Origin of the sequence: Microbacterium salsuginis (genome assembly GCF_012524205.1) — a bacterium.
Lineage (GTDB): Bacteria > Actinomycetota > Actinomycetes > Actinomycetales > Microbacteriaceae > Microbacterium > Microbacterium salsuginis.
Genome location: NZ_JABACI010000002.1, coordinates 1 through 56,915, shown reverse-complemented (window position 1 = coordinate 56,915; position 56,915 = coordinate 1). Strand labels below are relative to the sequence as shown.

The window sequence follows — 56,915 nt, the reverse complement described above, 5'->3', positions numbered from 1 at the left end:
GAGCGCATCACCGCGCTGACGAACAACATCGCCTACGCCGTCGCGTCGAACGAGGTGCGCATCCTCGCGCCGATTCCCGGCAAGAGCGCGATCGGTGTCGAGATCCCCAATGCCGATCGCGAGATCGTGACCCTCGGCGACGTGCTGCGTTCCGCGAATGCGACGAACTCCACTCACCCGATGACGATCGGCGTCGGAAAGGACGTCGGCGGCGGATACGTCGTGGCCAACCTCGCGAAGATGCCGCACCTTCTCGTGGCCGGCTCGACCGGTTCCGGAAAGTCCAGCTTCGTCAACTCGATGATCACGAGCCTGCTGATGAAGGCGAAGCCGGCCGACGTGCGCATGGTGCTCATCGACCCCAAGCGCGTCGAGCTGACGTCGTACGCGGGTGTGCCGCATCTGATCACTCCCATCATCACGAACCCCAAGAAGGCCGCCGAGGCGCTGCAGTGGGTCGTGAAGGAGATGGACATGAGGTACGACGACCTCGCGTCCTTCGGCTTCCGCCACATCGACGACTTCAACAAGGCGGTCGTCGCCGGCGAGATCACTCTTCCGCCCGGCAGCGAGCGCGTGCTCAAGCCGTATCCGTACCTCCTGGTCGTCGTCGACGAGCTCGCCGACCTCATGATGGTCGCCCCGCGCGACGTCGAGGACTCGATCGTCCGCATCACGCAGCTCGCCCGGGCCAGTGGCATCCATCTGGTCCTGGCGACGCAGCGTCCGTCTGTCGACGTCGTGACAGGCCTCATCAAGGCGAATGTGCCGTCGCGGCTCGCGTTCGCCGTGACCAGCGTCACGGACTCTCGCGTCATCCTGGATCAGCCCGGCGCCGACCGCCTGATCGGGCAGGGTGACGGACTGTTCCTGCCGATGGGCGCGTCCAAGGCGATCCGCGTCCAGGGCGCCTGGGTGAGCGAGCAGGAGATCGAGACCGTCGTCAAGCATGTCACCGCACAGGCGCGACCGGAGTACCGCTCCGACGTGCAGGCGGCCGTGGAGAAGAAGGAGGTCGACGCCGACATCGGAGACGACCTCGAACTGCTCCTGGCCGCGGCGGAGCAGATCGTCTCGACGCAGTTCGGCTCGACCTCGATGCTCCAGCGCAAGCTGCGTGTCGGCTTCGCCAAGGCCGGGCGCCTGATGGACCTGCTCGAGTCGCGCGAGATCGTCGGGCCGTCCGAGGGCTCCAAGGCCCGTGACGTGCTGGTGCGCCCCGATCAGCTCCCGGAGGTTCTGGCCCGGCTGCGCGGCGAGGACCCGCCTGCGGCTGCTCCCGCGGCTGCCGGCGCCGACGAGGATCGGTACGGGGCGGATGCTGTCGCGTCGCAGTTCGACGGCATCCCGACGGTCGAGGGCGACGAGGGTTCGGAGGACGCCTGGGGCCTGACCGGCCGGGACTGACTCCGGTGCGCCGATAGGGTCGACGCATGGCGATTCCGCGGCAGCTCCCGAACGCGATCACGATCGTGCGCATCCTGTGCGCTCCGGTCTTCCTCTGGATGCTGCTGGCCGACGGTGGTGCGGACGGCGCGCTGCGGTGGTGGGCGGCGGTGCTGTTCATCGTCGCGATTGCGACGGACGGGCTGGACGGCTATCTGGCCCGCCGCCACGACATCGTCACGGATCTGGGCAAGCTCCTCGATCCGATCGCCGACAAGGTGCTGACGGGATTCGCGTTCGTGGGGCTGTCGATCCTCGCCGAGCTGCCGTGGTGGGTCACCATCATCGTGCTCGTGCGCGAGATCGGGATCACCGTCTACCGCTTCGCCGTCGTCAGCGACCACGTTCTCGCGGCGGCGTGGATGGGCAAGCTCAAGACGGTGGCGCAGGCCGTCGCGCTCTCGCTCGCGCTCCTGCCGCTGTGGATGATCGTCGGCGAGTGGATCTGGTGGCTCAACGGCGTGACGATGACGATCGCGGTCCTGCTGACGGTGGCGAGCGGCATCGACTACATCGTCAGCGAGGTGCGCGGCGCCCGGAGGAAGGCCTCGGAGTGACGGCCGACGCGGGGGAGCTGCACGCGTCCCCGACGTACGAGGCGGCCGCCCAGGTCCTCGCGGCGCTCGTTCGCCGCGGCTGGACGATCGCCGTGGCGGAGTCGCTCACCGGCGGACTCGCGACGTCTGCGCTCGTGGATGTGCCCGGAGCCTCCGCGGCGGTGCGCGGGGGAGTCGTGGCCTACTCGACCGAGGTCAAGCGCGACGCGCTCGGCGTGGATGCCGGCTTGCTCGATGCGGTGGGCGCCGTCGACGTGACGGTGGCATGGCAGATGGCCGACGGCGTGCGCCGCATGCTCGGAGCCGATGTCGGCGTGTCGACGACCGGCGTCGCGGGCCCTGAGCCGCAGGACGGGCAGCCGGTGGGCACGGTCTGGATCGCGGTCGTGACGCCCTCGGGCGAGTCGACGACGCTGCACGTCTTTGCGGGGGATCGCCCGGCGATCCGTCGGCAGGCCGTGGCTGCCGCTCTCGCCGAGACGATCCGGCAGTTGTGACCGGCGAATCCGGTCGGGCGGAATACGTCGTGTTGCGTGTCGGTTACATTCGGCGATTCCCACCCATCGCACAGCCGGCAGGGTTAGATTGGCTTCATCCGGTGCGGTACTGTTATCCACCCGGATAGCGGCGGAATCAGAAGTGAGGAGGGGGCCCCGATGATCCTGGTACGTCAAGAGATCGGCGAAGTTCTTCGTGATTTCCGCCAGCAGAAGGGTCGTACCCTCCGCCAGGTGGCAAGCCGCGCGAGTGTCGCGCTGGGCTACCTGAGCGAGGTGGAACGCGGTCAGAAGGAAGCCTCGAGCGAGATCCTCGCGTCGGTGGCCGAGGCACTGGATGTGCCCATCTCGACCATCATGCGAGAGGTCGGCGACCGCATCTCCGTCATGGAGGGTCTGCAGCCGTTCCCCGACGTCGTCCCCGACGATCTGGTCGCGTCGGTCGACGCCGAGCTGTCGCTGCGCTGAGCGCAAGAGCACCCTTCGGCAGAAGTCAGGAGACGGGCACCGCTTTGCGTCGCAGTGAGTTCGACCGAGCCGTCGCAGATGAGTTCCAGGGCCGCGCGACCGCGGTCGTGACGGACCTCGTGCTCACGCAGGTCGGCGGCCGCACCGCGGCCGAGGCGATCGAGGCGGGCGTCCCCCCGCGCGAGGTCTGGCTTGCACTGTGCGACGAGCTCGATGTGCCGGCGGAACGCCGATACGGCGTCGGTCGCATCGAACCGCGCCGTCGCTGACACACGACCACGACGCGCCTCGTGAGGGCATGACCGAACGTATTCGCGCTCACGAGGCCTCCTCTTGCCGTTGCGACGGGTGAAGTCATCGCTGCCGGACCGTGTCGCACGCGCGGCAGATGTCGTGACGAACGGCACTCGCCGATGGCTGGACCGCTGATCAGACTGGCCCCTGTACGAACTGCATCCGCCATGCGGATCGGGGCCGATCACGACCAACGGAGGACACGTGCTACTCAGCGTCAACACATTCGTAAGTCTGGACAGCGTCATGCAAGGGCCCGGAGCGCCCGACGAAGACATCAGCGATGGATTCGATCGAGGAGGGTGGCTCGTCCCCCTGGTCACCGAGGAATCCGACGAGATCGTCAATTCCTGGTTTCGCAAAGCTGAAGCGATTCTGATCGGCCGACGCACGTTCCAGATGATGCGGGCGTATTGGTCACAGGTGACCAATCCCGACGACCTCGTCGCAACCGCGCTCAACACCTGGCCGAAGTACGTCGTCAGCCAGACACTGTCCGATGACGACGCGGCGTGGGGCCCGACGACGGTTGTGCGCGGAGACGTCGTAGACAATGTGCGTCGGCTGAAGGAGGGGAGCCGCAGCGCCGGTGAGCTTCAAGTGCACGGCAGCTGGCGACTTGCCCGGACTCTGCACGACGCAGGACTGGTGGACATCGTACGGATTCTGCAGTTCCCGCTGGTGGTCGGCTCGGGAAAGCGGCTGTTTCCCGAGGATGCGGCGCCCGCCGGATATACGGTCGATTCTTCGGAGTCGCGTGTTCTGCCGAACGGCACCGTGGCGCTCACCTTGCGCACATCGAACGTTGGACAGGTCGATGCCGGGTCCTATCTCGTCCACGACGGGCAACGTATCGAGGGGGCCGAGAACTAGCACGGGTGCCAACCTCCCCGTCGGTGAACGACCAGGCCGCAATGCGGGCGGCGTGTCGAGTCGTCATTCGAGACGGCTCGTTCGCCGCCCGTCAGGAACCGGCACCTGCCTCTTCGCGGCGTGTCGAGTCGAACGGGTGTTCGAGTTCCGCGTAGGCTCCTCCACAGCAGGAGTCGAGGACGTTTCTGTCCACGGACGGGGAGGAACAGCGCCGGATGTCGGAGCCCTTCCCTAACGTGAACAGCGTCGAACGACACCTCACGCCTTGTCGCAGCATCCGTCCCGTCCGGGGTGGAGCGCGACAGCCTACAGGCGACGGAACACGAGTAGAAGGAGCACGTCATGCCCTCAGCAGTTGACCGCGAGAAGGCCCTCGAGTCGGCCCTCGCCCAGATCGACCGGCAGTTCGGAAAGGGCTCGGTCATGCGGCTGGGCAGCGACGACCGCGCTCCGGTCGAAGTCGTCCCCACCGGGTCCATCGCCCTCGACGTCGCCCTCGGCATCGGCGGGCTGCCCCGCGGACGCATCATCGAGATCTACGGCCCGGAATCGTCGGGTAAGACGACGCTCACCCTGCACGCGATCGCGAACGCGCAGCGCGCCGGCGGCATCGCCGCCTTCATCGATGCCGAGCACGCTCTCGACCCCGACTACGCGCAGAAGCTCGGCGTCGACATCGACGCTCTGCTGGTCTCACAGCCCGACACCGGTGAGCAGGCGCTCGAGATCGCCGACATGCTCGTGCGATCCGGGGCGATCGACCTCGTCGTGATCGACTCCGTCGCCGCCCTCGTGCCGAAGGCCGAGATCGAGGGAGAGATGGGCGACTCGCACGTGGGTCTGCAGGCGCGCCTGATGTCGCAGGCTCTGCGCAAGCTCACGGGTGGGCTCAACCAGACCAACACCACCATGATCTTCATCAACCAGCTGCGCGAGAAGATCGGCGTGTTCTTCGGATCGCCCGAGACCACCGCGGGTGGCAAGGCGCTCAAGTTCTACGCGTCGGTGCGTCTCGACATCCGTCGTATCGAGACGCTCAAGGACGGCACCGACGCCGTCGGCAACCGGACCCGCGTCAAGGTCGTCAAGAACAAGATGGCCCCGCCGTTCAAGCAGGCCGAGTTCGACATCCTCTACGGCGTCGGCATCTCCCGCGAGGGCAGCCTCATCGACTTCGGCGTCGAGCACGGCATCGTGAAGAAGTCGGGTGCGTGGTACACGTACGACGGTGAGCAGCTCGGTCAGGGCAAGGAGAACGCGCGCAACTTCCTGATCAAGAACACGGATGTCGCAGCCGACATCGAGTCGAAGATCAAGGTGAAGCTGGGCATCGGCGTGCCGAAGGGTGAGGCCGCCGTCCCCGTCGACGACGAGCTCGCAGCGCGCCGCCCGGCGTGACGACGCGACTGATCCGGACATCGTGGACAGCATGAACGGGGGCGGGTCTGACGACGGACTCGCCCCCGTCATCCCGCTCTTCGGCGACCGCACCGCGACGGCCGCTGCCGCGGCGGCACGACGCGCCGCGAACACCGGACCCGAGGAGAATCGTGGGGTCGTGCCCGCGTTCCCCGGATCCGAAGCATCGCCGGTCTGGCATTCCAGCTGGATCGACGGCGACGACGAGGCGGGCGCGGCGGAAGAGGAAGACGCGTACGACGCGTGCGGTGCGATCGAACGCGACATCGCCGAGAAGAACCTGCTGAAGAAGCTCCGCACCCGATCGCTGTCGGTGCGCGAAGCGCGCGCGGTCGTCGCCGAGCGCGACCTCGATGACGAAGCGATCGAGGCGGTGCTCGACGGCTTCCTCCGCCGCGGCTATCTCGACGATGCGGCGCTGGCCGAGCAGCTCATCCACGCGGGCGTCGACCGTAAGGGGCAAGGGCGGCAGGTGATCGCGCAGACGCTCGCCAAGCGCGGCATCCCGCGAGACGTCGCGGATGCCGCCCTCGCGGCTCTTCCCGATGACGATCTCGACAGGGCGCTCGAGTTCGCACGCACCAAGGCCCGCTCGCTGCGCGACGTCGACCGCGACACCGCGCTGCGCCGGCTCACCGGTCAGCTCGCCCGCCGCGGGTATCCGGGTTCGCTGGCGATGACGGCGGCGCGCCAGGCGCTGGACGAGCAGGGCGGCTCGGGTCGCAGCGGCGTGCGATTCCGCTGACCGTCGGCCGCCGGCACAGCGCCGGCCCGGGTCAGGCGGCTCGTACAATGGCTGACATCATGACTTCGCCCTCCGCCACCCCGACTCTCATCGCACCGTCCGCGGCTGCACTCGGAGTCGACGGCCGAGCGCGCACCTACGAAGTGCGTACGTTCGGCTGCCAAATGAACGTGCACGATTCCGAGCGGCTGTCCGGGTCACTCGAGAGTGCCGGCTACCTGCGTGCCGAGGCCGGCGAAGTAGCCGACGTGGTCGTGATCAACACGTGCGCCGTGCGCGACAACGCCGCAGGCAAGCTCTACGGCACGCTCGGGCACCTCAAGTCGCGCAAGGACAAGCGCGAAGGCATGCAGATCGCCGTCGGCGGCTGTCTCGCACAGATGGACAAGCAGGCCGTGCTCGACAAGGCACCGTGGGTGGACGTCGTGTTCGGCACGCACAACATGGGGTCGCTCCCGAGCCTGCTCGAGCGGGCACGACACAACGGCGAGGCCGAGCTCGAGATCCTCGAGTCGCTCGAGATCTTCCCCTCGACGCTGCCGACCAAGCGTGACAGCGTCTACAGCGGCTGGGTGTCGATCTCGGTCGGCTGCAACAACACGTGCACCTTCTGCATCGTGCCGAGCCTGCGCGGCAAGGAGAAGGACCGCCGTCCCGGCGACATCCTGAACGAGATCCGCCTGCTCGTGGACGACGGCGCGATGGAGGTCACGCTGCTCGGTCAGAACGTGAACTCGTACGGCGTCGAGTTCGGCGACCGGCAGGCTTTCGGCAAGCTTCTGCGGGCGGCAGGCGAGATCCCCGGACTCGAGCGGATCCGCTTCACCAGCCCTCACCCCGCGGCCTTCACCGACGATGTGATCGACGCGATGGCCGAGACGCCCGCCGTCATGCCGCAGCTCCACATGCCGTTGCAGTCGGGAAGCGACCGCATCCTCAAGGCGATGCGGCGTTCGTACCGCAGCGAGAAGTTCCTCGGCATCCTGGATCGCGTCCGCGCGAAGATGCCGCACGCCGCGATCTCGACCGACATCATCGTCGGTTTCCCGGGCGAGACCGACGAGGACTTCGAAGACACCATGCGCGTGGTGGAGCAGGCTCGCTTCGCGACGGCGTTCACGTTCCAGTACTCGATCCGCGAAGGCACGCCGGCAGCCACGATGCCCGACCAGGTGCCGAAAGAGGTCGTGCAGGAGCGCTACGAGCGGCTGATCGCCCTGCAGGAGCGCATCTCACTCGAAGAGAACCAGAAGCAGGTAGGTCGCGAACTGCAGGTGCTCGTCTCGACGGGCGAGGGCAAGAAGGATGCCGCGACGCATCGCCTCACCGGACGCGCCGAAGACAACCGGCTCGTGCATTTCGAGGTCCCGGAGGGTTCGCCCATCCCGCGCCCGGGTGATGTCGTGTCGGTCGTCGTCACCCACGCCGCTCCGTTCCACCTCCTCGCCGATGCTCCAGATGGGGCGCCCCTGCGCATCCGTCGAACCCGCTCCGGTGACGCCTGGGATCGCTCGCAGGCGGAATCGTGCGCGGTGCCGGCGCCGTCCGAGCCGGGTGCGACTCGCGCCGTCTCGCTGGGACTTCCCACGCTGCGCGTCGGCGTGTGAAGGCAATCGGTCGTTGAGCGAGGAGCGCGGCGACGAGGCGAAACGCCTCGAACCGCGGGAAGAGGCCCTCGTCTCACCTCACCCGGGCAGACCGGCAGGCTCCGGCACGCAGCCGCGCCTCTGGGCCGTCGTCGGTGCCACCGGCACGGGCAAGACCGGACTGTCGCTCGATCTCGCCGAAGCCCTCGCCCGGCGCGGTCGCGCAGCCGAGATCGTCAACGCCGATGCGATGCAGCTGTACCGCGGCATGGATATCGGCACGGCCAAGCTGCCCGAAGCCGAGCGCCGCGGCATCCGTCATCATCTTCTCGACGTGCTCGAGGTCACCGAAGAAGCGGCGGTCGCGTGGTACCAGGAAGCCGCGCGCATCGCGATCGCACAGATCCACGCTCGCGGCGCCGACGCCATCCTGGTGGGCGGCTCGGGCCTGTACATCTCGAGCGTGCTGTTCGATTTCCGCTTCCCGCCGCGCGACGAAGAGGTGCGTGCGCGCCTGGAGGCCGAGCTCGAGGCTGACGGACCGGGTGCTCTGTTCGCCCGGCTGCGGGAGCTCGACCCCGCGACGGCGGGCAGGATCGATCCCCGCAACGGGCGGCGGATCGTGCGTGCGCTCGAAGTGCTGGAACTGGGGGAGCGCACCCACGGGGCGGCTCTGCCGGCGCAGCCGACCCTGTGGCGAGAGCCGACGACGATCGTCGGCGTCGGCGTTCCGCGTGACCAGCTCGTCGTCCGGCTGGACCAGCGTGTCGAGAAGATGTGGCGCGACGGGCTTGTCGACGAGGTACGCGCGCTGCGGGAGCGAGGTCTCGAACGCGGCGTGACGGCGCGCCGGGCGATCGGCTACGCGCAGGCGCTGGCTCAGCTGGACGGCGATATGGCCGAGGCCGATGCGATCGCCGAGACGCAGGCCCTGACCCGCCGCTATGCCCGGCGGCAGGTGTCGTGGTTCAAGCGATATGACGATGTTCACTGGACCGAGCCGGGGGTGGATGCGGCGACACTGGCAGACTCGAGGGCATGACCGTCGACATCCGCTCCTTCGCCGTGTCCGATACGGACGCCGTCGTCTCGCTCTGGCAGGAGACCGGCCTGACCCGTCCGTGGAACAACCCGTACCAGGACATCAACCGCAAGCTGTCCGTGCAGCCCGAGCTGTTCCTCGTCGCCGTCGCCGGCGAGACCGTCGTCGGCTCGGTGATGGCGGGCTACGACGGTCACCGGGGGTGGCTCTACTACCTCGCGAGCGACCCGGCCCGCCGCGGCGAGGGGATCGGGCGCCGGCTCGTCGAGGCCGCGGAAGAGCGATTGCTGGCGATGGGATGCCCCAAGGTCCAGCTCATGGTGCGACCGGAGAACAACGTCGCACAGGGGTTCTACGACGCGCTGGGCTATGACACGTTCGAGACCTGGGCCACGGGCAAGCGCCTGATCGCCGATTGACCCACCTGCTTTCCCCGCCGGGCGGCACCCTCAGTCGGCGTCTCCCTGGGGATCGCGAACCGTCCGTGCCTCGACCTGGGCCGTAAGGCCGAGCTCCAGGAGGAGCGCACGCAGCACCAGGCTGGTCTCGCCCACGGCCTCCTGACCCGCGCGGCCGATCAGCGCGCTGAGAAGCTGACCGCGGGCGTTCCGCGCGGCGTCGACAGCCGCCCGCGCGCGACGGGTGAGCGTGAGCGTGCGACGACGCCCGTCCTGGGCGTCGGCGGTGACGTCGAGGTAGCCGTTGCCTGCCAATTCGGCGACTGTCTTCGACATCGCCTGCTGGCTCACGCCGAGAGCCTGTGCCAGTTCCGTCACGCTCTGCGGGGAGGTCAGGAGGCGCTGGAACACATACCCGTGGCGGACGGTCAATCCCTCGAAGCCGGACGCGCGCAGCGACGCGAGCACGTGCCGATCGACGGCGCCGCCGGCGATCGAGAGGAGGTCGATGACGGTCGGCGCGGGGAGGGCTTCATTCACACAACTATGGTTGTGTATTATTTCACGCATGGCAACCACCACCCATGACGACACGGAACAGCTCGTCCGTCGCTACTTCGGCATCGTGGCCGACTTGGGCTCGTCCGTCGCGGATCTCGATTCCGTGGCCGCGCCGGACGCCGTGTTCCGGGAGCTTCCCAACCCGATCTCGCCGGGCGGGGCCACTCGCGACCTCGAGGCGACCCGCGCCGGGTTCGCGGCCGGAAAGGCGCGGCTGACCGCACAGCGGATCGACATCGAAGAGATCCTCGTGATGGCCGATCGCGCCGTGGTGCGATCGCGATGGGAGGGCGAGATCGGAACCACTCGCATCGTGGCCCACATGGCCGGCTTCGTGCGCGTGCGCGACGGCCTCATCGTCGAGCACATCACGTACGACTGCTACGAGCCCTTCTCGCTCTGAGGGCCGCGTGCCGTCGTCGGGCCCGTGACCGCGCGGGCCGCGCCCCCCGTCACCCCCGCACGCGTCCGCGCGATCCCGCGAGCGCGGCGGGGAGTGCGTTCGGGCAATGCCAGACGGGCCCGCTGCGTCTCGTCGAGCGGCTGGTGCACCTCGACGTACTCGCCGCCGGGCAGGCGGACGATGCGGCCGGTCTCGAAGCCGTGCTCGAGCAGATCGCGGTCCTTGCGCTGAAGGCCCAGGCATACTCGCTGGGCGACCGTGCATCCGATCAGCGGACCGACGACGAGCGCCGCCTGCAGCGTCCCGATGACGCCCTCGATGCTGAGTGAGAACGCGGTGGCGATGATGTCGGCCCCGCCCGCGGCCCACAGCACGCCGGCGAAGATCAGGCCGGCCACGCCGATGCCGGTGCGCGTCGCCGACGCCCGCGGTCGGTCGAGGAGGTGGTGCTCCCGGCGGTCGCCGGTCACCCACTCCTCGAGGAACGGGTAGGTCGCCACGACGGCGAAGAAGAGGCCGATCACCGCCAGGGGAGCCAGGACCGCGAGCGTCCACGTGCGATCGAGCCACACGATCTCCCATCCGGGCGGCACCAGGCGCAGCGCGCCGTCGAGGAAGCCGGTGTACCAGTCCGGCTGGCTGCCCGCGCCGGCGTTGCCGGGGTCGCCGGGTCCATACAGCCACACCGGGCTGACCACGACGGTCGCCGAGATGAGCACGAGCAGGGCGCTGACGAGGAGGAACAGCCCGCCACCGCGGACCGCCGCGGTCGGCAGGAGCGGAATCCCCACGATGTTCTGCTCCGTGCGTCCCCGACCCGGGAACTGGGGCGGACCCTGGCGCCACGCCATGACGGCCCGCACGACGACGAGGACGAGCAGCGCGCCCGTGAAGACCACGATGTGCAGGGGATAGAGGTTCTCGATGATCCGTCCGGGGAACGAGCCTCCGAAGAGGAGCGAGGCCATCCAGGTGCCGACGAAGGGGATGCCGAGCACGATGCCCTCGACGATGCGCAGCCCCGTTCCCGAGAGCATGTCGTCGGGGAGCGCATAGCCACTCCATCCGCCGGCGAGGGCCGCGAAGAACACCAGGACCAGGATCACCCACATCGCGCGCCGCGGACGGCGGAATGCTCCCGTGAAGAACGTCGTCACCAGTTGCAGGACGATCGCAGCGGGAAGGAGCAATGCCGCCCAGTGGTGCGCCTGACGGATGAGTCGGCCGCCGGGGACGTCGAACGTGATCAGCATCGTCGAGGCGTACGCCTTCGAGACCGTGGCGCCGTGGAGCGGCGCATATGATCCGGTGTAGGTCGTGGGCTCGCTCGACGGGACGTAGAAGACCATGAGCCAGATCCCGGTTACCACGATCACCGCGATGCAGGCGGCGGTGACGATGCCGAACAGGTTGGTCCAGTGACTCGGTACCCGCCGCTGCCGCAGTCGGTCCCAGACGTCGGCGACGCGGTGCCCGAAGACCTGCGCGTTGCCGATCCGCTCGGCAAGGCGATCCGTGACCGAGCGGTGACGTTCGTCAGCCGTCGGCCTGGCGGGGTGTGCGATGCTGCGCATGACAGCCTCCTCGTGAGGGTTCACACATACGACACCGTTGCCGGGGCGAATGTGACAGGCATCGCATCGCGGGCCTGCTTCGCGGCCCGCCTCTAGACTGGAGGCATGCCGCAGACCGTCTCGTTCACGAAAGGTCACGGCACGGGCAACGACTTCGTGATCGTGCCCGACCCCGACGGCTCGCTCGAGCTCTCCGACGATCAGGTCGCCGTGCTGTGCGACCGTCGATTCGGCATCGGGGCCGACGGCATCCTGCGCGTGGTGCGAACGAACGCGATCGACGAAGGTGTCGAGTTGACGGCATCCGAGTCGTCATCCGGCCCCGTGGAATGGTTCATGGACTACCGCAACGCCGACGGTTCGGCGGCCGAGATGTGCGGCAACGGGATCCGCGTCTTCGCGCGCTATCTCGCCGAGGTCGGCTGGGCTTCGCTCGACGACGGGCCGCTCGCCATCGGCACGCGCGCCGGAGTGAAGACGGTCACCCGCAGTGAGCTCGGACTCGAGGTCGACCTCGGGCCGTGGCGCGTGGACGACGCCGACGTGCTGGTGCGGGCGCGGGGGATCGGCGCACCTCGCCCGGGTCTGGGGATCGACGTCGGCAATCCGCACGTCGTCGTCGCGCTGCCCGACACGCGAGAGCTCGACGGGCTCGACCTGACGGCGCAGCCGCAACTGCACCCCGAGCCGGCGCAGGGCGCCAACGTCGAGTTCGTCGTTCCCGCCGATCCGCTCGTGCGAGACGGCGTCGGCGCGATCCGCATGCGGGTCTTCGAACGAGGCGTCGGTGAGACTCTCAGCTGTGGCACCGGCGTCGCCGCCGCGGCGCTGGCGGTGCGGCACTGGGCGGGCCCGGCGGCTCCCGATCACTGGGCGGTCGACGTTCCCGGCGGGACGCTGGGCGTGCGGATGCCGGAGGTCGACGGCGAGCGTCACGTGCTGCTGTCAGGCCCTGCGACGCTGGTGTACTCGGGCGAGGTCACGCTCGCCTGAGCGCACCGGTGAAAGGCGGCGCCGTGGGAAGGCAGCGCGGCGTCAGACCTCGGGCAGCGCGATCGGCTCGCTCGGCGGAGACCCGTGACGTCGCACTCGCAGCACCCGGAACCCCCGGCCCGTCGCGGCGCGATGCACGCTGTACCCGCGGTCGAACGTTGCCGCCAGCCAGCGCTGCAGCGAGTCGGAGCCGAGATTGCGCTGCACCACGAGCCACGCGTCCGAGCGCTCGTCGAGGCGGGGGATCCAGCGCTCGAGCAGGCCGTGCAGTTCGTGCTTGCCGACGCGGATCGGCGGGTTCGAGCGGATCGTGCGGAACCGCACCTCCTCGGGAACATCGTCGGGCAGAGACGCGTTGACATTGTCGAGGCCGAGCGCCTCCGCGTTGCGACGAACGAGGTCGAGGGCGCGCTCGTTGACGTCGACCGCCCAGACCGTGGTGTGGGGGGCATCGAGCGCGAGGCTGAGGGCGATCGGGCCCCAGCCGCAGCCCAGGTCGAGCAGATCGCCACCCGGCGGAGGCGGGGGTGTGTTCGACAGCAGCACCTGGGTGCCCGTGTCGAGGTGGTCTGGGCTGAAGACCCCGCCGGCAGTCGTCAGTTCGAGTTCGCGGCCGGCGAGCCTGACCCGGATGCGCCGCAGATTCTCGGGACTGGCGGGGGAAGCACTGAAGTAGTGTTCGCTCCCCATGGCTGACGAGCCTAGCGGAGGACGTTGCCGAGGGGGAGCGTGTCTCGCCGCTCTGGGACCGGCTCCACCCAGCAGGACTAGAATTCACGGATGCTCCACCGGCCGATCGGGCGGACGGAGCTTCCCGAAAGGAACACATGACGGATACGACAACCCCCCGAAGCACGGAAGAGACGCTGGAGGACCCGGTGGATCGTGTGCTGGCGCGCGCTGAGGCGCGCTCGGGGGTGCATGTCTTCGGCGCCGCGCAGGCGCTGCAGGACGAGGCGACCATCGGTCGCACCGACACGGACGGCGAGCAGTGGGACCGCGAAGAGCGGGCCGCGCTGCGCCGGGTGCCTGGACTGTCGACCGAGCTCGAGGACGTCACCGAGGTCGAGTACCGGCAGCTGCGGCTCGAGAACGTCGTGCTCGTGGGCGTGCACGCCCAGGGCGACACCGAGGACGCCGAGAACTCGCTTCGTGAGCTCGCGGCACTCGCCGAGACAGCAGGCGCCGTCGTGCTGGACGGCGTGCTGCAGCGGCGTCCGCACCCGGACCCGGCGACGTACGTCGGACGCGGCAAGGCCGAAGAGCTGCGCGACATCGTCGCCGCCGTCGGCGCCGACACCGTGATCGCCGACACCGAGCTGGCGCCCAGTCAGCGACGCGCGCTCGAAGACGTCGTGAAGGTGAAGGTCATCGACCGCACCACCGTCATCCTCGACATCTTCAGCCAGCACGCCAAGAGCCGCGAAGGCAAGGCCCAGGTCGAGCTGGCGCAGCTCGAGTACCTCCTGCCTCGCCTGCGTGGCTGGGGCGAGTCGATGAGCCGGCAGGCGGGTGGACAGGTCGGCGCGGGCGGCGCCGGTATGGGCTCGCGTGGCCCCGGTGAGACCAAGATCGAACTCGATCGTCGCCGGATCCGCACGAAGATGGCGCAGCTGCGCCGTCAGATCCGTGACTACGCACCCGCGCGCGAGGCCAAGCGGGCCGAGCGCAAGCGCAACACGATCCCCTCGGTCGCGATCGCCGGATACACCAACGCGGGCAAGTCCAGTCTGCTCAACCGGCTCACCAGCGCCGGCGTGCTCGTCGAGAACGCGCTGTTCGCGACGCTGGATGCCACGGTGCGACGCTCAGAAACGACCGACGGTCGCGTGTACACGCTGACCGACACGGTGGGATTCGTGCGCAACCTTCCTCACCAGCTCGTCGAGGCCTTCCGCTCGACACTCGAGGAGGTCGCCGACTCGGACGTCATCCTGCACGTGGTGGACGCTTCGCACCCTGATCCGGCCGCCCAGCTGGCGACGGTGCGCGATGTGATCGGCGACGTGGGCGCGCGCGACATCCCCGAGCTCGTGGTCTTCAACAAGGCCGATCTCGTCGACGACGACACGCGGCTGGTGCTGCGGGGACTCGAGCCCAAGGCCGTCTTCGCCTCGTCGCGCTCCGGTGAGGGCATCGACGAGCTCCGTGGGGCCATCGAGGCGGCGCTGCCGCTCCCGGCTGTCGAGATCGAAGCGCTCGTGCCCTACGACCGCGGCGACCTCGTGTCGGCGATCCATGAGCAGGGCATCATCCTGTCTCAGCAGCACGAGGAGGGCGGAACCGCGGTGCATGCGCGTGTGGGGGAGCATCTCGCGTCGCGTCTGGCCCCGTTCGTCCGCTGACCCGGGCTATTCGAGTTCGAGCGCCGGGACCCCCGGCGTCTCGAACCCGAAGATCTCGCCGAGGAACGCCAGTTCGGCCTCGAGCGTACGGATGACGGTCTCCGCGCGGCGGAACCCGTGCCCCTCGCCTTCGAACGCGAGGTAGGCGTGGGGCACGCCGTTGGCGGCGAGAGCGTCGCGCACGGCTTCGGACTGCGAAGGCGGGACGACGAGGTCATCGAGCCCCTGCTCGATGAGCAGCGGCGTGCGCAGCCGATCCAGGTGTGACAGCGGGGACCGCTCGATGTACACCGCCTCGGCCTCGGGCAGCGGGCCGACCAGCCCGTCGAGGTAGTTCGCCTCGAAGTCGTGGGTGTCCGCCGCCAGACGCCGCAGGTCGGCGACGCCGTAGCGGCTGATGCCCGCCGCGAAGGCTCCCGGCCGGGTGACGGCGCACAGCACGGTCCAGCCGCCCGCGGACCCGCCGGCGATCGCGAGCCGTGAGCCGTCGGCGAGCCCCGCGTCGGCCAGCCCGTCGGCTGCGGCGATCACGTCATCGACGTCGACGATGCCCCACTGCCCGAGCAGGCGCTCGCGGTAGGCACGGCCGTACCCGCTGGATCCACCGTAGTTGACGTCGAGCACACCGATCCCTCGGCTGGTGAAGTAGGCGATGCGCCCGGATGCGGCGCCCCCGACGTGGTCGGTGGGCCCGCCGTGCACGAACACCGCATACGGAGGCCGTTCGCCCTCCGGCGCCTGCGTGAGCGGGTTGGTCGGAGGGTAGTCGAATGCGTGCACCGGTCCGTGCGGCCCCGTCACCGTGATCGGCCGGGCACGCGGCATCCATTCCGCGCCCCATGGCGATGAGCCGCCCACGTGTACTCGCGCGTCCTCGGGGGAGTCGACGTCGACCTCCCATAGACCGGCGCCGGTGCGTCCGGCCCCCGAGAGCAGGATCCGCGATCCCCGGACATCCTCGACCGACATCCGCGTCACCGGATCCACCGCGACGGTGCGCTCGGCGCCGTCTGGATCGATCACGACGAGCTCGTCGGCGCCGTCGGTGCGGACGGCGACGATGCGCCCGTCGTCCAGAACGCCGAACCAGCGTGTGCCGAGCACCCACAGCGGGCCTCCCGTGTCGGCGTCCGCCGGCGCCGCGAGGTCGGCGTGCCCGCTCGAAGCCCGGCGCCACAGGTTCCATCTGCCGGTCGGGTCGTCGCTGTAGAGGATTTCGTCGTCATGGAGCCACTCCGGCTGCAGGGGAGAGCTCGCGCCGCCTGCCACAGCCGACCACTCGCTGACGATTCCGTCGGCAAGTCGCCCGACCCGCAGTTCGGCACGGTCCCACGCCATATCGGGGTGATCCCACGCGATCCACGCGAGTCGGGTGCCGTCCGGTGAGAGCGCGGGATGGGCGACGAAGTCGCTGCCGGATACGACCGAACGCAGGGCAGCGGCATCCGTCGACCCTCGTCCGTCCAGCGGGATCTCGACGATGTCCCGCCTCGGTGTACCGGCGAGCCGGTGGGCTTCACGCACGGCGAGCAGGCGCCCCCGCTGCCACGTCAGCCCTCCGAACCGCACGTCGCCGTCCGCAGCCGTCAGCGGCTGCGGACGGCCGGATGGATCGAGCCGCCAGACCCGCTGGTCGGTCTTCTCGACGAAGAACAGCACCCCGGCCGCCGTGGCGGTCCACGAGCCGCCGCCGTACTCGTGGACGCGTGAGCGCGCGCTCCACGGTTCACCGATGACGTCTTCGACGATTCCGGATGCCGTCCTCCGCCGGACCGCGGTGCGCCCTGCCTCTTGGGGCACCGTCTCGCCCCACCACACCTCGTCGCCCACGAAGCGCGCGCCCTCGAGTCGCGGCGAGGCGGCGGCGACATCGGCGGCGGTGATCGGAGACGGCCAGGAGCCGTACGGGAGCGGATGGCCGGAAGGCGTCGTCATGCCTCCACGCTACGGCCGAACGTCGGCGTCATCGAGCAGTCGAGCCGCCCCCTTCGCGCACGGCGTCGCGAAACAGTACGACACAGGAGCGGAGTCGGCCCTGGCGCGCCGCTACCGTGGACCAATCGTCGCCCGGCCGTCCGCAAGGATGCCCCGTTCATCGGGAACCGGGCAGGAGCGACAGCCGAGCCCGGCACCCGCCCGTGTGACACCGATCCGCCGATCCGGCGGATGTCCGGTGCCACGGCCGCCCGGCCGCCGTCCGCCCCTGATCCCGAGAAGCTCGAAATGCCGATCGATCTGCGCACTCCACCCGTGCCGGTCTCGTTCGAGGTGTACCCGCCTCGATCCGAGGCAGGCTTCCCCGCACTGCACGAGACCATCCGCCATCTGGCTGCCGTGGATCCCCGCTTCATCTCGGTGACGTACGGCGCCGGCGGTTCAACGGGCGGACGATCGCTCGCCCTGCTCACGCACATCCTTCGCGAGACCCACGTCGAGCCGCTCGCCCACCTGACCTGCGTCGGCAACACCTACGCCGGCGCCGGAGCGCTGATCCGGGAGTTCCTGGATGCCGGCATCACGAGCTTCCTCGCGCTCCGGGGCGATCCGCCGGCAGGTCTCTCCGAGGACGACGCGTTCCTCGGCGACCTGGAGAGCGCGGCGCAGCTCGTGCAGCTCATCGACCGCGTGCAGGCCGAGCGGGCGCCATACACCGAGGCGCCGATCCCCGGCGTTCCCGGCGCGGCGCGCGTGGAGCGGCGTCGCCGGGTCGACATCGCCGTCGCCGCGTTCCCCAACGGGCATCCGCGATCCCGCCACGCGTCCGAGCACCTCGACGCCCTCCTCGCGAAGGAGGCCGCCGGCGCGACGCTGGCCGTCTCGCAACTGTTCTTCCACGCAGACGACTACCTGTCATTCGTGCAGCGTGCGCGCGAGGCGGGCGTGACCATCCCGATCCTGCCCGGCATCATGCCGGTCACGGCGCCGGGTCGGCTGCGCCGGGTGCTCGAGCTCACCGGCGAGCCGTTCCCCGCGCAGCTCGCGATCGGGCTCGAGGTCGAGCCGACGCCCGAGGGTCAGCGCGAGGTCGGCATCGCCTATGCCGCACAGCTCGCCCGCGAGGTCGTCGCCGGCGGCGCGCCTGGCGTGCACCTCTACGCCTTCAACAACCACGACACGGTGCTCGCGGTGCTTCGCGACGCCGGGATCCTCGCCCACCCCCGCCAGAAGGAGGCCGCACGATGACCGACACGACCCCGAACCCCGAGCCCCGACCCACGTTCCCGAGGGGCACGATCCTCGGCTATCCGCGCATCGGCCGGCGACGCGAACTCAAGCGTGCCCTCGAGGCGCACTGGTCGGGAGCCCTCGACACGGACTCCCTCGAGCGGGCCGCGACGGCACTGCGCCGGGCCACGCGGGCTCGCCTGGTCGAGCGGGGGCTCGGTCGACTCGACTCGTCGATCCCCGAGTCGTTCTCGTTCTACGATCAGGTGCTCGACGCCGCCGTGACGGTCGGAGCTCTCCCGGAACGCTTCGCCGGATTGCGCGCGGCGGACGGCACCATCGGGCTGGAGGCGTACTTCGCGGCCGCACGCGGCACCGGCGCGCACGCTCCGCTCGAGATGACGAAGTGGTTCGACACGAACTACCACTACCTCGTCCCCGAGATCGGACCCGAGACGCGGTTCGACCTGGCGAGCGACCGTCTCGTGCGTCAGGTCGCAGAGGCACGTGCCGACGGTTACACCGTCCGTCCCGTCGTGGTCGGTCCGGTCACGCTGCTCGCACTCGCGAAGCCGACGGATGCTGCCGGTGAGGGCTTCGATCCGCTCTCCCGCCTCGACGATGTACTGCCGGTGTACGCCGAGCTGCTGGCGTCCCTGAGGGCCGCGGGAGCCGAATGGGTCCAGCTCGACGAGCCCGCACTGGTCAGTGAGAGCCTGCCCGCGACGCCGAGCGCGTTGGCTGCAGCCGCGGAGCGCGCGTACGCCGTGCTCGGTGCGGCGGTGGACCGCCCGGCCATCCTCGTCGCCGCGCCCTACGCTCAGCTGTCGGAGCGGGCTTGGTCGGTGCTTGCCTCGGCACCCGTCGAGGCGCTCGCCCTGGACCTCGTACGCGGGGCGGTTCCCGTGGCCGCGGCCGGCCTGCAGTCCAAGACACTCGTCGGTGGCGTGATCGACGGACGCAACGTGTGGCGCGGCGACCTGGCGTCCGCGTGGGACGCTCTCGCCTCGTTGCAGACGCTCGGCTCGGCGGCGGTCGCGGCGGGCACGTCGGCGTCGCTCCAGCACGTGCCGCACGACGTCGACGACGAGCCCGACCTGGATCCGAGGCTGGCGTCGTGGCTCGCGTTCGCCGACCAGAAGACGGCGCAGGTCGCAACGCTCGCCACGGGCCTGACCGAGGGTCGCCGGGCCATCGAGCAGCCGCTGGCGGACGCATCCGCCGCCCTCGCCGACCGGCGGAGCGCGCCCGGGGTGCGGGACGGGCTCGTTCGCGGGCGGATCGAGCGCCTGACGCCGGCCGACGCCGAACGGGGCGACTACGACGCGCGCGTCGCCGCGCAGGAGGCCGCACTCGGGCTGCCGATCCTGCCGACGACCACGATCGGGTCGTTCCCGCAGACCGACGAGATCCGCCGTGCGCGGGCCCGTCACGTCGCGGGTCAGTCCTCGACCGAGGACTACGAGCAGTTCCTGAGGGACGAGATCGCTCGCGTCGTGGCGCTGCAGGAGGACATCGGGCTCGACGTGCTCGTGCACGGCGAACCGGAGCGCAACGACATGGTGCAGTACTTCGCAGAGCATCTCGAGGGATTCGCCGTGACGCGACACGGCTGGGTGCAGTCGTACGGCTCACGCGCGACACGTCCCTCGATCCTGTGGGGCGATGTCTCCCGGCCGGCGCCGATCACCGTCGAGTGGTCGACGTTCGCGCAGTCCCTCACCGAAAAGCCGATGAAGGGGATGCTCACCGGACCCGTCACGATCCTTGCGTGGTCGTACGTGCGCGACGACCAGCCCTTGGGTGAGACGGCCGACCAGGTCGCACTGGCCCTGCGTTTTGAGATCTCGGATCTGGAGCGCGCCGGCATCCGCGTGATCCAGGTCGACGAGCCCGCGCTGCGGGAGCTGCTGCCGCTCAAGCGCGGCGATCAGCCCGGATACCTGGAGTGGTCGGTGCGTTCCTTCCGGCTCGCGACAGCCGGCGCGGCGACGGCGACACAGGTGCACACGCACCTGTGCTACTCCGAGTTCGACGTCGTCATCGACGCGATCGCCGCGCTCGACGCCGACGTCACCTCGATCGAGGCCGCCCGCAGTCGTGGCGAGGTCATCGACGATATCGCGGCGTCCGGCTTCGCACTGGCCGTCGGTCCGGGCGTGTGGGACATCCACTCGCCGCGGGTGCCGTCCGTCGAAGAGGTGACGGAGCTGCTCGAACGCGCTGTCGACGAACTGCCTGTGCGCCGCGTGTGGGTCAATCCGGACTGCGGTCTGAAGACCCGGGGCTACCCGGAGACGGTCGCGTCGCTGCGGCACCTCGTCGAGGCCACGCGGACTGCACGCGCTGCGGTCGCGGCTCGCGCCTAGGCCTGCGCTCCGGGCGATGGAGCGGGGGAGGATGCCGCGGCCACATCAGCCGCGGCATCCTCCCGCTGCGACTCCACGGTCTCGGCGGCGACCTGCTCATCGTCGCGGCGCTGGAGCAGCTCGAGGATCCAGGCCACCACGAATGCCACGACGAACACCAGGACGATGTCGCCGCCGGACAGCGGCCGGAGGGCGAAGAGCCAAAGCACCGCCAGTACGGCGACGAGAGTGCGCACGAGGATCTTCTGGCGGGCGAGCCAGCCGCCGAAACCGCCGGTGTCGAGGCCGCGAGAGGCGAGCTGTCGGCGCGCCGAGGAGTTGAGCCCGCTGACGGCGCGGCGCAGGCCGCGGGCGGCACCCGAGCCCCCCATCACCCAGCCCAGCACGGCGACGAAGACCCCCAGCAGCGCCAGGACCAGCGCGGTCTGCGTCATCCCGTCCACGAGGCGCCCGTAGATCACATCGAGAGCGGACGGCGACAGCCCGAGGTCTCCGGCGACGATGCCCATCGCCGCGGAGCCGACGGTCCGGCTCACCGCCAGCGCACCGCCGCCGATCGCGAGGGCCAGACCGGTGCCGAGGATCGCGGTGCTCCGCCGCCGGGCGATGAGGATGCCCAGTGCGAACAGTCCGAGGGTGACGAAGGGGAGCCACCAGCCGAGGGTCGCCGTCAGCGCGTAGCCGGCGCGGACCATCGCGAGGTTGTTCCCTTCGCCGATGATGACGACGCGGTCGATGTCGGGGATCAGCTGAGCCACGCCGAGCCCGCGGTCAACGAGGTTCTGCTTGACGCGCTCGACGATGGCGCCGAGCTGGATCCCCACGCCGTCGTCGGTGCGCACGACGAGGCCGCCGCCGTCGGAGGTGGCAGCGAGTGTCAGCGCGCGATGCGCGGCACGCGTCGTGGTGGCCCACACGTCGGCGAAGGCCTCCGACTCCACCACGCGGGTCACCGTGGTGCCGACGAGGCTCTCCAGACCGCTCGCGGCGGGAGCCTGCAGCAGCTCGAGTGCGTCGGCGGCACGCGGCGGCAGACCGAGCTCGGCGATGCCGTCGAAGACGCGGGCCGTGACGTCGTCGAAGTCGACCTGGGCGCTGATGGCCTCCATCGACTCGTCGATGATCATCGCCTGGACGGCCGGGTCGTCGACCAGTGGCGCGAGGGTCGCGACGAACGCCTCTTCTTCGACGAGCTGCACGCGCGCCCATGCGCCCACGATCGACACCGGCACCAGGATCGCCGCGACGACGATGCAGATCGCCGAGACGACGGCGCGCCAGCGGCCACCGGACGGACGTTCGCGGGTGGGGGATGCGGCCGCCAAACGGGCGTTCTCGGCCTCGAGCTCACGTACCCGCTCGGCGAGGATCTGTGTGTCTGACGTGCCGGTGCCGCTGTCGGTCATGGCGTCATTCTGTCGGAAAGGCGGCCGACACGACATCACCCGACACGCATGACCGCGCTCAGCGGCGGCCGAGTCAGACGGCGCGAAGGACCGCGACGACCTTGCCCAGCACGGTGGCCTCGTCGCCGAGGATCGGCTCGAACGCCGAGTTGCGCGGGAGCAGCCACGTGTGGCCGTCGCGCTGGCGGAACGTCTTGACCGTCGCCTCGCCGTCGAGCATCGCCGCGACGATGTCACCGTTCTCGGCGGTGGCCTGCGCACGAGCCACCACCCAGTCGCCGTCGCAGATCGCGGCGTCGATCATCGACTCGCCCGACACACGCAGCATGAACAGCTCGCCCTTGCCGACCAGCTGACGGGGGAGCGGGAAGATCTCCTCGACCTGCTGCTCGGCCGTGATCGGCACGCCCGCGGCGATGCGCCCCACCAGGGGCACCAGCGCTGCATCGCCGACGGCGGGGCCACTGTCGGCGGGGTTCTCGGTCGCGGTCCCCGGGAGATCTATGAGGACCTCCATGGCACGGGTCTTGCCGGCGTCGCGTCGGAGATAGCCGCTCAGCTCGAGCTGGTTCAGCTGGTGAGTGACGCTGGAGAGCGACTTCAGTCCGACCGCATCGCCGATCTCTCGCATGCTCGGCGGGTAGCCGTGCCGCGCGATCGAGCGCTGGATGACCTCGAGGATCGCCATCTGCTTGTCGCTGAGGCTCTTGCGCCGCCGCGTCTGAGGTTTGTCGCGTCCGGTCGCGTCGCTCATGTTCCGGCTCCCGTCTCGCGCTCGCCGCCGAGCGCAGTTTCTTCGAATGTCGGAGGCCCGTGGTGGGGTTCTCGTATCGAAACCGTATCCGCAATCCGCCCGCTGCCGCAGCACCTGTGCCGCGTGTCGCGTTCGAGAGAGTGTGGGCGATTTCGTCACTTGACATCGTACAACCTCGAAGATAGGTTCGGAAGAGAGCTTCGCATCCGCCGCCCCCGGCCGGGTGGCGGATGCGAATCTCTCGCCACAGGAGGAGCAGACATGACCGCGATCGGCATCTCGTCGCCCGTTCTCCCGTCGCCGGCTCGTGCGGCGGACCACGCCGTGCGCCACGCCACCCGTATGCGGCTGACCGTCCGCGGCCGGCGGGTGCTGGCCGTGCTCGCCGCCCTTCCCGCCGTCGTGGCCCTGAGCTTCGCCGTCATCGGTGGCGGCGCCGCTCTGGCCACGCGTGACTCGGGCGCCCCGGCCGGCTCGTTCACCACGGTGACGGTGGGCTCCGGCGAATCGCTCTGGTCGATCGCCGAGGAGGTCGCGCCCGGCCATGACCCCCGCGACGTCGTCGACGGCATCGTCCGCTTGAACGCGCTGAACGACGTCACGGTCCAGGTCGGGCAGAGCCTGTCGATCCCCGCGGAGTACGCACCGTCGCGGTGAGGTTGCTCCCACGTCACGCGGCTCCGGTGCCGGAGCTCCGGCCGTAGCATGGGAGGGGTGAGTGCACGTCTCGAAGACCTCCCTTTGCGCGCCGATCTCGTCGGTCAGACGCCGTATGGCGCCCCGCAGGCGCCTCTCCCCGTGGCGCTGAACGTCAACGAGAACACGCATCCGGTACCGCAGGAGGTCGCAGACGACATCCTCGACTCCATCGCGCTGGCGCTCCGTGACGTCAACCGGTACCCCGACCGGGAGTTCACCACCCTGCGCGAAGGCTTCGCCGACTACCTCGGGCACGGGCTCACGCGCGATCAGATCTGGGCTGCGAACGGATCCAACGAGGTACTGCAGCACCTGCTGCAGGCGTTCGCCGGTCCCGGCCGATCCGCCTTCGGATTCAGCCCCACCTACTCGATGTACCCGTTGCTCACTCGTGGCACGGGGGCGACCTGGGTGGCGGGCACGCGCGCCGCGGACTTCTCTCTCACTCCTGAGGACGCGGCCTCCCAGGTCGACGAGGCGGCGCCGGATGTCGTCTTCCTCTGCTCCCCGAACAACCCCACGGGCACGCCGCTCGGGCTCGATGTCGTCGAAGCGGTGTACGAGGCATCGCGCGGCATCGTCATCGTCGACGAGGCCTACCACGAGTTCGCTCCGCACGACGAGCGCTCGGCGCTCACGCTGCTCCCCGGGCGGGAGCGCCTGGTCGTCTCTCGCACCATGAGCAAGGCCTTCGCCTTCGCCGGTGCCCGTGTGGGCTACCTCGCCGCCGACCCGGCGCTGATCGACGCACTGCGTCTGGTCCGACTGCCGTACCACCTGAGCGCTCTCACGCAGGCGGCGGCGACGGCGGCTCTTCGCCACGCGCCGGTCATGCTGCGGATGGTCGACGAGATCGTGGCGCAACGCGACCGCATCTCGGCGACGGTCGAGGCGCTCGGCTACACGCCGCACGAGTCCTGGTCCAACTTCGTCCTGTTCGGCGGGGTCGCCGATCCCGCGCGGACGTGGCGCGCGCTGTACGACGCGGGCGTCCTCATCCGGGACGTGGGAATCCCTCACCACCTCCGCGTGACCGCGGGCACCGAGGACGAGACGACAGCGTTCCTCGACGCCCTCGCCTCGGTAGGATCGGCGACATGAGCGCAGCACACCGGACGGCGTCCCTGCGGCGTGCGACGAGCGAATCCACCGTCGAGCTCGAGCTCGACCTCGACGGCGCAGGACGCAGCCGCATCGATACGACCGTGCCGTTCTTCGACCACATGCTCACGGCGTTCGCGAAGCACTCGCTCACCGATCTGACGGTGCGGGCCTCGGGCGACACCGACATCGACGCGCACCACACCGTCGAGGACATCTCCATCGTGCTGGGCCAGGCCATCCGCGAGGCGCTGGGAGACAAGGCGGGGATCTCCCGCTACGGCGACGCGCTCGTGCCGCTGGACGAGGCGCTCGCTCAGGCGGTCGTCGACATCAGCGGCCGCCCGTATCTCGTGCACGAGGGCGAGCCCGCCGGGTTCGAGCACCACCTCATCGGCGGGCACTTCACCGGATCGCTCGTGCGACACACGTTCGAGGCCATCTCGTTCAACGCCGCGCTCACCGTCCACGTCCGGGTGCTCTCGGGACGCGATCCTCACCACATCGCCGAGGCGGAGTACAAGGCGTTCGCCCGAGCCTTCCGGCAGGCGAAGGCACTCGATCCCCTCGTGGAGGGCATCCCGAGCACGAAGGGCGCACTGTGACGGATGAGGGCGGACGGCCGCTGGTCGCGGTGCTCGACTACGGCTCGGGCAACGTCCATTCCGCCGTCAAGGCACTGGTGGCCGCGGGCGCCGACGCGCGCCTGACGAGCGATCGGGTCCTCATCCAGGAGGCCGATGGACTCCTGGTGCCCGGCGTCGGAGCATTCCGCGCCGTCGCCGAGGCACTGCGCGCGAGCCGCGGAGACGAGCTCATCGAGCGGCGCCTGGCAGGTGGTCGCCCGGTGCTCGGCATCTGCGTCGGCATGCAGGTGTTCTTCGAGCGCGGCGTCGAGCGCGGCGTCGACAGCGAGGGACTCGGTGAGTGGCCGGGCGTCGTGACCGAACTCGATGCGCCCGTGCTGCCGCACATGGGCTGGAACACGGTGGAGGCGGGCGAGGGCTCACGCCTCTTCCGCGGCCTCGAGCAGGAGCGGTTCTACTTCGTGCACTCGTTCGCGGCGCAGAAGTGGCTGCTCGACGTGCAGCCGCCCTTCCCGCAGCCCGTGCTGACATGGTGCACCTACGGTGCTCCGTTCCTCGCCGCCGTCGAGAACGGGCCGCTGTCGGCCACGCAGTTCCACCCCGAGAAATCAGGGGCGGCCGGCATCCGTCTGCTCTCCAATTGGATCGAAGGGCTCGGCGGGGCTACTCTCTGAGATCGTGCCGTCCGCGGGAGCGCATGCTCTCGTGACTGTCCCGCACGAGGAGCCATGAACGATTTCGCGTCCACCCCCAAGCTCGTCCTCCTGCCCGCCGTCGACGTCGCCGACGGCAAGGCAGTGCGCCTGACCCAGGGGGAGGCGGGCACCGAGACCAACTACGGCGATCCCGTCGACGCCGCGCTCGACTTCGCGCGTCAGGGCGCGGAGTGGATCCACCTCGTCGACCTCGACGCCGCCTTCGGCCGGGGCAGCAACGCCGGCACGCTGCGCAAGGTGATCAAGCAGGTGCGCGGCGTCCAGGTCGAGCTGTCCGGCGGAATCCGCGACGACCGCACGCTCGAGGCAGCGCTCGAGAGCGGTGCCGCGCGCATCAATCTCGGCACCGCGGCGCTGGAGAACCCGGAATGGGCCGCGGATGTCATCGGTCGCTACGGCGACGTCATCGCCGTCGGGCTCGATGTGCGGGGCACCACCCTCGCCGCCCGCGGCTGGACTCGCGAGGGCGGCGACCTGTGGACGGTCCTCGACCGCCTGGAGGAGGCGGGCTGCAGCCGGTACGTCGTCACCGACGTCACGAAGGACGGGACGCTCAAGGGCCCGAACCTCGATCTGCTGCGCGAGCTGACCACACGCACGCCGAAGCCGATCGTGGCTTCGGGGGGTGTGTCGAACCTCGACGACATCATCGCGCTGCGGGACCTCGTCCCGCTCGGCGTGGAGGGGGCGATCGTGGGCAAGGCGCTTTACGCAGGCGCGTTCACGCTCGCCGAGGCGCTGGATGTCGCCGGATACTGACCCGCACCCCGACCATTCCGCCGATTCGGCAGGAGTGCCCTGGGCGGGGCGCAGCTTCCACGCCAATCCGCACACCGCGGACGACGGCTCCGCCGACCCCGCGCTGCTGGCGGCTCTGACCGCCTTCCGGGACGGCGCAGGCAGTCAGCAGCAGGTCGTCGACGCCTACCGGGCAGCGCGCCTGCTCATCCCGCTCATGGCGGCGAAGGGCGATGAGGGCACCGGCGCTCATGGGCTGACGGTCGACAAGACCCAGGAGCTGTCCATCGTCACGGTCGCGGCTCCGGACGGCCGCCGGGTGCTCCCGGTGTTCACGTCGGTCGACGCCATGGGACGGTGGGATGCCGCCGCACGGCCGGTGCCCGCCGACGGCGTCCGCACGGCACTGGCCGCAGCTGCGGACGACACCGACCTGATCGTCGTCGATCCGGGTTCACCCACGGAGTTCGTCATCCGCCGCCCGGCGGTGTGGGCGATCGGCCAGGAGGTGCCATGGGAGCCCAGCTATGTGTCGGCGGAGGTCGTCGCGGCGCTTCACCAGAGCATCGGGGGCGAGCTGGCCGTCATCGACCTGACGGTCGAGGCGGGGGACCCCGACGCCCGTCTGCGCGGTCCGGAGCTCGTCGTCCGGCTGCACCTCATGGAGGGGCTCGATCAGGCCGAACTCGACGCGGTCCTCGCGCGGCTGGCCAAGCGCTGGTCCGCCGATGATCGCATCGCGGTGCTCGTCGACTCGCTGACGGTCAAGCTCGTCCGGGCAGCCTGAGCCGGCGAACCCGGTCTTGCGGGCGCGAGGGGTGGCGGCGGATGATCGGCACGGCGGAGGTGCTCATGGGCGACAGCACGCACGACGACAGGCAAGAGCAGTACCGGCGCGCTCTGCAGGTGGCACACGAACGCGCGCTGGCGTGGGTCGAGTCGCTCGACGAGCGGTCCGTCCGGCCCGACATCGACGTCGACGGCGTCCTGGACCGGCTCGATCGCCGTCTGGGCGACGAGGGGACGGATGCCGCAGCCGTCGTCCAGGAACTGGCCGACGCGTGCGAGCCGGGCCTGATGGCGATGGGGTCCCCGCGCTTCTACGGCTTCGTGATCGGCGGCGCATATCCCGCGGCACTCGCCGCGGACTGGCTGGTATCGGCGTGGGACCAGAACACCGGGTCGCGACAGCCCACACCGGCGACGGCGGCCGTCGAGGAGGTCGCCGCGCAGTGGCTGCTCGAACTGCTGGGCCTGCCGGACGGCAGCGGCGTGGGCTTCGCGACCGGAGCGACGAGCGCGAACCTCTCGTGTCTGGTCGTGGCGCGTGACGCCGTCCTGCGCCGGCGCGGCCACGACCCTGCCGACGGACTGTCGCGGTCGGGCGGCATCCGCTTCCTCGCGGGCGACGCCGTGCACACCTCGGTGGTGCTCGCCGGGCGCATCACCGGTCTCGGCGCGCCGCGCACCGTCGGTGCCGACGCCCAGGGACGGATCGACGTGGCCGGACTCGCCCGAGCCCTCGCCGAGGACGATGCGCCGACCGTCGTCGCGCTTCAGGCCGGTGACGTCCACTCGGGCGCGTTCGACGAGTTCGCCACTGCGATCGAGGTGGCGCGCGCCGCCGACGCGTGGGTGCACGTGGACGGGGCGTTCGGCCTGTGGGCCGCCGCCAGTCCACGGCTGCGGCATCTGGTCGCCGGAGTCGACGGCGCGGACTCGTGGGCCACGGACGCGCACAAGACCCTCAACGTCCCGTACGACTGCGGCATCGCGATCGTGCGCGACGAGGCGGCGATGACGGCGTCCCTGGGTGCGCACGCGGCGTACCTCCCGGAGATGGCGAGCATCGCCGACCCCTACGACCACGTCGCCGAGCTCTCACGCCGGGCGCGCGGGGTCCCGGTGTGGGCGGCGCTGCGGTCGCTGGGCCGCCGCGGAGTCGCTGATCTGGTCGAGGGCCTGGCGGACGCTGCCACGGGGCTTGCGAACGGATTCCGCGGGATCCCGGGGCTGGAGGTGTTCAACGACGTGGTGTTCACCCAGGTCTGCCTCGCGTCCGGTGACGATCGCGCCACGGCAGCGCTGGGGGACTGGCTGCGTCAGGAGGGGACGGTGTGGGCGTCCTCGTCGACGTGGCGGGGGCGGACGGTGGTCCGGTTCGCGGTGAGCAACTTCCGCACCGACGACGACGCGGTGAGGCGCACGGTCGACGCCGTGGCGCGCGGCGCCGCCGCCGTCGGCATCCGCTGACTGCAGATCAGTTCACGGGGCCGGTCCACTTCTCGCCGGGTCCCTTGCCGATCGGGTCGGGGATGACGGATGCCTCGCGGAAGGCCAGCTGCACCGACCGCAGACCGTCGCGCAGGGAGCGAGCGTGCATGTCGCTGATCTCCGGTGCTCCCGCGGTGATGAGGCCGGCCAGCGCGTTGATGAGCTTGCGCGCCTCGTCGAGATCCGTCTGCGTCGCGGGGTCGTCGGCGAGGCCGACCTTCACCGCGGCGGCGCTGAGGAGGTGGACGGCGGTGGTCGTGATCACCTCGACGGCGGGCACATCGGCGATGTCACGGGATGCGGATGCCGCAGCGCGCTCGCGCTCCTCCCAGAGAGCCTGACGCTCGGCATCCGCCTTCTCCGACTTTCCGCTCGCCTGGCCGTCCTGGTCTCGAATCGTGTCCACGCCGTACTCTCTGCTAAACTTCTCTGGTCTCCGGTGCGTCATGCGCCGGATCGGAAAGTGGATCACATCCCACCCGCGCTTGCCGTTCCAGGCTACCGGGTCATGCACTCCGCCCCGACCGCTTGCGGCCGGGGTAGTCGCCTGAGTCTCGGGCGGGAACCAGGGTGCCGAAAGTCGGGTCTCGAAGCGTCCTGACGGGTGGAGTGGATCTTCCTCCGCCCGCGACGCAAAACGTGTCGCGGTGTCATCACCCGCACGAAGGAGTTCCGCATCAGCGATCCCCGCACCAACGACCGCATCCGGGTGCCCGAGGTACGCCTCGTCGGCCCGAACGGAGAGCAGGTCGGCGTCGTCCGCATCGAGGTGGCGCTGCGCCTGGCTCAGGAAGCCGACCTCGATCTCGTCGAGGTGGCCCCGAACTCGAAGCCCCCCGTGGTCAAGATCATGGACTACGGCAAGTTCAAGTACGAGGCTGCGCAGAAGGCCAAGGAAGCGCGTCGCAATCAGGCGAACACCGTCCTCAAGGAGGTCCGGTTCCGTCTGAAGATCGAAGCCCACGATTACATCACCAAGCTCAAGCGCGCCGAAGGCTTCCTGCAGTCGGGCGACAAGGTCAAGGCCATGATCCTCTTCCGTGGTCGCGAGCAGTCGCGTCCCGAGCAGGGTGTGCGTCTTCTCCGCAAGTTCGCCGAGGACGTCGCGGAATTCGGCACCGTCGAATCGAATCCCACGATCGACGGCCGCAACATGGTGATGGTCATCGCCCCGCACAAGAACAAGTCCGAGGTGAAGACCGAGCAGAACGCCCAGCGTGCCGCCAACAAGGAGGCAGCGCGCTCGGCTCGCACCGGCGCACCGGCCGACGAGGCCGAATCGGCTCCCGCCGAGTCGGCACCCGCCGAATAGCGCCCCCACAGACTCCCGCACCGCGGGATCCGACTCCCGCCCGCGCGGGATGTGAAACGAAGGAATGAACAGATGCCGAAGCAGAAGACCCACTCGGGCGCCAAGAAGCGCTTCAAGGTCACGGGCAGCGGAAAGCTCATGAAGCAGCAGGCGAACCTTCGCCACAACTTCGAGGGCAAGTCGTCGCGCCGCACCCGCCGCCTCTCCCAGGAGCAGGTCCTCGCCCCGGGCGACGCCAAGGTCGCCAAGAAGCTCCTCGGTCGCTGAGCGCCCGACGCACGAATAGGAATCACACGAAATGGCTAGAGTCAAGCGGGCCGTCAACGCCCACAAGAAGCGTCGCGTCATCCTCGAGCGCGCCTCCGGTTACCGGGGTCAGCGTTCGCGCCTGTACCGCAAGGCGAAGGAGCAGGTCACCCACTCGCTCGTCTACGCGTACCGCGACCGTCGCAAGCGCAAGGGCGATTTCCGTCGCCTGTGGATCCAGCGCATCAACGCCGCTGCCCGCCAGAACGGCATCACGTACAACCGCTTCATCCAGGGTCTCGGCCTCGCGGGCGTGCAGGTCGACCGCCGCATGCTCGCCGAGCTCGCGGTGAACGAGCCCGCCACGTTCGCGTCGCTGGTCCAGACGGCGAAGAAGGCGCTGCCCGAGAACGTCAACGCTCCCAAGAGCGCCTGATCTCAGCATTCGTCATCGAAAGGGCGCCCTCCTCACGGAGGGCGCCCTTTCTGTCCCTAGACTGAGTGCCGTGCTCGAGAACCCTCGCTCTCCGCGCGTTCGCGCCGTCGCGAAGCTGACCAAGCGCAGCGCCCGTCAGGAGACGGGGCTGTTCCTGCTGGAAGGTCCGCAGGCCGCCCGCGAGGCGCTGGCCTACCGCCCCGACACCCTCGTGGAGCTGTTCGCGACGCCGAGCGCCCTCGATAAGCACGCCGATGTGAGGGACGCGGCGAAGGATGCCGGCATCGAGGTCGTCTTCACGACCGAGGCCGTGCTGGATTCGATGGCCGACACCGTCACCCCGCAAGGCCTCGTCGCCGTCGCCCGGCAGTCGCCCACCTCGGTCCGTGACGTCTTCGCGGCGTCGCCCCGGCTGGTCGCCATCTGCGAAGAGGTCCGCGATCCGGGCAATCTCGGCACCATCATCCGGGCGGCGGATGCTGCGGGCGCCGATGCCGTCGTGCTCACCGGGCGCACGGTCGATCCGTACAACCCCAAGGTCGTGCGCGCCACGACCGGGTCGCTGTTCCACCTGCCGATCGCGGTCGGTGTCGAGCTGACGACCGCAGTCGAGCGAGCGCACGCCGCGGGGGTGCGAGTCATCGCTGCCGATGTCGGGGGAGGCGACTTCCTCGCGTCGCGGCCGATCCTCGCCGAGCCGACGGCGTGGCTGTTCGGCAATGAGGCCCGCGGGCTCGACGAAGAGGCGCTCGCCCTGGCGGACCTCTCGCTGCGCCTGCCCATCTTCGGCGCGGCCGAGTCGCTCAATCTCGCGACGGCCGCGAGCGTCTGCCTGTACGAGACCGCTTTCGCGCAGCGCGCCGCGGGCTGACACGTCGCGTTCCGGCGCTGTTACAGATCGGTAAAGGGTCGCGCGGCGACTGGCCCGCGTCGGAGCACGCCCCTAGGGTGAAGACATGGCGACACCTGAAGCCCCGGCGCCGGCGCCGCGGACCTCGAACATCTCGGTGCGACGGGGCGAACCCCTGGTCATCATCGACCACGTCGACAAGCACTTCGGTGATCTCCACGTGCTGAAAGACATCAACACGGTGGTCAACCGGGGCGAGGTCGTCGTGGTGATCGGTCCGTCCGGCTCCGGCAAATCCACGCTGTGCCGCGCGATCAACCGGCTGGAGACGATCGACTCCGGCACGATCTCGATCGACGGTGCGAAGCTGCCCGAAGAGGGCAAAGCGCTCGCGCACCTGCGTGCCGACGTCGGCATGGTCTTCCAGTCGTTCAACCTGTTCGCGCACAAGACCGTTCTCGAGAACGTCACGCTGGGTCCGATCCAGGTGCGCGGCATGAAGAAGAAGGATGCCGAAGACAAGGCGATGCAGCTGCTCGACCGGGTCGGCGTGGCAAACCAGGCCAAGAAGATGCCCAACCAGCTGTCGGGCGGGCAGCAGCAGCGCGTCGCGATCGCGCGCTCCCTCGCGATGAACCCGAAGCTGATCCTGATGGACGAGCCGACCAGCGCGCTCGACCCCGAGATGATCAACGAGGTGCTCGACGTCATGATCGGGCTCGCCGCCGACGGCATGACGATGATCGTCGTCACGCACGAGATGGGGTTCGCCCGCAAGGCCGCCGACCGCGTGCTCTTCATGGCAGACGGCGCGATCGTCGAAGAGGCGACCCCTGACCAGTTCTTCACCAACCCGCAGAGCGACAGGGCGAAGGACTTCCTGTCCAAGATCCTCGAGCACTGAACCGCTCCGGCCTCCTTCCAGCGGCCGGGAACCGAGAGGACCGTCACGAACGGTCCGCCACAGCAAAGGACGAAGACAATGAAGCGAATGCGACTTCCGTTGATCGCGCTGGCCGCAGCCGGCGCGCTCGCGCTGTCGGCGTGCGCCACCGGCGGCACGCCGGGCGGCGAGCAGACCACGACGCCCGAGCCGGAGCCCACGTTCGAGGCGGGCACCACAATGGCCGAGCTCGCTGAGGCGGGCTCGATCACGATCGGCACGAAGTTCGACCAGCCGCTGTTCGGCCTGAACGGACCGAACGGCCCTGAGGGCTTCGATGTCGAGATCGGCAAGATCATCGCGTCCGAGCTCGGCATCGCCGAAGAGGACATCGAGTGGAAGGAAGCGGTCTCGGCCAACCGCGAGCCGTTCATCCAGAACGGCGAGGTCGACATCGTGATCGCCACCTACACGATCAACGACAAGCGCAAGGAGGTCGTCTCCTTCGCCGGCCCGTACTACATGGCAGGCCAGTCGATCCTGACGCTCGCCGACAACGACGACATCGAGAGCGAAGACGACCTCGTCGGGCAGCCGGTCTGCTCGGTGACCGGCTCCACGCCGGCCGCCAAGCTGGCCGAGATCGGCGCCGAGCCGGTGCTCACCGACACGTACTCCAACTGCCTCGAGCCGCTGCGCAGCGGTGCGGTGGTGGCCGTGTCGACCGACAACGTGATCCTCGCCGGCCTCGCCGCGCAGAACGAGGGCGAGTTCAAGGTCGTGGGCGAGCCGTTCACCGAGGAGCCTTACGGCATCGGCCTCGCGCTCGAAGACACCGAGTTCCGCATGTGGATCAACGACGTGCTCGAAGAGGCGTACGAGGACGGTCGCTACGAGGAGGCGTGGAACGCCACCGCGGGCACCGTGCTCCCGTTCGTCGAGCCGCCGACACCCGACCGCTACTGATCGACACGGATGCCCCGGGCCCGCCGGATTCGGCGGCCCGGGGCATCCGTCCCCACACACTCACGAAAGGAGGCCCATGGAGCAGCTGTGGTCGCTGATGCCGACCTTCCTCGAAGGCTTCCGTGTGACGCTCCTCCTGCTGGTGGTGTCCGGCGTGTGCGCGCTGGTGCTCGGCACGCTCATCGCCGCCATGCGGATCTCGCCCGTCGCGGCGCTCCGCGGATTCGCGGCGTTCTGGACCGAGATCGCACGCAACACCCCACTGACCCTCGTCTTCATCTTCACGGCCTTCGTCATGCCCATGCTCGGCGTGCGGTTGCCGTACATCCTGCTGGCGTTCATCGCGCTGACCTACTACACCTCGCCGTTCGTCGCCGAGGCGCTGCGGTCGGGCATCAACGGCGTCCCGGTCGGTCAGGCCGAGGCCGCCCGCAGCATCGGGCTCGGTTTCGGTCAGACCGTCTCGCTCGTCGTGCTGCCGCAGGCGTTCCGCATGACCATCCCGCCCCTCATCAACGTCTTCATCGCCCTCACGAAGAACACGTCGGTCGCCGGCGGATTCTTCGTCGTCGAGCTGTTCGCGACGACGCGACAGCTCGCCAACGACAACGGGAACATCGTGATCCAGATCCTCGTGACCGCAGCGGTGCTGTACCTGGTCATCACCGTGCCGCTCGGCCTGATCGCCGGGCAGCTCGAGAAGCGCTGGGTGGTGCGGCGATGAGCGGCGCAAGCGTCCTGTTCGACGCACCGGGACCGCGGGCACGGCGGCTCTCGCTCATCCTGTCCATCGTGGCGGCCATCCTCATCCTCGCCGGCGCGGTCTGGGTGATCCTCACACTGGCCGCTCCCCGCGACTCGGGCGGCATCACCCTGCCGGGCATGTTCGACCCCACTCGCTGGAACATCTTCACGGACCCCGCCGTCTGGGGATTCATCGGGGAAGGCGTGATCGCGACGCTGCAGGCCGCCGCCGTCGCCGCCGTCGGGGCGATCGCGGTGGGCGTCGTGCTCTCGCTGCTGCGCAGCTCGCTCATCCCCTGGGTGCGCATCCCCACCGCGTGGGTGATCGAGTTCTTCCGCGGGATGCCGGTGCTGCTGATGATGCTGTTCATCCTGCTCGTCGCCTCCACGGGCGCGTTCTGGGCCGTCGTCATCGCGCTCATCGTCTACAACGGCACGCTCATCGGCGAGATCCTCCGTGCCGGCCTGGCTGCGCTGCCGCGCGGGCAGCGCGAAGCTGCGCTCAGCGTGGGCATGCGCGAGTTCCAGTCGAAGATGCTGGTGGAGTTCCCGCAGGCGTTCCGGCAGATGCTGCCGATCATCGTCGCCCAGCTGGTCGTGCTGCTCAAGGACACGTCGCTCGGCTACATCGTCGGCTACAACGAGATCATCCGGAGCAACATCAACAACCTCGGCAGCTTCTACGGCAACCGATACCTGTTCTCGCTGTTCGTCGTGACGCTCGCGATCTACCTGACGATCAACCTGCTGCTGTCCTGGTTCGCGCGCTGGCTCGCGCGCCGCACCGCGAGCGGCGGCGGCAAGGTCCGTCGCGGAAAGGGCGAGGACCCGACGAATCCGGCGACCCTGCTGCGGATCGAGGCGACCGCGTCCGCGGCCGGGTCGCACCGCGCATAGTCGGGCCGAGCGACGGCCGGCGCCCCGGCCGTCGGTAGACTCGTCTCTCGTGTCCGACGCTCCCCAGAACACCGAGATCACGCCCGAGGCGGTGACCGCCGCCGTCGACGATGCGCTCGCCGCCATCGCCGCTGCCGACGACACCGCGGCGCTCAAGGCCGCACGCTCCGCCCACGCCGGGGAGGGGTCGACGCTGGCGAAGCTCAACTCCCGCCTGCGCGACGTGCCGAACGAGAAGAAGGCCGAGTTCGGCAAGCTCGTCGGCCAGGCCCGCGCGCGCGTGAACCAGGCCTTCTCGGCCCGTGAGGAAGAGCTCGCCGCGGCAGAGACCGCCGCTCGGCTCGAGGCGGAGCGCGTGGACGTCACGGCGCTGGCCTCTCGTGCCCGCGTCGGGGCGCGGCATCCGATCTCGCTCCTGCAGGAGCAGATCGGCGACATCTTCGTCGGCATGGGGTGGGAGATCGCCGAAGGCCCCGAGCTCGAGCACGAGTGGTTCAACTTCGACGCCCTCAACTTCGACGTCGACCACCCCGCGCGCCAGATGCAGGACACGTTCTTCGTCGATCCCGTCGAACGCCACCTCGTGATGCGCACGCACACCAGCCCCGTGCAGGTGCGCTCGATGCTCGAGCGCGACCTGCCGCTGTACGTGCTGTGCCCCGGTCGCGTGTACCGCACCGACGAGTTCGACGCGACGCACCTCCCCGTCTTCACGCAGTTCGAGGGCATCGTCGTCGACAAGGGCATCACGATGGCCCACCTCAAGGGCACGCTCGACCACGCCGCCAAGGTGCTGTTCGGAGCCGAGGCCAAGACGCGGTTCCGCGCGAACTTCTTCCCGTTCACCGAGCCGTCGGCCGAGCTCGACCTCTGGCACCCGACCTTCAAGGGCGGCGCGCGCTGGATCGAGTGGGGCGGCTGCGGCATGATCAACCCCAACGTGCTGCGTGCGGCGGGGATCGACCCTGAGGAGTACTCGGGCTTCGCGTTCGGCATGGGCATCGAGCGCACGCTCATGTTCCGCAGCGACGTGCAGGACATGCGCGACATGGCCGAGGGCGATGTCCGCTTCAGCGAGCAGTTCGGAATGGTGGTCTGATGCGCGTCCCGCTCTCCTGGTTGCGTGAGTACGTAGACCTCCCGGCCGAGGCCACGCCCGAGGACGTCCTCGCGGCGCTCGTGCGTGTCGGCTTCGAAGAAGAGGACGTGCACCGCTTCGACCTGCACGGCCCGATCGTCGTGGGCGAAGTGGTCGAGTTCGTCGAGGAGCCGCAGTCCAACGGCAAGACGATCCGCTGGTGCCAGGTCGATGTCGGCGAGGAGCACGGGGGAGTGCGCGGCATCGTGTGCGGCGCACGCAACTTCTTCGTCGGCGACAAGGTGCCGGTGACCCTGCCGGGCGCTGTGCTCCCCGGGCCGTTCCCGATCGCCGCCCGCAAGACCTACGGGCACGTCTCCGACGGCATGATCGCCTCGGCACGCGAACTCGGCCTCGGGGAGGAGCACGACGGCATCCTCCGCCTGGTCGAACTCGGCATCGATGCCCCGGTCGGCACCGATGCGATCCCGCTGCTCGGCCTCGACGATGCGGCGGTCGAGATCAACGTCACGCCCGACCGCGGGTACGCGCTGTCGATCCGCGGCGTGGCGCGCGAGTACTCGCACTCGACCGGCGCGGCGTTCCGTGATCCCGCCGACAGGTCGTGGGACGAGGTCGCACCCGGATCGGGCTTCCCGATCTCGATCGACGACCAGGCTCCGATCCGCGGGCGTGCCGGGGCGACGGAGTTCGTCGCCCGCGTCGTCCGCGACGTCGACCCGACCAAGCCGACGCCGGCCTGGATGATCGCGCGCCTGACGCTGGCGGGCATCCGCTCGCTCGGCATCCTGATCGACATCACCAACTACGTGATGCTCGAGCTCGGCCAGCCGATCCACGGATACGACCTCGACAGGCTGCAGGGCGGCATCACCGTCCGCCGCGCGCACGCGGGCGAGAAGCTCGAGACGCTCGACGGCAGGGAGCGCACGCTCGACCCCGAGGACCTGCTCATCACCGACGACTCCGGCCCGATCGGCCTGGCGGGCGTCATGGGCGGTGGCACCACCGAGATGAGCGGGTCCACCCGCAACGTGCTGATCGAGGCGGCGACCTTCGACACCGTCTCGATCGCGCGGACCGCGCGCCGGCACAAGCTGCCGTCCGAGGCATCGCGCCGCTTCGAGCGGGGCGTGGATCCGCTCGTGCCGTTCGTCGCCGCTCGCCGTGTCGCAGATCTCATGGTCGAGTACGCCGGCGGGACCAGTGACGAGGAGTACGGCGGTGCCGTCTTCGCCGAGGTGTTCGTCGCAGGGATCGAGCTGCCGCCGCTGTTCGTGCCGCACCTCATCGGGGTGGACTACACGCCGGGGCAGATCGAGAGCGCACTGCGCCTCATCGGCTGCGAGGTCGTCGAGGCCGAGGACGACGCCGCAGGCTGGCACGTCATCCCGCCGTCGTGGCGTCCCGACCTCACCGACAAGTGGACGCTCGCCGAGGAGGTCGCCCGCATCGAGGGCTACGACCGCATCCCGTCCGTGCTGCCGCTTCCGCCGTCGGGCCGTGGGCTGACGGCGGCCCAGCAAGGCCGTCGTCGCGTCGCGAACGCACTGGCTGCGGCCGGCTTCGTCGAGACGCCCTCGTTCGGATTCACCACCGAGGAGCAGAACGATCTGCACGGATCGCCTTCGGGCGCGCACCTGCCGAGCGTCAAGCTCGCCAACCCGCTCGACGGGCAGGCACCGTTCCTGCGCCGCTCGCTGATCCCCGGACTGCTGCAGGTGGCGCACCGCAATGTGTCGCGCGGCTTCACCGACCTCGCTCTGTTCGAGACCGGAGTGGTGTTCCTGCCCAAGCCCGGCGTGACGTACGGCACGCCGCACGTGCCGCCGCTGGCGGTGAGGCCGGATGCCGCCACGCTGGCCGAGCTCGACGCGTCGATCCCGCCGCAGCACCGCCACGTCGCGGTGCTGCTCGCGGGCAACCTCGTCACCAAGCAGCCGGGCGTCGCGCCGGTCGCCGCCGAGCTCTCGGACGCCCTCGACGCCGTGCGCACGATCGCGGGTGCCGCCGGCGTCACGATCGACGTGGCACAGGGGCAGCGCGCCGCGCTGCACCCGGGCCGGACGGGCCTGCTGTCGGTCGCCGGCGCCGAGGTCGGCTATGTCGGTGAGCTGCTGCCGGCTGTTGCCGAGGCATCCGATCTTCCGGGTCGCGTCGTGGTCGCCGAACTCGACCTCGATCTCGTGCTCTCGCTCGCGGGCGAGAAGGTCGTCGCGGCGTCGCTGTCGGGCTTCCCGGCCGCCACGCAGGACGTCTCGCTCGTGGTGCCCGCCGACGTCCCGGCCTTGGACGTGCGGGCGGCGCTCCTGGAAGGCGCGGGCGAACTCCTCGAGTCGCTGCGACTCGTCGACGACTACCGCGGCCAGGGCGTGCCCGAGGGGGCCAAGAGCCTCACGTTCGCGCTGCGCTTCCGCGCACCCGACCGCACGCTGACCGCCGCCGAGGCGACCGAGGCGAAGCTGGCCGGCGTGGCCGCGGCCGCCGACCGCTTCGGCGCCACGCTGCGCGAGTAGGCCGGCGGCGCCTTCCGCCGAGGGCGCTGCCGCGCGGTCGACGTCCGTTTCGAAGCGCGCACTTTGCCTGGCTGCCCGGCCCGAAACGGCAAAGTGCGCGATTCGAAAGCCTGTGGATAGCCGCAGCGGCGCGGCGGATCGCCGTGGCACGGTAGCGGCATGACCGTGAACGATCCGCTGCCCGATGAGGTGAACGACGCGTTCCCCGTGTGGCTCGCGCGCGCCAACGGAGTATCACGTGTCCGGCTGAGAGGGAAAGACCTCGAGTCGCCGTTCTACGGTGTGCGCTTGCGCGGCGACGCCGTCGCGCCCGTTGTGCAGACGGACGACCCTTACGAATACCAGCGACGGCTGCGTGTCGCGCGTGCCCGCCAGTATGCCCCGCGGCTGCACACGGGCCACTTCTACAGCCACCAGACCGCCGCCTCTGTCTGGGGAGGGCCGTTGCCGCTGTCCTTCACGCCCGCCGGGCAGACCGCCGGAGCAGCGGACCTCGAGTTGCACGTATCAGCGTTCGGTCACCTTCCCTTCCCACGAACGGCAGGAGTCACGGGACATCGAACACTCCAACGCTTGACCGAACTCGACGAGCATGACGGCTTGCGGGTCTCATCGCCCGCTGCGACCTGGGCATCACTGGGCACGCTGCCGCTCTTCGACCTCATCGCGCTGGGCGACTACTTCTGCCGGAGGTGGCGCGCGGGGTACGGCCGGCCTGACGTCGGGCGTGAGCCGCTGGCCACCGTCGACGGACTCCGAGAAATGGTCGAGGCCGGACGTCGCCGCGGGGCCGCGCGCCTGCGCCAGGCGCTCGCAGCAATCCGCGAAGACTCGTGGTCACCCCGGGAGTCGCGAGTGCGCTGCATCCTCGTGGCTGCCGGGATCCCCGAACCCGACCTCAACGTCGACATCTTCGACGCGTACGGCCGCTTCCTCGGCTGCGTCGACATGGTCTATCGCGCTCAGCGCGTCGCGATCGAGTATCTCGGGATGCTGCACGGCGAACAGTGGGCTCAGGATGTCGAGCGGATGGCCGCGCTCCGCGCAGCCGGATGGACGGTGATCGAAGTCACTTCGCTCCTGTTGAAGCGTCCGGAGGAGCTGGTGGCCCGCGTGCGAGCCGCGCTGTCGTCCTGACATCGGCTTTCGAATCGCGCACTTTGCACGGCTGGGTGCTGCGAAGGAGCCAAGTGCGCGATTCGAAGCGATCACGCCGCCGAGGGCGGAACCGGATGCCGGGAGCCCGCGCGTCTGGTTGGCTGATGCCATGACCGACGTGTTGGTGCTGGGTGGTACAGGCTGGGTGAGCGGGCGCATCGCCGAGCGGTGGGCGGATGCCGGAGCATCCGTCACCTGCCTCGCCCGTGGAGGGCGGCCCGCTCCGTACGGGACGACGCTCGTGGTCGGCGACCGCGACATGGCCGGCGCCTACGACGGCGTCGCGGCACGCGAGTGGGACGAGGTCGTCGACATCTCGTCGAATCCCGTGCACGTGGGCGAGGCGCTCGGGGCGCTCGGGCGCCGCGCGAAGCACTGGACCTACATCTCCACCGTGTCGGTGTACGCCGACCCCGATCAGCCCGGCGCCGACGAATCGGCCGCCGTGCTGACGCCTGCGGGCCCGGGCGAGGACGAGGACTACGGCCGCGCGAAGGCGAAGGCCGAGGCATCCGTCCGCTCCGCTCTCGGACGGCGCGCGGCGATCGTGCGTCCGGGGCTCATCGTCGGACCGGGGGACCCGACCGATCGCTTCGGGTATTGGGTGGGGCGGTTCGCGCTCGCGGCGGGCGGCGACGTGCTCGTGCCGGATGCTGCGGACCGGGGGGCGCAGGTGATCGACGTCGACGACCTCGCGACCTTCGTGCAGGCGCTCGGCGCGGAACGGTGGACCGGCGTGGTCAATGCCGTCGGTGATCCGGTGCCGCTGGACGCCTTGCTCGGCGAGGCGCGGAGCGCGGCAGCGCACACGGGCGCGACCGTCGCGGTTCCGGACGCGTGGCTCGAGGACCGCGAGGTGGCCCACTGGTCCGGGCCTCGATCGCTGCCGCTGTGGCTGCCTCGCGACATGCCGGGGTTCTGGACGCGATCCAACGCCGTGTACCGGCTCCTCGGCGGGCGACTTCGTCCACTGGGCGAGACCGTGGCACGCACCCTCGACGACGAGCGGGCGCGCGGACTCGACCGCGACCGCCGGGCCGGGCTGTCGCGCGCCGACGAGCTCGCGCTGCTGTCTGAACTCGCCGGCTGAGGCGCGTACTTCTACGTCACGGCACGATACGGCGCGGCTGACGCTGGTTTCGAATCGCGCACTTTGCACGGCTGCCTGGCCCGAATCTGCAAAGTGCGCGATTCGAAAGCCGACGGTCGATCGCGTAGGGCGGATTTGCGGATGCCGCGACCGGCCCGCTAGGGTCGGCGCATGCCTTCGGCGGTCCAGGTTCTCGCAGCGCTCGTTCCGAGCGCCGCGCGCGTGCGCCGACCGCGTCTGGGCCAGCGCCGACTCTAGGCGACCCCGTACGCCGTCCTGTCATGGACGTCTGCGAGCGGGCGTCGCCGTCTCCGGCCCCCGCACCCAGACTCTAAGGTGGAATCCATGACATATTCGGTCGCCGTCTCCGGCGCATCCGGCTATGCGGGCGGCGAGATCCTGCGGATCCTCGCCGCGCATCCCGACGTCGAGATCCGCACCGTGACCGCGCACTCCAACGCGGGACAGCCGCTCATCCAGCACCAGCCGCACCTGCGGTCGCTTGCTCATCTGACCCTGCAGGACACCACGCCCGAGATCCTCGCGGGCCATGACATCGTCTTCCTCGCCCTCCCGCACGGCCAGTCGGGCCAGTACACCGACGCGCTCGGCGACACGCCGCTGGTCATCGACGCAGGCGCCGATCACCGGCTCGAGTCGGTGGCCGACTGGGATCGCTTCTACGGCGGCGACTTCCACGAGCCGTGGGTCTACGGGGTTCCGGAGCTGCCGGTCGCGGGTGCGAAGCAGCGCGAACGACTCGTGGGCGCCAGGCGCATCGCAGCCCCCGGTTGCAACGCCTCGACCGTGAGCCTGAGCCTCGCGCCGGGTGTCGCTGCGGGCGTGATCGACCCGGGCGACATCGTCACCGTTCTGGCGGTGGGGCCGTCGGGCGCGGGCAAGAGCCTCAAGGCCAACCTGCTGGCCAGCGAGATCCTGGGCAGCGCCAATCCCTACGCCGTCGGCGGCACGCATCGGCACATTCCCGAGATCCGGCAGGCGCTCGTGGCCGCCCGCACGTCGGGCGAGGCGGCGATTGAGTTGACGGATGCCCCGGACCGCGGCATCCGGATCTCCTTCACTCCCGTCCTGGTGCCGATGGCGCGCGGCATCCTTGCGACGTCGTCGGCTCCGATCGCGCCGGGCGTCACGGACGACCAGATCCGGGCCGCGTGGGAGGCGGCGTACGGCGACGAGACGTTCGTGCAGCTGCTTCCGGCCGGCCAGTTCCCGCGGACCGCCGACGTGCTCGGCGCCAACACCGCCCTCATGGGGCTTGCGATCGACCGCGCTGCGAACCGCGTCGTCGTCGTGACGGCGGTCGACAACCTCACCAAGGGCACCGCCGGCGCCGCGGTGCAGTCCATGAACATCGCGCTGGGTCTCGACGAAGGCACGGCGCTGACGGTGAACGGAGTTGCCCCGTGAGCGTCACCGCGCCCCAGGGTTTCGAAGCGGCCGGAGTGGCCGCGGGCCTCAAATCGACCGGCAAGCCCGACGTCGCGGTCGTCGTGAACCGCGGGCCGCTCAAGGTCGGCGCCGCCGTGTTCACGAGCAACCGGGCGAAGGCGAATCCCATCATCTGGTCGGAGCGGTCAGTCCAGGACGGGGTGGTCGAGGCGATCGTCCTGAACTCAGGCGGTGCGAACTGCTTCACCGGGTCGTTCGGCTTCCAGACCACGCACCAGACCGCCGAGAAGGCGGCTGAGCTGCTCGGTGTGAGCGCCGGGGATGTGCTGGTGTGCTCGACCGGACTCATCGGCACCGGCGACGAGGTGTTCCGGGCCAAGGTGCTCGGCGGCACGGCGCAAGCGATCGCCGAGCTGTCGGCGGACGGCGGGGAGGCGGCATCCCTCGCGATCATGACGACGGACTCGCGGCCCAAGCGCGCCGCGCACACGCAGGACGGCTGGACGATCGGCGGCATGGCCAAGGGTGCCGGGATGCTGGCGCCGGGCCTCGCCACCATGCTCGTGGTGATCACGACCGACGCGGTTCTCACCGCCGAGGAGGCCGACGCTCACCTCCGTCACGCCACGCGCCTCAGCTTCGATCGCCTCGACTCGGACGGCTGCATGTCGACCAACGACCAGGTCACGCTCATGGCCAGCGGCGCGTCGGGCATCACGCCCGATCCCGACGCCTTCCGCGAGGCACTCGCCGAGATCTGCACCATTCTCGCGGAGCAGCTGCAGGGCGACGCCGAGGGTGCCAGCCACGACATCACGATCTTCGTGCAGAATGCGGCATCCGAGGACGACGCTCTCGAGGTCGGCCGCTCGGTCGCCCGCAACAACCTCTTCAAGGCGGCCATCTTCGGCAACGACCCCAACTGGGGCCGCGTGCTCGCTGCGATCGGCACGACACAGGCCGCTTTCGACCCGTACGACGTCGACGTCTGGATGAACGGCGTGCGCGTGTGCGCCGCCGGCGGCCCCGATCGGCCGCGTGAAGAGGTCGATCTGACTCCTCGCGCCACCGCGGTGATGATCGACCTGAAGGTGGGGACCGCGTCGGCCCGGATCCTCACCAACGACCTCACTCACGACTACGTCCACGAGAACAGCGCGTACTCCTCATGACAGACCTGCAAGACACGGATCCCGGCGAAGCCAGCGCCCGCGCGGTCACGCTCATCGAGTCGCTGCCGTGGCTCAAGCGCTTCCGCGAGCAGATCGTGGTGGTGAAGTACGGCGGCAACGCGATGGTCTCGGAAGAGCTCCAGGATGCCTTCGCCGCCGATATCGCCTACCTCCGCTACGTCGGGGTCAAGCCCGTCGTGGTGCACGGCGGCGGTCCGCAGATCTCGTCGATGCTCGACCGCCTCGAGATCCCGAGCGAGTTCAAGGGCGGCTACCGCGTCACCTCGACCGAGGCGATCTCGGTCGTCCGGATGGTGCTGACCGGCCAGATCAACCCGCAGCTCGTGTCGAAGATCAACGCGCACGGTCCGGTCGCCACCGGCCTCAGCGGCGAGGACGCGGGCCTGTTCGGTGGCCGCCGCCGCGGCGTGGTGATCGAGGGCGTCGAGCACGACCTCGGCCGCGTCGGCGATGTGGTCGAGGTCGACCCGCAGCCGGTGCTCGACCAGCTCGCGGCCGGCCGGATCCCGGTCGTCTCCAGCATCGCGCCCGACCTCGACCACCCGGGTCATTCGCTCAACGTGAATGCGGATGCCGCGGCATCCGCTCTCGCGGTGGCGCTCGGGGCGGCCAAGCTGGTCGTGCTCACCGACGTGCCGGGGCTGTATGCCGACTGGCCGAATCGCGACTCGCTCGTGTCGCACCTGACCTCGACGGACCTGCGCGCGATGATGCCGCGGCTCGAGTCGGGGATGATCCCCAAGATGTCGGCGTGCCTCGAGGCCGTCGAGGGCGGCGTCGAGACCGCGGCGATCATCGACGGGCGGGTGCCGCATTCGGTGCTCGTGGAGATCTTCACCAGCAAGGGAATCGGAACAGAGGTGGTGCTCGGATGACGTGGCAGGAAGACGCGGGGCGCGACCTCGTACGCAGCTTCGGCGAACGGATGGCGCTGTTCGTGCGAGGTGAGGGCTCGTACCTGTGGGATGCCGAGGGGCGGCGATACCTCGACTTCCTCGCGGGGATCGCGGTGGACTCGCTCGGCCACGCCCACCCGGCATTCGTCGAGGCGATCTCGACGCAGGCGGCGACCCTGGCGCACGTCTCGAACTACTTCGCGACGCCGCCGCAGCTCGCCCTCGCCGCGACGCTCAAGCGCCTCGCCGGTACCGGCGATTCGGGCCGCGTGTATTTCGGCAACTCGGGCGCCGAGGCCAACGAGGCCGCCTTCAAGCTCGCCCGCCTGCACGGCGCCCAGAGCCGCCGGGCGGGAGCCGACCGCCCCCGTATCCTGGCGCTCAAGGACGCGTTCCACGGTCGCACCATGGGCACCCTCGCCCTCACGGGCAAGCCGTGGATGCAGGAGCCGTTCCTGCCGATGACGCCCGGCGTCGAGTTCATCGACTCGACGGCCGACGCTCTCGAGGCGGCGATCGATGACCGCGTCGCCGCGCTCTTCGTCGAGCCCGTCAAGGGCGAAGCCGGTGTGATCGACCTGCCCGAGGGCTATCTCGAAGCGGCGCGCGAGATCACCGCGCGCCACGGCGCACTGCTGATCATCGACGAGATCCAGACCGGCGCGGGCCGTACGGGGGAGTGGTTCGCCTTCCAGCACGCCGGCATCACGCCGGACGCGATCACCGTCGCGAAGGGCATCGGCGGCGGCTTCCCGATCGGAGCGCTCATCACCTTCGGCGCCGCGAGCGAGCTGTTCTACCCGGGCACGCACGGGTCCACGTTCGGCGGCAACGCCTTGGGCACCGCCGTGGCGGGCGCCGTGCTCGGCGAGATCGAGCGTGCGGACCTGGTCCGCAATGCCGCCGAGCGGGGCGAGCAGCTGCGCGAGGGGATCCTCGGCATCGACTCGGAACTGATCGCCGGATGCCGCGGCCGCGGGCTGCTGCTGGGCGTGGCGCTGCGCCATCCCGTCGCCAAGGCCGTCGTCTCGGCGGCCCAGGAGCACGGCCTGGTGATCAACGCCCCCAACGACGAGACGATCCGGCTCGTGCCGGCGCTGACCATCGGCGACGTCGAGATCGACGAGTTCCTCGCGCTCTTCACCGCGGCACTGCGCACCGTCGAGGACGCGCTGCTCCTGGAGCCCGCGCACGATGCCACGGAGGTTCCCGCATGACCCGCCACCTGCTGCGCGACGACGACCTGAGCCAGGCGGAGCAGGACGAGATCCTCGACCTCGCCGTCGCCCTCAAGAAGGATCGCTGGAAGCTCAAGCCGCTCGAGGGACCGCAGACCGTCGCGGTCATCTTCGACAAGTCCTCCACGCGTACCCGGGTCTCGTTCGCGGTCGGGATCGCCGATCTGGGCGGTTCCCCGCTGATCATCTCGACAGCGAACAGCCAGCTCGGCGGCAAAGAGACCCCTGCCGACACGGCGCGAGTCCTCGAGCGCCAGGTGGCGGCGATCGTCTGGCGCACGTATGCGCAGGCAGGGCTCGAGCAGATGGCCGCGGGCACGCGCGTCCCGGTCGTCAACGCGCTCAGCGACGACTTCCACCCTTGCCAGCTGCTGGCCGATCTGCTCACGATCAAGGAGCACAAGGGGAACCTCGCGGGCCTCACGCTCGCGTTCTTCGGCGACGGCAAATCGAACATGGCGCACTCCTACGTCCTGGCGTGCGTGACGGCCGGCATGCACGTGCGCGTCGCCTCGCCCGAGACGTACGCGCCCCGCGACGACGTGATCGCCGACGCCGACCGTCGTGCCGAGCAGACCGGCGGTTCCGTGACGCTCTACACCGATCCCAACGAGGCCGCGGCCGGTGCCGACGTCGTCGTCACCGACACCTGGGTGTCGATGGGCAAGGAGGAGGAGAAGCTCGAGCGGCTGCGCGACCTCGGCGGGTACAAGGTGACCCAGGAGCTGATGGCCCTCGCGAAGGACGACGCGATCTTCATCCACTGCCTTCCTGCCGATCGCGGCTACGAGGTCGACGCCGAGGTCATCGACGGCCCGCAGAGCGTCGTGTGGGACGAGGCCGAGAACCGCCTCCATGCCCAGAAGGCGCTCCTGGTCTGGCTGCTGCGCCAGGACTGAGATGTCCCGCGGGTACCTCGCCACACGCTGGGACCGCCTCAACGCGCCCCCGCGCATCCTCGGCGTCGACCTGGCGCGGTCGCTCGCGGTGCTGGGGATGTTCGCCGCGCATCTGCTGTGGATCCGGGGACCCGTCGAGCTCGCTGAACCGGCCTCGTGGCTGGCGGTCGTCCAGGGGCGCTCGTCGATCCTCTTCGCCGTCCTCGCCGGCGTCTCGATCGGCCTCGTGACCGGTGGCCGCGTGCCGCTGGCCGGAGATGCGGCGGCGACCGCGCGGCTGCGGCTGGTGGTGCGGGCCTTCGTGCTGTGGCTCCTCGGCATCCTGCTCATCCTCACCGGCGTCCCGGTGTTCGTGATCCTTCCCGCCTATGCCCTGCTGTTCCTCGTCGCCGTGCCGCTGACCCGGCTCACCGCGCCCACGCTCCTCGTCCTGGCGGCGGGGCTCGCGCTCGTCATGCCGTTCGTCCAGGTCGCGCTCGATGCGCTGCCGCTGTGGTCCATGATCGGCGGGCACGAGCTGGCGCTCGCGATCGGATGGCACTACCCGTTCACGACGTGGATCGCGTTCGTGGCCGCGGGCATGGGGGCCGCCCGCGCCGGCGTCACCCGCCGCCACGTGCAGTGGTGGCTGCTGGGCGCCGGGGGCGCGCTCGCGGCGCTCGCGTACGGGTTGCACGCTGCCTCCGGCGCGGACGAGCAGTCCGAGGCCATGTCCTACCTCGGGGCGGTGTGGACCGCACGTCCGCACTCCAGCGGGCTGCTCGAGGCGGTCGGGTCGGGAGGGTTCGCGCTCGCCGTCCTCGGCGCGAGTCTGCTGGTATGTCGCACGGTCGTGCGCTGGGCCGTGCTCCCGCTCCGCGCAGTCGGCGCGATGCCCCTCACCGCGTACACGCTGCAACTGGTGGTGTGGGCGATCATCGCCTCCGTCGTGCTGGGGGACTCCGGCGATCTCAGCGGCTTCCGCGATCTCGAGCCGTTCTGGCCGCTCACCCTGGGGACCGTCGTCTTCTGCACCGCGTGGGCGCTGCTGGTCGGCCGCGGTCCACTCGAGGCAGCTGTCGACCGCGTGGCCCGCCTCACGGTGCGGGACGCGCCGGCGCGAGCCGCCGCGCCCCGTCGCTAGGCTGGACCGGTGAGTGAATCCAAGGCCGACGGCACCAACGAGGGCGCACTGTGGGGAGCCCGCTTCGCCACAGGCCCCTCACCCGAACTCGCCGAGCTCAGTCGCTCGACCCATTTCGACTGGGACCTCGCGCTCTACGACATCGCCGGCTCGCACGCCCACGCGAAGGCGCTCGCCGCGGCCGGCTATCTCACCGCCGACGAAGAGCGCGCCATGCACGAGGGGCTCGACACCCTCGCTCGAGGGATCGGCGACGGCACCTTGCGGCCGTCTGAGTCGGACGAAGACGTCCATGGTGCGCTGGAACAAGCGCTCATCGCGGTCGTCGGTCCGGAGCTCGGCGGCAAGCTGCGCGCGGGGCGCAGCCGCAACGACCAGATCGCGACGCTCGTCCGGATGTACCTCCTCGACCACTCGCGCACGATCGCGCGCGACATCCTGCGGGTCGTGGATGCGCTGGTGGCGCAGGCCGAAGCCCACCCGGACGCGATCATGCCGGGCCGCACGCACCTTCAGCACGCGCAGCCGGTGCTGCTCGCCCACCACCTCCAGGCGCACGCCTGGCCGCTGGTGCGCGATCTCGAGCGACTGCGGGACTGGTCGGCACGCGCGGCGGTGTCGCCGTACGGCGGCGGCGCGCTCGCCGGTTCGACCCTCGGGCTCGACCCGCAGCTCGTCGCCCGCGAGCTGGGACTCGATCGTCCTGCCGAGAACTCGCTGGACGGCACCTCCTCGCGTGATGTCGTCGCGGAGTTCGCGTTCATCGCTGCGATGATCGGCATCGACGTGTCGCGGTTCGCCGAAGAGATCATCCTGTGGAACACGCGCGAGTTCGGCTTCGTCACGCTCGACGACGGATACTCCACCGGCTCGAGCATCATGCCGCAGAAGAAGAACCCCGACATCGCCGAGCTCGCACGCGGCAAGGCGGGGCGTCTCATCGGCAACCTCACCGGTCTGCTCGCGACGCTCAAGGCCCTGCCGCTGGCGTACAACCGAGATCTGCAGGAAGACAAGGAGCCGGTCTTCGACTCGGTGCGCACGCTCGAGACGGTGCTGCCCGCGTTCGCGGGGATGATCGCCACGATGCGGTTCGACACCGAGCGCATGGCGGCGCTCGCCCCGCAGGGCTTCTCGCTCGCGACCGATGTCGCCGAGTGGCTCGTGAAGCGCGGCGTGCCGTTCCGGGACGCCCATGAGATCTCGGGCCACCTGGTCCGGGTCTGCGAAGAGAACGGCATCGAGTTGCACGAGGTCACCGACGAGCAGCTCGCGGGCGTCTCGGCGCACCTGACCCCCGAGGTGCGAACGGTGCTGAGCGTGGCGGGCTCGGTCGCGAGCCGCACCGGCACCGGTGGCACGGCCCCCGTCCGGGTCGGCGAGCAGCGTGTCGAACTGGTCGAGCGGGTCCAGTCGGCCGCGCACGCTCTCGGCATCTGAGCGCTCCACCACCCAGGTCTCCCGACGGCGCGGGCCTGGTCACCGGATCAGCGTCGTCGGCTCACCAGATCGCCAGGCGCACCAGTGCCGCCACGGCGCACGCCCACACGAGGCTCGCGAGCGTGCCGATGATGAACCTCTCCCTCGCCTCCGCCGCCGCCAGCTCAGAGAACCGGCCGATGCCCTTGAGGGCGACCACCACGGCGATCGATTCCGGGAACCCCGCGATCAGGCCCAGGGCGACGGCGATCCGCTCGAGGTAGCCGATGGTGGTGCCGCCGCGCAGCACTTCGCGTACGGCGCCTTCGGTCCCGCCCGCAATCGAGGGCGCCCGCAGCAGGATGCCCCCGTTGTCGCCTTCGGGAACACGTCCGTGCGTGGCGATCTCGAGCACTCGCCGCGTGACCGGGTTGCCGCCGAGCACGGAGAGGGCCGTGCCGAGCAGCGCGATGCCGAGCCCGACGAACAGCGGCACGTTCACCGGCGACACCGTCACGACCAGCACGCACAGCACCACCAGCACCCCGGCGATGATGAGCGGCACGTCGGTGGGCTTGCGCAGGCTCACCACCACCAGGACCAATGCGCCGCAGAGCGCGAGGAACAGGAAGATCGAGAGCGCGGCGATCAGCACGACGTCGGGGGAGACCATGTGGCTCAGTCTGACACGGGCCTTCGACGTGGCCCGGGTGCGGCATCCGGTGCGGTCCATCCCCGGCTGAACGCTCTGGCGGGGCGGGCGGTCGGGGCGTACCGTGGCCCCAGGGGGACGGCGATGGGGAGAGCCGTGCGTCTCGTCGGACGCGTATCGGGCTCACGCCGTGCATGTGCGTCCGCGCGTTCACGCGGGCGGATGGGGGAGCGATGAGCACGCACACGAAGGAACGCCGCGGGATGCCGGGGGCCGGTCGGACAGCCGCGGTCGCGGTCGCGGTGTCGGTCACGGGGATGCTGATGGTGCCGGCCGCGCCCGCCACCGCGGATCTGCAGGATCAGCCGCCCTCCGTGTCGGTGACGATCCTGGCCGGACCGGAGGGCGACGTCTCGACGGTGAGGGCCACCGTGTCCACACGCGGTGCGGACGCCGTCGCCGCGGAGATCGACTGGGGCGAGGCCGGGCCCCCGGAGCAGGTGACGATCGCGCGGCTGGCTCGCGGCGTCGACCATGTCTACGGAGATGACGGGACCTACTCGATCGCTGTGACAGTCACCGACGAGGATGGGGCGGTGGGGGTGGAGGCAGTGCCCCTCGAGGTGCGCAACCTGCCTCCGGAGGCCGAGCTCGCTGTCGACGGCGTCGTGGAGTTCCCAGGCGGCGACTACGTCGTGACCCGCGTCGACGGCTCGGTGGAGGCATCCGTCGAGTCACTCGATACGGGCAGCGACGATGCGACCTTCACGTGGTCCACCGGCGCGGTCGCGCAGGTGTTCAACGACGGGTTCGGTCCCGATTCGCCGCTCAGCCCTGCCGGGACCGCGCCGTTCACGGCATCCGGTGCCGTGACCGAGCGCTTCGCCACCGCGGGGGTCGGATATCTCAAGGTGTCGGTGGACGACGGCGACGGCGGGGTGACGGATGCCGTCACCGGAGTGGTCGTGACGGGAGACGCCGACGCGGCTCACGGTCCGGCGTGGTGGACGCACCGATTCTCGGGCGCGGCGGACGACCCTGCGATGGATCCGTCGACGGCCGCCGCGTACCTCGACGTCGTGGCGGCGGTGTCGGAGGTCTTCGACGAGCACGACGCCGCGGGCTCGCTCGGCGATGCGTACGCTCTGCTGGCTGAGCGCGCCGGCGATGCGGAGAAGCGCGCGGCCGCCGAGCTCCTCGCTGCGTGGCTGCACTTCGCCAGCGGTGCGGTGACCTGGGATGCCGAGATCGTCCTCGATGGGACGCCGACCACCTTCCTCGAGCTGATGACGAGGGCGGAGTCCGCGTTCGAAGCCCGGAGTACCAGCGACGACGAGCTGCGTCGGCTGGTCGAGGATCTCAGCGACGTGCGTCGATCGGCGTCGTGACCTGCCGGTCGAGGTTCTCCAGAACGCGTTCGAGGGCGGGCACGGCCGCCTCCTCGGCCCGCAGCGCCGCCGTCTTCGCACGCAGGCTCACAGCGCCTTCCGAGATGCCCAGCCGAGACGCCGCCTCCCGCTGGGTCAGGCCTCGAGCCAGCAGGTCGTGAACCTCCCAGCCTTCGGCCGAGCGTCGGTCGCGGAGTTCGATGAGGAGGCGCACCAGAGCCTCGGCGTCGGCGCCGTTCTCGGGTGCCGTGATCGCCACGCGTGTCGTCGCCTTCTTGGCGCGGTCGACGGCGTCGCGCGCGTTCAGGAACGCCTCGCCTCGGGCTGCCCTCACTGTCGGCGGCAGCGGGGACTCGACCGCGCCGACGCCGACGCCGACGCTCCAGGTCTGCGACCGCGTCAAGTCGAGCACGATGGCGAGCACGGTCGCGCCGTCGGAGACGGCGACCTGGATCTCATCGCCGGCGGTGCGCTCAGGCGCGAGCGGCAGGCGCGCACCACCGCGGCGCCCCACGCTCGAGAGCGCATCGGGCACCAGGTCGGCGCTCGTGCGACTGTCGCGCTGGTCAGCGGTGATCACATACATCTGTCGCCCTTTAGTCGTGAAGCTGAACTAATGGTGAGTTTAGCTTGTGCGCTTCATCTTTGAAAGACTACAGGCTAAAGCACGACAGAGTTAAGTTCCTAGACGATATTCGGAGCCGAGGACTCTGCGGGCGTTGCCGTCGTCGAGCGACGGTCGAGTTCTCCGCGGTACCAGTCCAGCTTCTCGTCGAGCCGGGCCTGCTGCGCCAGAAGCTCCTCGAGCTCGCGGCGCACGGCCGTCGCGTGCTCCTCGAGCAGAGCGATGCGATCGGGGATCGTGCCCTCGTCCTGGCAGAGCTCGCCGTACCGGCGCAGCCGCTCGATCGGCATTCCCGTCTCGCGCAGGCACTTGAGGAACCCGAGGGTTCCCACGTCCGCCTCGGAGAAGACCCGATGACCTCCGGCGGTGCGGGCCACCCGCGGAAGAATGCCTTCGCGCTCGTAATACCGCAGCGTGTCGAGCGAGAAGCCCGAGATCGCCGCAGCCTCGGCGGGGGAGTATGTCGCCATGTCTTTCAGCCTAGAGCTTGACCTGGAGCGAACTCCAGGTTGCACAGTGGATTCATGACCACTCCGACTCCTCCCACATCCCCGCTCGTCCTCGGTGCCATGATGTTCGGCACCACCATCGACGAGGACACGTCCTTCGCGCTGCTCGACCGCTTCGTCGAGCGGGGCGGGGTCTGGATCGACACCGCCGACTGCTACAGCTTCTGGGCGAGTGAGACGGGTCAAGGCGGCGACAGCGAGCGCGTGCTCGGACGCTGGCTGGCCGCACGACCCGGAGTGCGCGATCGCGTGCGCATCGCGACCAAGCTCGGGGCCGAGCCGTTGTGGGCCGGCTCGTGGCCGGACCGCCGCGCAGGCCTGTCGCGCCGGGCCGTGCTCGAGGCGTTCTCCGGAAGCCTCGAGCGCCTGGGCGTGGACGCCGTCGACCTCCTCTGGCTCCATCAGGAAGACCGCACCACGCCGATCGAAGAGACCGTGGAGGCGTTGGCAGAGCTGACCGGCGGCGGTTTGACCGCCCGCGTCGGGGCATCCAATCACCCGGCATGGCGGATCGAGCGCGCCAGAGCGCACGCGCGCCACCTGGGCGCCACGCCGATCGACGCCCTGCAGCTGAACGCGACGTACCTGCGCGTACGACCGGGCACGCGGCCCCCTGGGGTCGAGCACCGGTTCGGTGTCTACAGCGACGAGCAGCGGGACTACGCCGAGACGCACGGACTCGAGGTGTGGGCGTACACGCCTCTGCTCGGCGGCGCGTACGACAATCCCGAGAAGGACATTCCCGAGGTGTACGAGCATCCCGGCACGTCCCGGCGCCTCGCCGAACTCGATGCCGTCGCGGCCGAGCTCGGCGCGACTCGTGGCCAGACGGTGCTCGCGTGGCACGTCGCCCACGGCGTGCGGCCCATGCTCGGCGGCAGCAAGGTCGCCCAGCTCGACGCCGCGATGGATGCCGTGCGCATCAGCCTGACGGCCGAGCAGCTCTCGCGCCTCGATCAGCCGGCGTAGGAGCGGATGCCTCGGCCCGGCGCTCGAGCCGGGCCGGGGCATCCGTCGCTGATAGCCTGAACCGCGTGTCTGAAACCGTCGTGAGCGCGACCGCGCCCGCCAACGACCCGACGTTCGAGAACGTGTGGGACGAACTTGTGTGGCGCGGACTCGTGCATGTGTCCACCGATCAGGAAGCGCTGCGCGCGCTGCTCGCCGGGGACCCGATCACGTATTACTGCGGGTTCGACCCGACGGCGCCGAGCCTGCATCTGGGCAACCTCGTGCAGCTGCTCACGATGCGCCGCCTGCAGCTCGCCGGACACAAGCCGCTGGGGCTCGTCGGAGGCTCGACCGGACTCATCGGCGACCCCCGGCCCTCGTCGGAGCGCACGCTCAACACCAAGGAGACGGTGTCGGAGTGGGTGGGCTACCTGCGTTCGCAGGTCGAGCGGTTCCTCAGCTTCGAAGGCGACAACGCGGCGCGCATCGTCAACAACCTGGACTGGACCGCGCCGATGAGCGCGATCGACTTCCTCCGTGAGATCGGCAAGCACTACCGGGTCGGCACGATGCTCAAGAAGGATGCGGTCGCCGCGCGGCTGAACTCCGAGGCCGGCATCAGCTACACCGAGTTCAGCTATCAGATCCTGCAGGGACTGGACTACCTGGAGCTCTTCCGCGCTTACGGCTGCGTGCTGCAGACCGGCGGCAGCGACCAGTGGGGAAATCTCACGAGCGGCGTCGATCTCATCCACTACGTCGAGCACGAGTCGGTGCACGCGATCGGCACGCCGTTGATCACCAACAGCGACGGCACCAAGTTCGGCAAGAGCGAGGGCAACGCGATCTGGCTCGACCCGGCGATGTGCAGTCCCTACCGGATGTACCAGTTCTGGCTGAACACCGACGACGCCGATGTGATCACCCGCATGAAGATCTTCACGTTCCTCACTCGCGACGAGATCGAGGAGTACGAGCGCCTGGTCGCCGCAGAGCCGTTCCGGCGCGAGGCGCAGCGGCGGCTCGCGCGTGAGGTGACGACGTTCGTGCACGGGACGGATGCGGCATCCGCCGTGATCGCGGCATCCGACGCGCTCTTCGGTCAGGGCGACCTCGCCACGCTCGACGCGGCCACCCTGCGTGAGGCCTTGCAGGAGCTCCCGAACGCGTCGGTGCCGGCGGGGACGCCCGTGGCGCGCGCGCTCGTCGACACCGGGCTCGTGTCCAGCCTCTCCGAGGCGCGCCGCGCCATCGCCCAGGGCGGTGTCTCGCTCGACGGCGACCGTGTTCCCGACGAGTCGGTCGAGGTGACCGGCGGGCTCCCCGGTGGGGTTTCGGTGCTGCGGCGCGGCAAGAAGACGCTCGCCGGCGTCTTCGTCCAGCGCTGACCCCGACCCTGCCGAAGGGCGCGCATGCCGTTCACACCGAGCCACGCGGTCGTCGCTCTGCCGTTCGTGCGGACGCCGCTCGTACCGGCGGCGATCGCGGTGGGCGCGATGACACCTGATCTGCCGCTGTTCGTCCGGGGTCTTCCGCTGCACTACGGGCGCTCCCACGCGTTCGAATGGATTCCCGTCACGGTGCTCGTGGCGCTCGCGCTGTTGCTGGTGTGGCGGTGCGTGCTCCGACCGGCGACACGCGAGCTCTCGCCGGTGTGGATGGCGAGGCGATTGCCGGGTGATTGGGATGCCGGCGTGGCCGTAGCCCTCCGTGAGACGCTGGCGATCTCGGCCGCTGACGACGGCGGGCCGCGCCGGTGGCACGTCTCGTGGGGCGGCTTGCTCCTGCTGCTGGCATCGCTCCTGCTCGGCGTCGCCAGCCACATCGTGTGGGATCTCTTCACTCACGAGGGTCGCTGGGGGGTCACGGCGATCCCCGTCCTCGAGGAGCAGTGGGGTCCCCTCGCCGGCTTCAAATGGCTGCAGCACGGGTCCACCGCACTGGGGCTCGCCGTCATCGGGGTGTTCCTGGTGCTGTGGCTGGCACGCCGCCGACCCGTGGCATCCGTCGCCCGTGCGGTGCCGTCGTGGGTGCGCTGGACGTGGTGGCTCTCGCTGCCCGTCTTTCTGATCGTGGCGTGGTCGTGGGGGCTCGTCGCGCTCGGCCCGCTCGACGCCGAGTTCACCGCGGCGCACCTCGCGTATCGGGTGCTGCCCCCGGCCTGCGCCCTATGGGGCGGGCTCACGGTGGTGCTGTGCATCCTCGTGCAGGTGCTGGTGCGGAACCGCTCGGCCGGCCACATCGCCGATCCGGCGTCGTAGGCGCGTTCGCTGCCCGTCCGACGAGCGGGGGAGTGGAACGATACCCCCCGCGAGACAGGTGTGACCAGGGCCTCGTCGGCGCGGAGGCGATCGCCTAGCGTTCGACGGGTGGACGAGGACAGGCCGGGAGCACAGGAATGGGTGCCAGACACCGGCGGCATCGGCGAGCTGCGCGAGGCGGTGCAGGGATGCCGCGGCTGCGAGCTGTGGCGCGATGCCACACAGGCGGTGTTCGGCGAGGGCGGCGAGGGTGCGCGCATCATGCTCGTCGGGGAGCAGCCAGGAGACAAGGAGGACCGGGCGGGGGAGCCGTTCATCGGACCCGCTGGACGCATCCTCGATCAGGCCCTCGAGGCCGCCGGCATCGATCGCAGCGAGGTGTACGTCACGAACGCCGTGAAGCATTTCCGCTTCGAGGAGCGCGGCAAGCGCCGCATCCATCGCCGTCCGGATGTCGGGCACATCGAAGCGTGCGGGCCGTGGCTGGACGCGGAGCTGGATCGTGTCGACGCGTCGGTGCTCGTGTGTCTCGGCGCGACCGCAGGGCGTGCGGTGCTCGGGCGTCCGGTCAAGATCTCGGCGGAACGCGGAGTGGTGCAGGCGTTCGGACGCCGCAGCGTCACGGTCACCGTGCACCCGTCGGCCATCCTCCGAATCCGCGAGCGCGACCCTCGGGAGTTCGCCTTCGAGGAGTTCGTCAGAGACCTCGGCGTGGCGCGGGATGCCGTGCGGCGACCCGCGTCCTGACGCGCGACACGCCCGGGGTGCAGTGCCGATTCGACCGATGGGCCAGGCTCACGTAATGTTTTACCTGTTCGCCCCAAAGGGTAGAGCGGAGAGGCCGAGAGGCCCCGCCCCCTCAAGAGGAGAACCGATCCCCTTCAGTATCTCGCATTGAGCGAGTCGGCCTTCGGGTCTATGATGGGGAGTCCCCTCCGGGAACCGCGGTCGCCGCCGGTGCAGATGATTCAAGATCGTCTGCGCGTCGGTTTGACAGACGGACTGGCTGGGGTAAGATAGTGAAGTTGCCCTGCTGTGCTGGCTGCCTTGTGTGGTGGTTGGTGGGTGGGTGCGTCTGATCCTTGAGAACTCAACAGCGTGCACTTGTCAAATGCCAAATAACCTCGTCGGCCATCTTTTGGTG

57 protein-coding genes (1 of these 57 running past the window's edge) are annotated in these 56,915 nt (G+C 69.9%); 47 read left to right on the top strand and 10 right to left on the bottom strand.

The annotated features are described in order from the left end of the window. The 11 genes from HF576_RS07350 to HF576_RS07300 all read left to right on the top strand — a co-directional run. Positions 1-1,407, top strand: partial view of an FtsK/SpoIIIE family DNA translocase gene (locus tag HF576_RS07350; RefSeq protein ID WP_168912174.1) — the 3' portion only. Its footprint begins 1,317 nt before the window's first position; the window shows 1,407 of its 2,724 coding nt (coding positions 1,318-2,724); the start codon falls outside the window, past its left edge; its stop codon occupies positions 1,405-1,407. A 26-nt stretch (positions 1,408-1,433) separates the two neighbouring features. Further along, on the top strand, positions 1,434-2,003 hold the full coding sequence (gene pgsA, locus HF576_RS07345; protein ID WP_168912173.1) for a CDP-diacylglycerol--glycerol-3-phosphate 3-phosphatidyltransferase: 570 nt from the start codon (positions 1,434-1,436) through the stop codon (positions 2,001-2,003). Continuing rightward, positions 2,000-2,500, top strand: a complete 501-nt coding sequence (locus HF576_RS07340; protein ID WP_343234202.1) for a CinA family protein — start codon at positions 2,000-2,002, stop codon at positions 2,498-2,500. The genes pgsA and HF576_RS07340 overlap by 4 nt, the downstream gene beginning before the upstream one ends. Before the next feature lie 159 nt (positions 2,501-2,659). Further along, on the top strand, positions 2,660-2,968 hold the full coding sequence (locus HF576_RS07335) for a helix-turn-helix domain-containing protein (protein WP_168912172.1): 309 nt from the start codon (positions 2,660-2,662) through the stop codon (positions 2,966-2,968). A 44-nt stretch (positions 2,969-3,012) separates the two neighbouring features. Next, positions 3,013-3,237 (top strand): DUF3046 domain-containing protein, encoded by a 225-nt coding sequence (locus HF576_RS07330; protein ID WP_168912171.1) that lies wholly within the window; start codon positions 3,013-3,015, stop codon positions 3,235-3,237. Positions 3,238-3,466: 229 nt separating this feature from the next. Beyond that, on the top strand, positions 3,467-4,135 hold the full coding sequence (locus HF576_RS07325; protein WP_168912170.1) for a dihydrofolate reductase family protein: 669 nt from the start codon (positions 3,467-3,469) through the stop codon (positions 4,133-4,135). A gap of 342 nt (positions 4,136-4,477) precedes the next feature. Beyond that, positions 4,478-5,533 carry a recombinase RecA gene (recA, locus tag HF576_RS07320; protein WP_168912169.1) on the top strand — a complete coding sequence of 352 codons (1,056 nt, stop codon included), beginning with the start codon at positions 4,478-4,480 and terminating at the stop codon, positions 5,531-5,533. Positions 5,534-5,564: 31 nt separating this feature from the next. Next, on the top strand, positions 5,565-6,299 hold the full coding sequence (locus tag HF576_RS07315) for a regulatory protein RecX (RefSeq protein ID WP_168912168.1): 735 nt from the start codon (positions 5,565-5,567) through the stop codon (positions 6,297-6,299). A 59-nt stretch (positions 6,300-6,358) separates the two neighbouring features. Further along, on the top strand, positions 6,359-7,906 hold the full coding sequence (miaB, locus tag HF576_RS07310) for a tRNA (N6-isopentenyl adenosine(37)-C2)-methylthiotransferase MiaB (RefSeq protein ID WP_168912167.1): 1,548 nt from the start codon (positions 6,359-6,361) through the stop codon (positions 7,904-7,906). A 13-nt stretch (positions 7,907-7,919) separates the two neighbouring features. Further along, positions 7,920-8,927, top strand: a complete 1,008-nt coding sequence (gene miaA / locus HF576_RS07305; RefSeq protein ID WP_168912166.1) for a tRNA (adenosine(37)-N6)-dimethylallyltransferase MiaA — start codon at positions 7,920-7,922, stop codon at positions 8,925-8,927. Next, positions 8,924-9,346 (top strand): GNAT family acetyltransferase, encoded by a 423-nt coding sequence (locus HF576_RS07300; RefSeq protein ID WP_168912165.1) that lies wholly within the window; start codon positions 8,924-8,926, stop codon positions 9,344-9,346. The genes miaA and HF576_RS07300 overlap by 4 nt, the downstream gene beginning before the upstream one ends. Before the next feature lie 30 nt (positions 9,347-9,376). Here the strand turns inward: HF576_RS07300 and HF576_RS07295 are convergent, their stop codons facing one another. After that, on the bottom strand, positions 9,377-9,865 hold the full coding sequence (locus tag HF576_RS07295; protein ID WP_168912164.1) for a MarR family transcriptional regulator: 489 nt from the start codon (positions 9,863-9,865) through the stop codon (positions 9,377-9,379). A 28-nt stretch (positions 9,866-9,893) separates the two neighbouring features. Between HF576_RS07295 and HF576_RS07290 the strand changes: the two genes are divergently transcribed. Further along, positions 9,894-10,289, top strand: coding sequence for a nuclear transport factor 2 family protein (locus HF576_RS07290; RefSeq protein WP_168912163.1), 396 nt, complete (start codon positions 9,894-9,896; stop codon positions 10,287-10,289). Here the strand turns inward: HF576_RS07290 and qcrB are convergent. Then, positions 10,268-11,863, bottom strand: a complete 1,596-nt coding sequence (gene qcrB, locus HF576_RS07285; protein ID WP_168912162.1) for a cytochrome bc1 complex cytochrome b subunit — start codon at positions 11,861-11,863, stop codon at positions 10,268-10,270. The genes HF576_RS07290 and qcrB overlap by 22 nt on opposite strands. 105 nt (positions 11,864-11,968) lie before the next feature. Here qcrB and dapF point away from each other — a divergent pair, with 105 nt between their 5' ends. Beyond that, positions 11,969-12,856, top strand: coding sequence for a diaminopimelate epimerase (dapF, locus tag HF576_RS07280; RefSeq protein ID WP_168912161.1), 888 nt, complete (start codon positions 11,969-11,971; stop codon positions 12,854-12,856). A gap of 42 nt (positions 12,857-12,898) precedes the next feature. Here the strand turns inward: dapF and HF576_RS07275 are convergent, their stop codons facing one another. Next, positions 12,899-13,546: a class I SAM-dependent methyltransferase gene (locus HF576_RS07275; protein WP_168912160.1), complete on the bottom strand. Its 648-nt coding sequence runs from the start codon at positions 13,544-13,546 to the stop codon at positions 12,899-12,901. Positions 13,547-13,683: 137 nt separating this feature from the next. Between HF576_RS07275 and hflX the strand changes: the two genes are divergently transcribed. After that, positions 13,684-15,201 (top strand): GTPase HflX, encoded by a 1,518-nt coding sequence (gene hflX, locus HF576_RS07270; RefSeq protein ID WP_168912159.1) that lies wholly within the window; start codon positions 13,684-13,686, stop codon positions 15,199-15,201. Positions 15,202-15,207: 6 nt separating this feature from the next. On the opposite strand, the gene HF576_RS07265 is transcribed toward hflX, so the two are convergent. Continuing rightward, a complete protein-coding gene (locus tag HF576_RS07265) occupies positions 15,208-17,136 on the bottom strand; it encodes a S9 family peptidase (protein WP_168912158.1) in 1,929 nt (642 codons plus the stop codon). 288 nt (positions 17,137-17,424) lie between these two features. Here HF576_RS07265 and HF576_RS07260 point away from each other — a divergent pair, with 288 nt between their 5' ends. Together HF576_RS07260 and metE are read left to right on the top strand one after the other, a co-directional pair. Next, complete coding sequence (locus HF576_RS07260; protein ID WP_168912157.1) at positions 17,425-18,384, top strand: methylenetetrahydrofolate reductase; 960 nt, start codon at positions 17,425-17,427, stop codon at positions 18,382-18,384. Then, complete coding sequence (gene metE, locus HF576_RS07255; protein ID WP_168912156.1) at positions 18,381-20,735, top strand: 5-methyltetrahydropteroyltriglutamate--homocysteine S-methyltransferase; 2,355 nt, start codon at positions 18,381-18,383, stop codon at positions 20,733-20,735. Before HF576_RS07260 ends, metE begins: the two co-directional genes overlap by 4 nt. Here metE and HF576_RS07250 read toward each other — a convergent pair. Then, entirely contained in the window at positions 20,732-22,141 is a 1,410-nt protein-coding gene (locus HF576_RS07250; protein WP_168912155.1) for a hypothetical protein, read from the bottom strand. The two genes, metE and HF576_RS07250, sit on opposite strands and share 4 nt — an antisense overlap. 73 nt (positions 22,142-22,214) lie before the next feature. After that, a complete protein-coding gene (gene lexA, locus HF576_RS07245; RefSeq protein ID WP_168912154.1) occupies positions 22,215-22,895 on the bottom strand; it encodes a transcriptional repressor LexA in 681 nt (226 codons plus the stop codon). A 261-nt stretch (positions 22,896-23,156) separates the two neighbouring features. On the opposite strand from lexA, the gene HF576_RS07240 reads away from it, so the two are divergent. From HF576_RS07240 to HF576_RS07210, 7 genes are read left to right on the top strand one after another with little or no spacing between them, the layout of a single operon-like run. Next, positions 23,157-23,552 (top strand): LysM peptidoglycan-binding domain-containing protein, encoded by a 396-nt coding sequence (locus HF576_RS07240; protein ID WP_168912153.1) that lies wholly within the window; start codon positions 23,157-23,159, stop codon positions 23,550-23,552. A 48-nt stretch (positions 23,553-23,600) separates the two neighbouring features. Continuing rightward, entirely contained in the window at positions 23,601-24,695 is a 1,095-nt protein-coding gene (locus tag HF576_RS07235; protein WP_205835054.1) for a histidinol-phosphate transaminase, read from the top strand. Then, positions 24,692-25,300 (top strand): imidazoleglycerol-phosphate dehydratase HisB, encoded by a 609-nt coding sequence (hisB, locus tag HF576_RS07230; protein WP_168912151.1) that lies wholly within the window; start codon positions 24,692-24,694, stop codon positions 25,298-25,300. Before HF576_RS07235 ends, hisB begins: the two co-directional genes overlap by 4 nt. Then, positions 25,297-25,956, top strand: coding sequence for an imidazole glycerol phosphate synthase subunit HisH (gene hisH / locus HF576_RS07225; protein WP_168912150.1), 660 nt, complete (start codon positions 25,297-25,299; stop codon positions 25,954-25,956). The genes hisB and hisH overlap by 4 nt, the downstream gene beginning before the upstream one ends. Before the next feature lie 54 nt (positions 25,957-26,010). Next, a complete protein-coding gene (priA, locus tag HF576_RS07220) occupies positions 26,011-26,757 on the top strand; it encodes a bifunctional 1-(5-phosphoribosyl)-5-((5-phosphoribosylamino)methylideneamino)imidazole-4-carboxamide isomerase/phosphoribosylanthranilate isomerase PriA (protein WP_168912149.1) in 747 nt (248 codons plus the stop codon). Continuing rightward, positions 26,741-27,523, top strand: coding sequence for an SseB family protein (locus HF576_RS07215; RefSeq protein ID WP_168912148.1), 783 nt, complete (start codon positions 26,741-26,743; stop codon positions 27,521-27,523). Before priA ends, HF576_RS07215 begins: the two co-directional genes overlap by 17 nt. Before the next feature lie 41 nt (positions 27,524-27,564). Further along, on the top strand, positions 27,565-28,989 hold the full coding sequence (locus tag HF576_RS07210; protein WP_240948787.1) for a pyridoxal phosphate-dependent decarboxylase family protein: 1,425 nt from the start codon (positions 27,565-27,567) through the stop codon (positions 28,987-28,989). Between the two features lie 7 nt (positions 28,990-28,996). On the opposite strand, the gene HF576_RS07205 is transcribed toward HF576_RS07210, so the two are convergent. Next, a complete protein-coding gene (locus HF576_RS07205; protein WP_343234200.1) occupies positions 28,997-29,416 on the bottom strand; it encodes a DUF1844 domain-containing protein in 420 nt (139 codons plus the stop codon). Positions 29,417-29,614: 198 nt separating this feature from the next. Here HF576_RS07205 and infC point away from each other — a divergent pair, with 198 nt between their 5' ends. The 19 genes from infC to argH all read left to right on the top strand — a co-directional run bounded on the left by infC (position 29,615) and on the right by argH (position 49,406). After that, positions 29,615-30,322, top strand: a complete 708-nt coding sequence (gene infC / locus HF576_RS07200; protein ID WP_425522983.1) for a translation initiation factor IF-3 — start codon at positions 29,615-29,617, stop codon at positions 30,320-30,322. Between the two features lie 72 nt (positions 30,323-30,394). After that, entirely contained in the window at positions 30,395-30,589 is a 195-nt protein-coding gene (gene rpmI / locus HF576_RS07195; protein ID WP_018172232.1) for a 50S ribosomal protein L35, read from the top strand. A 31-nt stretch (positions 30,590-30,620) separates the two neighbouring features. Further along, positions 30,621-31,004, top strand: coding sequence for a 50S ribosomal protein L20 (rplT, locus tag HF576_RS07190; protein WP_168912147.1), 384 nt, complete (start codon positions 30,621-30,623; stop codon positions 31,002-31,004). Between the two features lie 70 nt (positions 31,005-31,074). After that, on the top strand, positions 31,075-31,875 hold the full coding sequence (locus tag HF576_RS07185) for a TrmH family RNA methyltransferase (RefSeq protein ID WP_168912146.1): 801 nt from the start codon (positions 31,075-31,077) through the stop codon (positions 31,873-31,875). An 85-nt stretch (positions 31,876-31,960) separates the two neighbouring features. Further along, positions 31,961-32,758, top strand: coding sequence for an amino acid ABC transporter ATP-binding protein (locus HF576_RS07180; protein WP_168912145.1), 798 nt, complete (start codon positions 31,961-31,963; stop codon positions 32,756-32,758). A 78-nt stretch (positions 32,759-32,836) separates the two neighbouring features. Then, on the top strand, positions 32,837-33,703 hold the full coding sequence (locus HF576_RS07175) for a glutamate ABC transporter substrate-binding protein (protein ID WP_168912144.1): 867 nt from the start codon (positions 32,837-32,839) through the stop codon (positions 33,701-33,703). 76 nt (positions 33,704-33,779) lie between these two features. Further along, positions 33,780-34,427: an amino acid ABC transporter permease gene (locus tag HF576_RS07170; protein ID WP_168912143.1), complete on the top strand. Its 648-nt coding sequence runs from the start codon at positions 33,780-33,782 to the stop codon at positions 34,425-34,427. Then, on the top strand, positions 34,424-35,344 hold the full coding sequence (locus HF576_RS07165) for an amino acid ABC transporter permease (RefSeq protein WP_168912142.1): 921 nt from the start codon (positions 34,424-34,426) through the stop codon (positions 35,342-35,344). The genes HF576_RS07170 and HF576_RS07165 overlap by 4 nt, the downstream gene beginning before the upstream one ends. A 49-nt stretch (positions 35,345-35,393) precedes the next feature. Beyond that, positions 35,394-36,443: a phenylalanine--tRNA ligase subunit alpha gene (gene pheS, locus HF576_RS07160; RefSeq protein ID WP_168912141.1), complete on the top strand. Its 1,050-nt coding sequence runs from the start codon at positions 35,394-35,396 to the stop codon at positions 36,441-36,443. Next, positions 36,443-38,959: a phenylalanine--tRNA ligase subunit beta gene (gene pheT, locus HF576_RS07155; protein WP_168912140.1), complete on the top strand. Its 2,517-nt coding sequence runs from the start codon at positions 36,443-36,445 to the stop codon at positions 38,957-38,959. The genes pheS and pheT overlap by 1 nt, the downstream gene beginning before the upstream one ends. Positions 38,960-39,118: 159 nt before the next feature. Next, positions 39,119-40,096 (top strand): DUF559 domain-containing protein, encoded by a 978-nt coding sequence (locus tag HF576_RS07150; RefSeq protein ID WP_168912139.1) that lies wholly within the window; start codon positions 39,119-39,121, stop codon positions 40,094-40,096. Between the two features lie 130 nt (positions 40,097-40,226). Continuing rightward, entirely contained in the window at positions 40,227-41,207 is a 981-nt protein-coding gene (locus tag HF576_RS07145; protein ID WP_168912138.1) for an NAD-dependent epimerase/dehydratase family protein, read from the top strand. A 345-nt stretch (positions 41,208-41,552) separates the two neighbouring features. After that, positions 41,553-42,635, top strand: coding sequence for an N-acetyl-gamma-glutamyl-phosphate reductase (argC, locus tag HF576_RS07140; RefSeq protein WP_168912137.1), 1,083 nt, complete (start codon positions 41,553-41,555; stop codon positions 42,633-42,635). Then, positions 42,632-43,789 (top strand): bifunctional glutamate N-acetyltransferase/amino-acid acetyltransferase ArgJ, encoded by a 1,158-nt coding sequence (gene argJ / locus HF576_RS07135; RefSeq protein WP_168912136.1) that lies wholly within the window; start codon positions 42,632-42,634, stop codon positions 43,787-43,789. Before argC ends, argJ begins: the two co-directional genes overlap by 4 nt. Then, complete coding sequence (gene argB, locus HF576_RS07130; protein ID WP_168912135.1) at positions 43,786-44,685, top strand: acetylglutamate kinase; 900 nt, start codon at positions 43,786-43,788, stop codon at positions 44,683-44,685. Before argJ ends, argB begins: the two co-directional genes overlap by 4 nt. Next, complete coding sequence (locus HF576_RS07125; protein ID WP_168912134.1) at positions 44,682-45,923, top strand: acetylornithine transaminase; 1,242 nt, start codon at positions 44,682-44,684, stop codon at positions 45,921-45,923. Before argB ends, HF576_RS07125 begins: the two co-directional genes overlap by 4 nt. Next, complete coding sequence (gene argF / locus HF576_RS07120; RefSeq protein WP_168912133.1) at positions 45,920-46,843, top strand: ornithine carbamoyltransferase; 924 nt, start codon at positions 45,920-45,922, stop codon at positions 46,841-46,843. Before HF576_RS07125 ends, argF begins: the two co-directional genes overlap by 4 nt. A 1-nt stretch (position 46,844) precedes the next feature. Beyond that, complete coding sequence (locus tag HF576_RS07115) at positions 46,845-47,966, top strand: heparan-alpha-glucosaminide N-acetyltransferase domain-containing protein (protein ID WP_168912132.1); 1,122 nt, start codon at positions 46,845-46,847, stop codon at positions 47,964-47,966. A 9-nt stretch (positions 47,967-47,975) separates the two neighbouring features. Then, the gene (argH, locus tag HF576_RS07110) at positions 47,976-49,406 is read left to right on the top strand and encodes an argininosuccinate lyase (protein ID WP_168912131.1); all 1,431 of its coding nucleotides are present in this window, start codon (positions 47,976-47,978) and stop codon (positions 49,404-49,406) included. A gap of 61 nt (positions 49,407-49,467) precedes the next feature. Here the strand turns inward: argH and HF576_RS07105 are convergent, their stop codons facing one another. Beyond that, a complete protein-coding gene (locus HF576_RS07105) occupies positions 49,468-50,058 on the bottom strand; it encodes a hypothetical protein (protein ID WP_168912130.1) in 591 nt (196 codons plus the stop codon). Positions 50,059-50,270: 212 nt separating this feature from the next. Here HF576_RS07105 and HF576_RS07100 point away from each other — a divergent pair, with 212 nt between their 5' ends. Then, complete coding sequence (locus tag HF576_RS07100; RefSeq protein ID WP_168912129.1) at positions 50,271-51,425, top strand: PKD domain-containing protein; 1,155 nt, start codon at positions 50,271-50,273, stop codon at positions 51,423-51,425. Here the strand turns inward: HF576_RS07100 and HF576_RS07095 are convergent. Continuing rightward, positions 51,397-52,011 (bottom strand): DNA-binding protein, encoded by a 615-nt coding sequence (locus HF576_RS07095; RefSeq protein WP_168912128.1) that lies wholly within the window; start codon positions 52,009-52,011, stop codon positions 51,397-51,399. The two genes, HF576_RS07100 and HF576_RS07095, sit on opposite strands and share 29 nt — an antisense overlap. 98 nt (positions 52,012-52,109) lie before the next feature. Further along, positions 52,110-52,520: a MerR family transcriptional regulator gene (locus HF576_RS07090; protein ID WP_168912127.1), complete on the bottom strand. Its 411-nt coding sequence runs from the start codon at positions 52,518-52,520 to the stop codon at positions 52,110-52,112. Positions 52,521-52,574: 54 nt separating this feature from the next. Between HF576_RS07090 and HF576_RS07085 the strand changes: the two genes are divergently transcribed. From HF576_RS07085 to HF576_RS07070, 4 genes are all read left to right on the top strand, one after another. Next, positions 52,575-53,528 carry an aldo/keto reductase gene (locus HF576_RS07085; protein ID WP_168912126.1) on the top strand — a complete coding sequence of 318 codons (954 nt, stop codon included), beginning with the start codon at positions 52,575-52,577 and terminating at the stop codon, positions 53,526-53,528. A 65-nt stretch (positions 53,529-53,593) separates the two neighbouring features. Then, positions 53,594-54,898, top strand: a complete 1,305-nt coding sequence (tyrS, locus tag HF576_RS07080) for a tyrosine--tRNA ligase (RefSeq protein ID WP_168912125.1) — start codon at positions 53,594-53,596, stop codon at positions 54,896-54,898. A gap of 24 nt (positions 54,899-54,922) precedes the next feature. Continuing rightward, positions 54,923-55,771, top strand: coding sequence for a DUF4184 family protein (locus tag HF576_RS07075; RefSeq protein ID WP_168912124.1), 849 nt, complete (start codon positions 54,923-54,925; stop codon positions 55,769-55,771). A 108-nt stretch (positions 55,772-55,879) separates the two neighbouring features. Next, positions 55,880-56,518, top strand: a complete 639-nt coding sequence (locus HF576_RS07070) for a UdgX family uracil-DNA binding protein (protein WP_168912123.1) — start codon at positions 55,880-55,882, stop codon at positions 56,516-56,518. Positions 56,519-56,915: the final 397 nt, after the last annotated feature.

Coding starts and splice junctions, on each gene's coding strand:
- HF576_RS07175 (WP_168912144.1), top strand. CDS start 32,837: ATGAAGCGAATGCGACTTCCGTTGATCGCGCTGGCCGCAGCCGGCGCG.
- HF576_RS07260 (WP_168912157.1), top strand. CDS start 17,425: ATGCCGATCGATCTGCGCACTCCACCCGTGCCGGTCTCGTTCGAGGTG.
- HF576_RS07090 (WP_168912127.1), bottom strand. CDS start 52,520: ATGGCGACATACTCCCCCGCCGAGGCTGCGGCGATCTCGGGCTTCTCG.
- rpmI (WP_018172232.1), top strand. CDS start 30,395: ATGCCGAAGCAGAAGACCCACTCGGGCGCCAAGAAGCGCTTCAAGGTC.
- HF576_RS07125 (WP_168912134.1), top strand. CDS start 44,682: ATGACGTGGCAGGAAGACGCGGGGCGCGACCTCGTACGCAGCTTCGGC.
- HF576_RS07165 (WP_168912142.1), top strand. CDS start 34,424: ATGAGCGGCGCAAGCGTCCTGTTCGACGCACCGGGACCGCGGGCACGG.
- HF576_RS07265 (WP_168912158.1), bottom strand. CDS start 17,136: ATGACGACGCCTTCCGGCCATCCGCTCCCGTACGGCTCCTGGCCGTCT.
- metE (WP_168912156.1), top strand. CDS start 18,381: ATGACCGACACGACCCCGAACCCCGAGCCCCGACCCACGTTCCCGAGG.
- pheT (WP_168912140.1), top strand. CDS start 36,443: ATGCGCGTCCCGCTCTCCTGGTTGCGTGAGTACGTAGACCTCCCGGCC.
- HF576_RS07210 (WP_240948787.1), top strand. CDS start 27,565: ATGATCGGCACGGCGGAGGTGCTCATGGGCGACAGCACGCACGACGAC.
- HF576_RS07315 (WP_168912168.1), top strand. CDS start 5,565: ATGAACGGGGGCGGGTCTGACGACGGACTCGCCCCCGTCATCCCGCTC.
- dapF (WP_168912161.1), top strand. CDS start 11,969: ATGCCGCAGACCGTCTCGTTCACGAAAGGTCACGGCACGGGCAACGAC.
- HF576_RS07105 (WP_168912130.1), bottom strand. CDS start 50,058: ATGGTCTCCCCCGACGTCGTGCTGATCGCCGCGCTCTCGATCTTCCTG.
- HF576_RS07275 (WP_168912160.1), bottom strand. CDS start 13,546: ATGGGGAGCGAACACTACTTCAGTGCTTCCCCCGCCAGTCCCGAGAAT.
- HF576_RS07145 (WP_168912138.1), top strand. CDS start 40,227: ATGACCGACGTGTTGGTGCTGGGTGGTACAGGCTGGGTGAGCGGGCGC.
- priA (WP_168912149.1), top strand. CDS start 26,011: ATGAACGATTTCGCGTCCACCCCCAAGCTCGTCCTCCTGCCCGCCGTC.
- HF576_RS07335 (WP_168912172.1), top strand. CDS start 2,660: ATGATCCTGGTACGTCAAGAGATCGGCGAAGTTCTTCGTGATTTCCGC.
- HF576_RS07240 (WP_168912153.1), top strand. CDS start 23,157: ATGACCGCGATCGGCATCTCGTCGCCCGTTCTCCCGTCGCCGGCTCGT.
- HF576_RS07180 (WP_168912145.1), top strand. CDS start 31,961: ATGGCGACACCTGAAGCCCCGGCGCCGGCGCCGCGGACCTCGAACATC.
- HF576_RS07215 (WP_168912148.1), top strand. CDS start 26,741: ATGTCGCCGGATACTGACCCGCACCCCGACCATTCCGCCGATTCGGCA.
- HF576_RS07095 (WP_168912128.1), bottom strand. CDS start 52,011: ATGTATGTGATCACCGCTGACCAGCGCGACAGTCGCACGAGCGCCGAC.
- HF576_RS07300 (WP_168912165.1), top strand. CDS start 8,924: ATGACCGTCGACATCCGCTCCTTCGCCGTGTCCGATACGGACGCCGTC.
- HF576_RS07115 (WP_168912132.1), top strand. CDS start 46,845: ATGTCCCGCGGGTACCTCGCCACACGCTGGGACCGCCTCAACGCGCCC.
- HF576_RS07235 (WP_205835054.1), top strand. CDS start 23,601: ATGGGAGGGGTGAGTGCACGTCTCGAAGACCTCCCTTTGCGCGCCGAT.
- lexA (WP_168912154.1), bottom strand. CDS start 22,895: ATGAGCGACGCGACCGGACGCGACAAACCTCAGACGCGGCGGCGCAAG.
- recA (WP_168912169.1), top strand. CDS start 4,478: ATGCCCTCAGCAGTTGACCGCGAGAAGGCCCTCGAGTCGGCCCTCGCC.
- HF576_RS07250 (WP_168912155.1), bottom strand. CDS start 22,141: ATGACCGACAGCGGCACCGGCACGTCAGACACACAGATCCTCGCCGAG.
- HF576_RS07290 (WP_168912163.1), top strand. CDS start 9,894: ATGGCAACCACCACCCATGACGACACGGAACAGCTCGTCCGTCGCTAC.
- pgsA (WP_168912173.1), top strand. CDS start 1,434: ATGGCGATTCCGCGGCAGCTCCCGAACGCGATCACGATCGTGCGCATC.
- argF (WP_168912133.1), top strand. CDS start 45,920: ATGACCCGCCACCTGCTGCGCGACGACGACCTGAGCCAGGCGGAGCAG.
- HF576_RS07075 (WP_168912124.1), top strand. CDS start 54,923: ATGCCGTTCACACCGAGCCACGCGGTCGTCGCTCTGCCGTTCGTGCGG.
- hflX (WP_168912159.1), top strand. CDS start 13,684: ATGACGGATACGACAACCCCCCGAAGCACGGAAGAGACGCTGGAGGAC.
- argB (WP_168912135.1), top strand. CDS start 43,786: ATGACAGACCTGCAAGACACGGATCCCGGCGAAGCCAGCGCCCGCGCG.
- qcrB (WP_168912162.1), bottom strand. CDS start 11,863: ATGCGCAGCATCGCACACCCCGCCAGGCCGACGGCTGACGAACGTCAC.
- HF576_RS07100 (WP_168912129.1), top strand. CDS start 50,271: ATGAGCACGCACACGAAGGAACGCCGCGGGATGCCGGGGGCCGGTCGG.
- HF576_RS07150 (WP_168912139.1), top strand. CDS start 39,119: ATGACCGTGAACGATCCGCTGCCCGATGAGGTGAACGACGCGTTCCCC.
- HF576_RS07085 (WP_168912126.1), top strand. CDS start 52,575: ATGACCACTCCGACTCCTCCCACATCCCCGCTCGTCCTCGGTGCCATG.
- argC (WP_168912137.1), top strand. CDS start 41,553: ATGACATATTCGGTCGCCGTCTCCGGCGCATCCGGCTATGCGGGCGGC.
- miaB (WP_168912167.1), top strand. CDS start 6,359: ATGACTTCGCCCTCCGCCACCCCGACTCTCATCGCACCGTCCGCGGCT.
- HF576_RS07170 (WP_168912143.1), top strand. CDS start 33,780: ATGGAGCAGCTGTGGTCGCTGATGCCGACCTTCCTCGAAGGCTTCCGT.
- hisB (WP_168912151.1), top strand. CDS start 24,692: ATGAGCGCAGCACACCGGACGGCGTCCCTGCGGCGTGCGACGAGCGAA.
- rplT (WP_168912147.1), top strand. CDS start 30,621: ATGGCTAGAGTCAAGCGGGCCGTCAACGCCCACAAGAAGCGTCGCGTC.